General features: G+C 54.6%; 54 protein-coding genes and 1 pseudogene (1 of these 55 running past the window's edge). 27 read left to right on the top strand and 28 right to left on the bottom strand.

All coding sequences use genetic code 11. The features are described from left to right. The 13 genes from H7A51_19065 to H7A51_19005 all read right to left on the bottom strand — a co-directional run. Nucleotides 1-715: the 5' portion of a type II secretion system F family protein gene (locus H7A51_19065; GenBank protein MCP5538320.1), read on the bottom strand. Its footprint begins 422 nt before the window's first position; 715 of the gene's 1,137 nt are visible here — the first part of the coding sequence; it begins with the start codon at nt 713-715; its stop codon lies off the left edge, out of view. 12 nt (nt 716-727) lie between these two features. Further along, nucleotides 728-2,419, bottom strand: a complete 1,692-nt coding sequence (gene tadA / locus H7A51_19060; GenBank protein MCP5538319.1) for a Flp pilus assembly complex ATPase component TadA — start codon at nt 2,417-2,419, stop codon at nt 728-730. Then, nucleotides 2,416-3,078: a hypothetical protein gene (locus H7A51_19055; GenBank protein ID MCP5538318.1), complete on the bottom strand. Its 663-nt coding sequence runs from the start codon at nt 3,076-3,078 to the stop codon at nt 2,416-2,418. Before H7A51_19055 ends, tadA (H7A51_19060) begins: the two co-directional genes overlap by 4 nt. Nucleotides 3,079-3,097: 19 nt before the next feature. Beyond that, nucleotides 3,098-4,810 carry a hypothetical protein gene (locus H7A51_19050; protein MCP5538317.1) on the bottom strand — a complete coding sequence of 571 codons (1,713 nt, stop codon included), beginning with the start codon at nt 4,808-4,810 and terminating at the stop codon, nt 3,098-3,100. Between the two features lie 24 nt (nt 4,811-4,834). Next, nucleotides 4,835-5,452: a hypothetical protein gene (locus H7A51_19045; GenBank protein MCP5538316.1), complete on the bottom strand. Its 618-nt coding sequence runs from the start codon at nt 5,450-5,452 to the stop codon at nt 4,835-4,837. Continuing rightward, entirely contained in the window at nt 5,437-5,976 is a 540-nt protein-coding gene (locus tag H7A51_19040) for a hypothetical protein (GenBank protein ID MCP5538315.1), read from the bottom strand. The genes H7A51_19045 and H7A51_19040 overlap by 16 nt, the downstream gene beginning before the upstream one ends. Next, nucleotides 5,973-7,757, bottom strand: coding sequence for a hypothetical protein (locus H7A51_19035; protein ID MCP5538314.1), 1,785 nt, complete (start codon nt 7,755-7,757; stop codon nt 5,973-5,975). The genes H7A51_19040 and H7A51_19035 overlap by 4 nt, the downstream gene beginning before the upstream one ends. Nucleotides 7,758-7,927: 170 nt before the next feature. Continuing rightward, nucleotides 7,928-8,356, bottom strand: coding sequence for a type II secretion system protein (locus tag H7A51_19030; GenBank protein ID MCP5538313.1), 429 nt, complete (start codon nt 8,354-8,356; stop codon nt 7,928-7,930). Nucleotides 8,357-8,518: 162 nt separating this feature from the next. Beyond that, entirely contained in the window at nt 8,519-8,947 is a 429-nt protein-coding gene (locus H7A51_19025; protein ID MCP5538312.1) for a type II secretion system protein, read from the bottom strand. A gap of 75 nt (nt 8,948-9,022) precedes the next feature. Further along, the gene (gene tadA / locus H7A51_19020; protein ID MCP5538311.1) at nt 9,023-10,348 is read right to left on the bottom strand and encodes a Flp pilus assembly complex ATPase component TadA; all 1,326 of its coding nucleotides are present in this window, start codon (nt 10,346-10,348) and stop codon (nt 9,023-9,025) included. Between the two features lie 3 nt (nt 10,349-10,351). Beyond that, nucleotides 10,352-11,323, bottom strand: a complete 972-nt coding sequence (locus H7A51_19015) for a hypothetical protein (GenBank protein MCP5538310.1) — start codon at nt 11,321-11,323, stop codon at nt 10,352-10,354. A gap of 43 nt (nt 11,324-11,366) precedes the next feature. Continuing rightward, nucleotides 11,367-12,104 (bottom strand): hypothetical protein, encoded by a 738-nt coding sequence (locus H7A51_19010; protein MCP5538309.1) that lies wholly within the window; start codon nt 12,102-12,104, stop codon nt 11,367-11,369. A 44-nt stretch (nt 12,105-12,148) separates the two neighbouring features. Beyond that, nucleotides 12,149-12,811: an ATP-binding cassette domain-containing protein gene (locus tag H7A51_19005; protein MCP5538308.1), complete on the bottom strand. Its 663-nt coding sequence runs from the start codon at nt 12,809-12,811 to the stop codon at nt 12,149-12,151. 227 nt (nt 12,812-13,038) lie between these two features. Here H7A51_19005 and H7A51_19000 point away from each other — a divergent pair, with 227 nt between their 5' ends. From H7A51_19000 to H7A51_18960, 9 genes are all read left to right on the top strand, one after another. Next, entirely contained in the window at nt 13,039-13,851 is an 813-nt protein-coding gene (locus H7A51_19000) for a tryptophan synthase subunit alpha (protein MCP5538307.1), read from the top strand. Further along, nucleotides 13,848-14,660 (top strand): diaminopimelate epimerase, encoded by an 813-nt coding sequence (locus H7A51_18995; protein MCP5538306.1) that lies wholly within the window; start codon nt 13,848-13,850, stop codon nt 14,658-14,660. Before H7A51_19000 ends, H7A51_18995 begins: the two co-directional genes overlap by 4 nt. Nucleotides 14,661-14,726: 66 nt before the next feature. Further along, a complete protein-coding gene (locus H7A51_18990) occupies nt 14,727-15,605 on the top strand; it encodes a 4-hydroxy-tetrahydrodipicolinate synthase (GenBank protein MCP5538305.1) in 879 nt (292 codons plus the stop codon). 12 nt (nt 15,606-15,617) lie between these two features. Next, a complete protein-coding gene (locus tag H7A51_18985) occupies nt 15,618-16,355 on the top strand; it encodes a 4-hydroxy-tetrahydrodipicolinate reductase (protein MCP5538304.1) in 738 nt (245 codons plus the stop codon). Between the two features lie 34 nt (nt 16,356-16,389). Then, the gene (gene folK / locus H7A51_18980) at nt 16,390-16,899 is read left to right on the top strand and encodes a 2-amino-4-hydroxy-6-hydroxymethyldihydropteridine diphosphokinase (GenBank protein MCP5538303.1); all 510 of its coding nucleotides are present in this window, start codon (nt 16,390-16,392) and stop codon (nt 16,897-16,899) included. 19 nt (nt 16,900-16,918) lie between these two features. Beyond that, nucleotides 16,919-17,692 carry a 3-methyl-2-oxobutanoate hydroxymethyltransferase gene (gene panB, locus H7A51_18975; protein MCP5538302.1) on the top strand — a complete coding sequence of 258 codons (774 nt, stop codon included), beginning with the start codon at nt 16,919-16,921 and terminating at the stop codon, nt 17,690-17,692. Nucleotides 17,693-17,746: 54 nt separating this feature from the next. Continuing rightward, entirely contained in the window at nt 17,747-18,475 is a 729-nt protein-coding gene (locus H7A51_18970) for a class I SAM-dependent methyltransferase (protein MCP5538301.1), read from the top strand. Between the two features lie 254 nt (nt 18,476-18,729). After that, nucleotides 18,730-19,134 (top strand): peptide chain release factor-like protein, encoded by a 405-nt coding sequence (locus tag H7A51_18965; protein MCP5538300.1) that lies wholly within the window; start codon nt 18,730-18,732, stop codon nt 19,132-19,134. A 37-nt stretch (nt 19,135-19,171) separates the two neighbouring features. Continuing rightward, nucleotides 19,172-19,981, top strand: a complete 810-nt coding sequence (locus H7A51_18960) for a thymidylate synthase (GenBank protein ID MCP5538299.1) — start codon at nt 19,172-19,174, stop codon at nt 19,979-19,981. A gap of 380 nt (nt 19,982-20,361) precedes the next feature. Here the strand turns inward: H7A51_18960 and H7A51_18955 are convergent, their stop codons facing one another. Further along, complete coding sequence (locus H7A51_18955) at nt 20,362-20,994, bottom strand: PEP-CTERM sorting domain-containing protein (GenBank protein MCP5538298.1); 633 nt, start codon at nt 20,992-20,994, stop codon at nt 20,362-20,364. A gap of 121 nt (nt 20,995-21,115) precedes the next feature. On the opposite strand from H7A51_18955, the gene H7A51_18950 reads away from it, so the two are divergent. The 3 genes from H7A51_18950 to H7A51_18940 all read left to right on the top strand — a co-directional run bounded on the left by H7A51_18950 (nt 21,116) and on the right by H7A51_18940 (nt 23,836). After that, nucleotides 21,116-22,210 carry a substrate-binding domain-containing protein gene (locus tag H7A51_18950; GenBank protein MCP5538297.1) on the top strand — a complete coding sequence of 365 codons (1,095 nt, stop codon included), beginning with the start codon at nt 21,116-21,118 and terminating at the stop codon, nt 22,208-22,210. Between the two features lie 101 nt (nt 22,211-22,311). Next, on the top strand, nt 22,312-22,548 hold the full coding sequence (locus tag H7A51_18945) for a GxxExxY protein (GenBank protein MCP5538296.1): 237 nt from the start codon (nt 22,312-22,314) through the stop codon (nt 22,546-22,548). 100 nt (nt 22,549-22,648) lie between these two features. Beyond that, complete coding sequence (locus H7A51_18940; protein MCP5538295.1) at nt 22,649-23,836, top strand: Gfo/Idh/MocA family oxidoreductase; 1,188 nt, start codon at nt 22,649-22,651, stop codon at nt 23,834-23,836. A 47-nt stretch (nt 23,837-23,883) separates the two neighbouring features. Here H7A51_18940 and H7A51_18935 read toward each other — a convergent pair whose 3' ends face one another. The 8 genes and pseudogenes from H7A51_18935 to H7A51_18900 form a co-directional block, all read right to left on the bottom strand. Beyond that, nucleotides 23,884-24,846, bottom strand: a complete 963-nt coding sequence (locus tag H7A51_18935) for a cysteine synthase family protein (GenBank protein MCP5538294.1) — start codon at nt 24,844-24,846, stop codon at nt 23,884-23,886. A gap of 69 nt (nt 24,847-24,915) precedes the next feature. Next, a complete protein-coding gene (locus H7A51_18930; GenBank protein MCP5538293.1) occupies nt 24,916-28,047 on the bottom strand; it encodes an alpha-L-fucosidase in 3,132 nt (1,043 codons plus the stop codon). 255 nt (nt 28,048-28,302) lie between these two features. Continuing rightward, nucleotides 28,303-28,374, bottom strand: a pseudogene (locus H7A51_18925) (PEP-CTERM sorting domain-containing protein). Between the two features lie 753 nt (nt 28,375-29,127). Then, nucleotides 29,128-30,702 (bottom strand): FecR domain-containing protein, encoded by a 1,575-nt coding sequence (locus H7A51_18920; GenBank protein ID MCP5538292.1) that lies wholly within the window; start codon nt 30,700-30,702, stop codon nt 29,128-29,130. After that, nucleotides 30,702-31,253 carry a sigma-70 family RNA polymerase sigma factor gene (locus tag H7A51_18915; protein MCP5538291.1) on the bottom strand — a complete coding sequence of 184 codons (552 nt, stop codon included), beginning with the start codon at nt 31,251-31,253 and terminating at the stop codon, nt 30,702-30,704. Before H7A51_18915 ends, H7A51_18920 begins: the two co-directional genes overlap by 1 nt. Nucleotides 31,254-31,348: 95 nt before the next feature. Next, nucleotides 31,349-31,699, bottom strand: a complete 351-nt coding sequence (locus H7A51_18910; GenBank protein ID MCP5538290.1) for a prolipoprotein diacylglyceryl transferase — start codon at nt 31,697-31,699, stop codon at nt 31,349-31,351. 230 nt (nt 31,700-31,929) lie between these two features. Next, nucleotides 31,930-33,219 carry a transposase gene (locus H7A51_18905; GenBank protein MCP5538289.1) on the bottom strand — a complete coding sequence of 430 codons (1,290 nt, stop codon included), beginning with the start codon at nt 33,217-33,219 and terminating at the stop codon, nt 31,930-31,932. 194 nt (nt 33,220-33,413) lie between these two features. Further along, complete coding sequence (locus H7A51_18900) at nt 33,414-34,091, bottom strand: class I SAM-dependent methyltransferase (GenBank protein ID MCP5538288.1); 678 nt, start codon at nt 34,089-34,091, stop codon at nt 33,414-33,416. 267 nt (nt 34,092-34,358) lie between these two features. Here H7A51_18900 and H7A51_18895 point away from each other — a divergent pair, with 267 nt between their 5' ends. The 7 genes from H7A51_18895 to H7A51_18865 all read left to right on the top strand — a co-directional run bounded on the left by H7A51_18895 (nt 34,359) and on the right by H7A51_18865 (nt 40,713). Continuing rightward, entirely contained in the window at nt 34,359-35,036 is a 678-nt protein-coding gene (locus tag H7A51_18895) for a response regulator transcription factor (GenBank protein MCP5538287.1), read from the top strand. Beyond that, nucleotides 35,033-36,457 carry a hypothetical protein gene (locus tag H7A51_18890; GenBank protein MCP5538286.1) on the top strand — a complete coding sequence of 475 codons (1,425 nt, stop codon included), beginning with the start codon at nt 35,033-35,035 and terminating at the stop codon, nt 36,455-36,457. Before H7A51_18895 ends, H7A51_18890 begins: the two co-directional genes overlap by 4 nt. Nucleotides 36,458-36,527: 70 nt before the next feature. After that, nucleotides 36,528-38,066: a glycosyltransferase family 39 protein gene (locus H7A51_18885; GenBank protein ID MCP5538285.1), complete on the top strand. Its 1,539-nt coding sequence runs from the start codon at nt 36,528-36,530 to the stop codon at nt 38,064-38,066. 16 nt (nt 38,067-38,082) lie between these two features. Then, nucleotides 38,083-39,015, top strand: coding sequence for a glycosyltransferase family 2 protein (locus H7A51_18880; protein MCP5538284.1), 933 nt, complete (start codon nt 38,083-38,085; stop codon nt 39,013-39,015). 6 nt (nt 39,016-39,021) lie between these two features. Further along, on the top strand, nt 39,022-39,795 hold the full coding sequence (locus H7A51_18875; protein MCP5538283.1) for a ChbG/HpnK family deacetylase: 774 nt from the start codon (nt 39,022-39,024) through the stop codon (nt 39,793-39,795). Then, nucleotides 39,792-40,181: a GtrA family protein gene (locus H7A51_18870; protein ID MCP5538282.1), complete on the top strand. Its 390-nt coding sequence runs from the start codon at nt 39,792-39,794 to the stop codon at nt 40,179-40,181. The genes H7A51_18875 and H7A51_18870 overlap by 4 nt, the downstream gene beginning before the upstream one ends. 49 nt (nt 40,182-40,230) lie before the next feature. Then, nucleotides 40,231-40,713, top strand: a complete 483-nt coding sequence (locus H7A51_18865) for a dihydrofolate reductase (GenBank protein MCP5538281.1) — start codon at nt 40,231-40,233, stop codon at nt 40,711-40,713. A 49-nt stretch (nt 40,714-40,762) separates the two neighbouring features. Here H7A51_18865 and H7A51_18860 read toward each other — a convergent pair whose 3' ends face one another. Both H7A51_18860 and H7A51_18855 read right to left on the bottom strand, forming a co-directional pair. Continuing rightward, nucleotides 40,763-41,359, bottom strand: a complete 597-nt coding sequence (locus tag H7A51_18860) for a riboflavin synthase (protein ID MCP5538280.1) — start codon at nt 41,357-41,359, stop codon at nt 40,763-40,765. Nucleotides 41,360-41,380: 21 nt separating this feature from the next. Then, nucleotides 41,381-42,976 (bottom strand): putative Na+/H+ antiporter, encoded by a 1,596-nt coding sequence (locus H7A51_18855; GenBank protein MCP5538279.1) that lies wholly within the window; start codon nt 42,974-42,976, stop codon nt 41,381-41,383. Between the two features lie 145 nt (nt 42,977-43,121). On the opposite strand from H7A51_18855, the gene H7A51_18850 reads away from it, so the two are divergent. Continuing rightward, entirely contained in the window at nt 43,122-44,318 is a 1,197-nt protein-coding gene (locus H7A51_18850) for a phosphatidylserine/phosphatidylglycerophosphate/cardiolipin synthase family protein (GenBank protein ID MCP5538278.1), read from the top strand. A 19-nt stretch (nt 44,319-44,337) separates the two neighbouring features. On the opposite strand, the gene H7A51_18845 is transcribed toward H7A51_18850, so the two are convergent. Continuing rightward, nucleotides 44,338-46,428 carry a VWA domain-containing protein gene (locus tag H7A51_18845; GenBank protein MCP5538277.1) on the bottom strand — a complete coding sequence of 697 codons (2,091 nt, stop codon included), beginning with the start codon at nt 46,426-46,428 and terminating at the stop codon, nt 44,338-44,340. Between the two features lie 62 nt (nt 46,429-46,490). Next, complete coding sequence (locus H7A51_18840) at nt 46,491-47,009, bottom strand: sigma-70 family RNA polymerase sigma factor (GenBank protein MCP5538276.1); 519 nt, start codon at nt 47,007-47,009, stop codon at nt 46,491-46,493. 112 nt (nt 47,010-47,121) lie between these two features. On the opposite strand from H7A51_18840, the gene priA reads away from it, so the two are divergent. The 5 genes from priA to H7A51_18815 all read left to right on the top strand — a co-directional run bounded on the left by priA (nt 47,122) and on the right by H7A51_18815 (nt 52,850). Beyond that, a complete protein-coding gene (gene priA / locus H7A51_18835; protein ID MCP5538275.1) occupies nt 47,122-49,329 on the top strand; it encodes a primosomal protein N' in 2,208 nt (735 codons plus the stop codon). A gap of 106 nt (nt 49,330-49,435) precedes the next feature. After that, on the top strand, nt 49,436-50,815 hold the full coding sequence (locus H7A51_18830; GenBank protein MCP5538274.1) for a lysophospholipid acyltransferase family protein: 1,380 nt from the start codon (nt 49,436-49,438) through the stop codon (nt 50,813-50,815). 20 nt (nt 50,816-50,835) lie between these two features. After that, complete coding sequence (locus tag H7A51_18825) at nt 50,836-51,504, top strand: hypothetical protein (GenBank protein ID MCP5538273.1); 669 nt, start codon at nt 50,836-50,838, stop codon at nt 51,502-51,504. Nucleotides 51,505-51,508: 4 nt separating this feature from the next. Then, nucleotides 51,509-52,183 carry a hypothetical protein gene (locus H7A51_18820; protein MCP5538272.1) on the top strand — a complete coding sequence of 225 codons (675 nt, stop codon included), beginning with the start codon at nt 51,509-51,511 and terminating at the stop codon, nt 52,181-52,183. A gap of 7 nt (nt 52,184-52,190) precedes the next feature. Next, nucleotides 52,191-52,850, top strand: coding sequence for a hypothetical protein (locus H7A51_18815; GenBank protein ID MCP5538271.1), 660 nt, complete (start codon nt 52,191-52,193; stop codon nt 52,848-52,850). Here H7A51_18815 and rfaP read toward each other — a convergent pair. Then, nucleotides 52,835-53,689 (bottom strand): lipopolysaccharide core heptose(I) kinase RfaP, encoded by an 855-nt coding sequence (gene rfaP, locus H7A51_18810; protein ID MCP5538270.1) that lies wholly within the window; start codon nt 53,687-53,689, stop codon nt 52,835-52,837. The two genes, H7A51_18815 and rfaP, sit on opposite strands and share 16 nt — an antisense overlap. A 104-nt stretch (nt 53,690-53,793) precedes the next feature. Between rfaP and H7A51_18805 the strand changes: the two genes are divergently transcribed. Both H7A51_18805 and H7A51_18800 read left to right on the top strand, forming a co-directional pair. Continuing rightward, nucleotides 53,794-54,927 (top strand): glycosyltransferase family 4 protein, encoded by a 1,134-nt coding sequence (locus H7A51_18805; protein ID MCP5538269.1) that lies wholly within the window; start codon nt 53,794-53,796, stop codon nt 54,925-54,927. A 5-nt stretch (nt 54,928-54,932) separates the two neighbouring features. Then, complete coding sequence (locus tag H7A51_18800) at nt 54,933-55,751, top strand: hypothetical protein (GenBank protein MCP5538268.1); 819 nt, start codon at nt 54,933-54,935, stop codon at nt 55,749-55,751. Nucleotides 55,752-56,430: 679 nt separating this feature from the next. Here H7A51_18800 and H7A51_18795 read toward each other — a convergent pair. Continuing rightward, on the bottom strand, nt 56,431-57,552 hold the full coding sequence (locus H7A51_18795) for a PEP-CTERM sorting domain-containing protein (protein MCP5538267.1): 1,122 nt from the start codon (nt 57,550-57,552) through the stop codon (nt 56,431-56,433). Nucleotides 57,553-57,671: the final 119 nt, after the last annotated feature.

Below are 57,671 nucleotides of genomic sequence, written 5' to 3'. Positions count from 1 at the left end.
GGCGCAGACTCATGATCATCGTCCTGACCACCCTGAATTTCGCCATGGCCAGGTTGGTGATTGTATTTTTGACCGGCGTTGATTTCCAAATCGTGATGACGATCGCCAGCATACCCAGCACCACCATCGGCCAGATTTTCCGGACCACGTGGCTTACCTCGAAGGAAAGCTTCACCAGGCCCTTCGCCTCCATGCCGGACATCATCTTTTCCACCTGCGGTACGATTTTCACCTGCGAAGCGATAAACGCGCCCATCAGAATAGGTATGACGATGCAGGGCATCATGATCAACTTGCGGATTTTTTTCCGGAAGAACATGTCGCTTTTAATCCGTTTTCCCAACTCGGAAAAGGCTGTGTCGAGCTGACCGGCGTCCCCACCCGCCTGGATCAGACCGATCGTCATGTCATCGAACCGCTTGGAGTTCCTGAATGCATCATGGATGGGTATACCTTTGTTGACATCCGCATGGATTTGATTCAGGGAGGTCACCAGATCCTTGTTAGGGTGTCCATGGGCGTAGTATTTAATCGCATCAGCCGTGTTGATCTGGGCGCGTAACATCGAGGCCAGCGAACGGAACATCTGAACCAACTCCTTTTTTTTGAACGGCTTGACCTTGGGCGCAAACAAGCTCGACTGCGGCTTCGGCTTTGCGGCTGCGTTGGGTCTGGCACGTACGGTGTTACGTGGTATGGTCGTGGCTTCACTCATTGGCTAACATCATCATTCATCCGTGCTCATATCGATCATCTTACCAATCGCGGCTAAATCCGTCTTGCCCTCCCGTAAGAGCTTCAAACCGTTGTTACGCAGGTTGGGCAGGATACCTTCTTCCTGGATTTTCAATTCCAGTTCGTAGGGTGTGATTTCACCCTTTGACAGCATATCAGAAACCTTGGGGGTGATCGGAATGATCTCCAGAATAGCCGTCCGCCCCGCATACCCTGAGCCATGGCATTCCTGGCATCCATCCGGCAGGTGGTTAAAGACCGGTTGTTTGGCCCACGACTCATCCAAACCATAGATCGCCCGGTCCTTGTCACCAATACCGGGCGCTTCAATTTTACAATAAGGACACAGGATCTTGATGAGACGCTGGGCACAGGCGGCTTTCAACGTCTGGGCAATCTTCCACCGTTCAATTCCCAATTGTTCAAAACGCTCGATGATCTGGGATGCACGGGGAGTGTGGATGGTGGTGAGTACCTTGTGACCTGTCACCGCTGCCTCAATGGCCAATTCAGCGGATTCGATATCGCGCACCTCCCCCATCAGGATAATGTCGGGGTCACTACGCATGAAGCTGGCGATCATGGGCTTGAACTCCCCTGGGTGCTTCAGGTCACAGTGGGTAACGCCGGGAATCTCATCCTCAACCGGGTTCTCCAAGGTAAGTATGTTCACGTCCGGCGTGTTCATCTCACGAAGAATGGCGTTCAGTGTGGTGGATTTACCGGAGCCGGTTGGGCCACTCATCACGATAATTCCAGCCGGGATTTTCATCACCTTGTCCATGGCTAACAAGGTAGCGTCATCAAAGGCAAGGGAGCCTTTACCGAGTGTCACATCAAGGTGTCCCTTGTCGAGCAGACGCATGGTGATGTGATAACCACGATAGGTGCGGTGACGCTCGTAACGGATATCGATGGGGCGGCGGTAATAGGAAATGGTAAAGCGACCGGAAATACCCGGTGTCGTATTACGGATTTCCGCAGGCAGCTTCATCAGATTGAGAAGATAGGCATCGAGCCGGTCCTTGAGCTTCATGGGCAGCTCTGTTTTCTTCCCGATGTCTCCATCCACCCGGAATGCGTAATAGAATGACTCCTTCTCGACTTTGAAATGGATATCGGACGCGCGCTGCTTAACGGCACTGGCCATGATCGTTGCGATCAACTGGGCCATGGGCTCTTCGTAATCCTTGGTGACGTTGAAATCCTTGATCTTGTCATCCGTGTCCTCTACCTCGATGGCCTCAAGCTCATCGCGGCTAGGACCGGCATTGCTCGCAACCGCCTCGATAGACCGACTGATTTCCGAGGTCAGTGTGACTATTTTAACAATCTCAAAATCGGGAAACCGCATCGCGATGTATTCATCAGCCGCCGGGTTCCAGGGGTTGGAAATGGCGACAATGATCCGGTGCTCGTCAATGCAAAGCGGCGAAAATCCGCCACGGGTCAGGACCGACGGATCACATTTTTCCAACAACGAGCTCTCGCAAAACTCGGCCACTTTCGGGAAGAATGGCATGTTGTTGATTTTGGCAATCGCCGACATGAACACACTCTTGGTGACCTTGGCCTCAATTTGGCCCGGATCGATGTCCTTGAGTGAGGCATCATGCTCCTCAAGGGTCTGCATGATACGCCTGCTGATCAGCGAGTTGAAACGTATGCCGTCATATTCGATCATGACCCCACCCCCTCTCTAAAGTGTTTCTGGCACATTTTTGCCCACCCCACATAATCAAGCCTGATGACACTGATGATCGGGCGAATACCGGCCTTTGCCTTGACGTAATCCATGATCGCCGCAGAAATGGCATCCGCGAAATACGGGTTGATCGTTGCCACGGCGAGAATGTCGAGGTCCTCTGCGTAGGCAATGGGCACCAGCATCAAACGGCACAATAGCTCCATCTTCGGATTCTTTTCGTAAAACGCTGTGGGAGGTATCAACCGACCGGCAAAGGGAATACGCGTCGGTACAAACGGCAACGTGTGAGCCATTTTCGAGGAAATCATTTCGACACTGGCATCGAGCATATCTCCACCACCTGCCCGTAGACGGGCCAAACAATCGATCGGGTCAGAACCTTTCCCAGCCTCCCAGTTTCGGCGCACCTTGGCGGCAACCTGGCTACAGTCCTCGGCGGAAGCCAGATTGTGCTGCTGCATCATTGCCAGCGTGCGGATCAGGGCATGCTGCAGAGCCATGGGAACCTCCTGGGCCACCGCAGCAAAATTGCTGTGCTGGGCCGGGGCTGGCTTAGGAGGAGTTACAGGGTGGGCCGTTTGGTCGGGCACTAATGGTAATGCCTCCTCATTTGCGTATTGAGGTTTGGGGTTCACGTAAGGGTAGGAATGTTGATTAGCGTTGCGGGTAGTAGGGAGCCTGTTTCGGCTTCATACCACGGATGGTGCGGCGGAGGTTAGGCTCATGTGCAGGCCCGGGGTTTTCATCCTCCACCCAATCATACTTGGGCTTGATTTGGGCTCCTTTACGAAGTCGCGTGGTGGTCTTGTCATTACTTGCCACACACGAAGGGTTATAGGATGTGGGAGTAACGACAAAAACCAAACTCGATTGCTCTTTTTTCGTCTGCTTCGACTTAAAGAAGAAATTGAGAATAGGAATATCACCTAACAAGGGGACTTTATTCTTGGATTTGCTTTCGAGCTCTCCATAGAAACCACCAATCATCAGGGAGTGACCGTTAGGTATCCTGGCGATCGACTGGATGGTAGCCTCACTAACACGTGGGTATACGTTACCGGATGGTCCTTTGATATTTTCTACAATTTGAGCATTCCTTGGGCGCATGTGCATTCTGATGGTTCCGTCAGGTAAGAGGCTTGGAGTCATCGTAATGGTCACACCAATCTCACGTGTTTTATCGGGATCCGTTGAATCCCCCTTATCAATGGTGTAACGCACTTCATCCGTAGTCGTTGAACCGGACGTTGTTTCGTTCACGGTGGAAGTGATGATCGGAACACGGTCGATCAGCGAGATACTTGCTTTCTCGTTATCCTCTGTAATAACCACCGGATTGGATTTTTGGGTCACAAGGTTCCCATCGTTCAGCGCCCTTAACACCCCACGCAATTGCAGAGGGCTGAGAACGATGTTGCTGTTGTCGAAACTAGGGCCTGTCGTCGTTGTACTTCCCGTGGTAAGGCTTGCCTCCGGTAATCCAAACAAGGCATTCAGGCTTCCGGCAACATCGATGCTGGTTCCTGTCGAGCCGAGCGCCGACTCCCAATCAACACCTGAGTTCTTTCCAACAGCGCTGTTGATACGGAGAATCTTCACCTCGACGACAATCTGGCCTTTGGGTCTGTCTATTTTACTGAGCAGGCCTTCGACCATTTCAATGTGGGTCAAAGTATCGATGACAATGATTGTATTGGTCTTCGGCTCGTAGTTCACAATACCACGACCAGCCGTGAGCATGGGCTGGATGAGAGCCTTGATTTGCTCGATGTCCGTTGGGCGCAAGTACTTCAAGGTATAGGTCCACTCCTTGGCGGGCAATTTTTCCAACTGCTCGTCCATCATCGCATAGACCGTGTTGCCTTTGACATACATCCGCAAGCCATACTGGAAGCCCAGCTCCTCCATTTGCTTCAGCGAGCTTGCGTCACCATTGAGGTGGCCCGTGACTTTGTAATCATCGGTGTTGAGTTTGTTGTTATGGAAATACTGCTTGCCTGCACGCTTTGCGAGCAACTGGAAGATATCGTTGATATTGGCATCCTTGATCAGGAAACCACCATCGTCTTCAGCGATAGGATTATCATCGGCCTCCACTGCGCCAGCCTGGTCGTCAGCTGCCGCAGGCGCTGCGGGATCCACCACAGGTGGTTTTGCCACCACAGGATTATCTGACGGCCCATCCGGGGAATCGACTGGATCTCCAGCACCAGCCGGATTGACTGCTCCTGCCGGATTGGCTGCTCCAGGACCAAGCTTAGGTGGAACAACGCGAACCACAGTAGCTTCTTCATCCTGGGCTAGCGCCATGTTGGCAAGGGATGCGGCTACCAGTCCACAAAGTAGTGTGATGGTTTGTTTTTTCATGATGTGTAAGGGTGTGTTATAGTGTTAGTCGTTGCTCACTGGGAGCGGTTCGTCGTCAAGATTCAACGGTCTATCGTCTTTCTTGTTTGCAGGGACGACTCCTGGAACTGAGTCCAATGGAGCATTTTTGGTCATTCCTTTTGGGAGGGTGTGGAGATTTCTTTTTACGTATTCGCCGGTATCAATGTTCTTAAACAGGATGTTGTCCGCCCTGATGGCCACAATCTCGACGTTGAACTGTCGCTGGCCTCTGATCACGGGGAAAACATCGCCTTTGCTGAACTCACGCGAGCCAATGGTAAACTTGCTTTCGGACGGCATCACCGTATTGACCTTGATCGCGGCGATGGCGTTAAGGAACGCGCCTTCCTTCATTTTTTTCTGTGCCGGTTTTGCCAACGCGGCCTCAGGGTCCTGCGCCAGACCAAAGGGACCCACCTGACGCTGCGTTATCGGCAGTTTATTTCTCATCGCCTCAATCCAGGCGAGACGATTCTCCCCTATGAGCGTTCTCGAACTCTCTTCAACGAACTTCGCACCAGCAACCGCTTTGGGTGGCGTGTCCGGAGTCGCATCTTGCGCATTTGCCACGGCCATCACCATGACAAGAGCTGAAAGTATTGCTGCTACTTGAGTGTCCATACCGTGAATGTTGTTTTAAAGTCAATGACCTTGCCTCCGCTATCAGGAGTCATGGTCAGTGAATCGAGTTGCATATTGGGCAGGGTCGACTCCATTTCCATCAGAGCCGTCTGCATCGCCCTGTAGGTGGCCGAGAACGACATATTGACTTGGCTGGCAGGTTGCGAAACCCCCTTGCCAAGGCCTTCACTGTAGTTCACCCAGTTGTGCGATGATTTAGTGAGCTCCTTGCCGGTGAATTTTTTCTCAGCTTGCTTCCAGTGCTCGAGGAATGTCCCGCGTGTTTCCGTGCGCATCAACCGGTCCCATTCGGCGAGGAGTTTTTCGTTATTCTTCACCTTGCCTTGGAGTTCCATGTTTTGGCGCATGGCCAGCTGGGATTGGTCATACTTTTTCTTTTTGACCGTATACTCGCTACTCACTGACGAAGTCATGTACAAGGCGACACCGGCGATGATCGCCATCAGCAACATCGGCAGACCGATGCCAAATACAGCCACAGATTGTTTATAGTAATCGTTCATCTGGTATTTCCTGTTGTTTTTATCGCCGCAATAGCCAGCTTGTCCTCGCCACTAAAAGTCTGGGAAATGGTAATGGTGAATGCCCGGCGGAACATGTCCCCTGGGTTCTGGGGATTGATTGTATTATAGGTTGGGTTGGGACGTTGCTTGAGGTTCACCGTGACATCCCTCTTGCTGACGTCCGGCAGGTAGGCTTCGTTGCCGGTCTTTCTGGCTACTTCCTTGAAAAGCTTTTTGATACCATCCCGGGTGCTGAATCTCTCGAGATACTCAACGCCTTTATCGCTTCCGTATCCATTGATCACCCATTCCTTGGTAAAACCAGTTTTTTGTCCGTTGATACCAGGTTTGGGGATAACGCGGTGATTGACGTCCTTTAATACAACCGAGCCGTCAGTTGGAGTAAGGCGTGCCACGAGCTCCATACTCACCCAGGCCTTCGAACGGTCCATCAGCAGATTATCCCAATGCTCATAGCGCTTCAGCTCGGCTGTGAGTGCGATTGCGCTGGTCGCAGAATTGACTGATTTGTGAGACCAGGCGTCACTCTTGACCTTGCCTGATATCGAGACACCAGCATAGGCAAGTATCCCGCCAAGAACCAGCACGGCTACCATTTTCGCCCTTCTGCCGATTTTCAGCAACCTCATGTCACTCTCAGCGGGGAACATTTCCACCTCCTCCCTAGCGGGCGAGAGAAAATCCTGCAGGTGCCATAAATCTTCACGCAGTGAAGTAAATGTCTCATTATTCCCGAGCGGATAGACCTCCGGGTCCAGGGCTTCAGTGGTCACCATGTATTCAATCGGCAAATCCGCAGGCAGGCCTTTGCTCTTGAGTATTTCCTCGGCATTGATAAGCAGGATATCCGATCCCATCATCGAACTCTGCAGACTGACAATCAGCCCCTCCATATCGTTGCCTACCATCGACAGGACACTGATTTCAGGGCTCTCTAGCTCAAAGGCGGTTGCCGTGGCCATCACGGCGGGACCTAGATTCGTTGGATTGCCGGCACCATTTGCGTGAGGCATGAAACGCAGCATCATCAAGTCGCAGTGCCGGTTAAAAAAGGCCAACAGGGTGAAGGTTTCGTAATTAAACACGGATATGGCTCCATGCTCACTCGCCGTGGTGAACCAAGGCAGGGAGGCAATGGCACACAACGGCGCACTCAATGCACAGGTCCTGATAGGTAGGTTTTTTTTGTTTCCAATCTCCCTCAAATATTTAAGGGTGCCACTATGGCGCCTAGAAACGGCCACGACCGTTGCAAACTCATGCCCGGCCGCAGCCCCCGGGTAGGGGAAAAGCCTCCACGAGTGGGTTTCCGTTGATACGGTTTTATCGTCGAGTACCTCCATCGGGTCCTCGAGCATCATGGCTCGCAGGTTATTGATCTCGACCGGGTTCTGGTGCTCCGGCCCCAGGCCCGCTATGGAAAATTCGTCAGCCAGGTAAAAAACAACACCTATTGACTTGGCTTTCTTGGCAGCCTCGTGCGCCAAGGCGGCGTCAATAAATTTTTCCAGCTCATCGCGTTGTTCAAGCTGGCGTGAATTCAGCCCCTCAATTTTTTCAAACAGGTTGTGGGACTTCACGTGAAGATAACAGGTGACTCCACTGTTATCCTTAAGGTAACAATGAATCTGTACATCCAGATCCAAGGCATCTCGATACCAGTCGGGATTCTTCATCCTACTGGTCGTTTTCGCAACTTTCACCGTACGGCGGTATTGCTGAAAAATATTCAGTTCGGATGGATGTTGGGCTTCGATCATCTTCTTGGAATTTGTTTTCTGTTGGGCCCAAATTTCGAGCCCGGTCGTCAAGTTAAATGTTAGGTCGTTGTCAACACTAACATGCTTCCTCCCATTTAATGAGTCAATCCGCTGCCAGCCCTTTGTGGACTGACAGCAGATGAATCATTTTTCAGATTGTGAAAATCTGATTACCAACCGTTGACATCGTCCGGGTTGTGCTTACGAGCAGCAGCATCGGTCTCAGAACCGGATGTTGAGTCATACTCAGCGCAAAGAGCAGCGACGTTACTTACAGCAGGGTAAGTTGCGTCGATGGTGTATGCACCGCTTTTGGTAGGACACGTGGGAGTTGTCTCGATGTACTTGCCGGTCCCGATGATATCGGTGGTGGTAAGTGTGTCTCCAACGTTCTTGCCGTTGAGGTTCTGATCAGCACGCACAGCCTGGTGGATGTTACGGATGTTCAGGATACAAGCGGCACGGTCAGCACCTTGCTTGTAGATGTTCGCTCCGATGAAGAGCACGGCAATCAGGGTGAGCAGAACGAGAATCACGACGGTGATCTCGATCAGTGTCATACCTGGCTTAATCTTAGTTGCAGTTTTTGTCAGTTTCATTGTTTTTTTTGTTGTGTTGTTGGTGTGGCCGATTGCCACGTATTGGGAACGTTTGCAGACACTTCAAACATACTGGGTATCTTATCTATGCATTCGTGCGTCCTCAAATTTGTTTGAGCATCTGTGTTTAACCAGCCACTCTAAAGGATTGGAATTGTATGTTTACCAACCGTTGACGTCATCCGGATTGTGTTTCCGGGAAGCTGCGTCGGTCTCGGAACCGGAGGTTCCGTCATACTCGGCGCAAAGAGCAGCGACGTTGCCCACAGCAGGGTAGGTTGCGTCGATGGTGTATGCACCGCTTTTGGTAGGACAAGTAGGAGTGGACTCGATGTACTTGCCGGTCCCGATGATATCGGTGGTGGTAAGTGTGTCTCCAACGTTCTTGCCGTTGAGGTTCTGATCAGCACGCACAGCCTGGTGGATGTTACGGATGTTCAGGATACAAGCGGCACGGTCAGCACCTTGCTTGTAGATGTTCGCTCCGATGAAGAGCACGGCAATCAGGGTGAGCAGAACAAGAATCACAACAGTGATCTCGATCAGTGTCATACCTGGCTTCAGTTTGGTTGCAGTTTTTGTCAGTTTCATTGCTAGTTTTTGTCTTGTTTTTTGTGTTGTTGTTGTTGTGGCTCTTGCCACGCATTGGGAACGTTTGTTTACACATCAAACATACTCAGTGTCTTCCCTGTGCATTCTCGCGTTCTCAAAGGTTTCCCGGGTGATTTTTCCTTCGTCAAAGAGGCTGCGCAGTTTCGCATCCCATGCGATGTTGCCAGCGCGCTTGATCACGTCCTCCAATGCTCGAGAGCCACGATCATAGCTTCCAATCGCGCTGGATACAGCGTCCTCGTTGTTCTGTAGAAATTCGTAGGTTAGGACACGCCCGTTAATGCCACTGAGCAGTCCCTGGGAGTGGATAAAAATCAGAATCTCACTCAAGCGGTTCAGCACGGCTGGATGGTTCTCCCGTGGATACATCTCAAGGATACGCCCCATGGTTTTGACGGCCCCGGTGGTGTGGAGTGTTGATAGAACCAGGTGTCCGGTTTGAGCCGCCTCCATACAGGTCTCCATGGCTTCACGGTCTCGAATCTCACCAAGAAGAATGACGTGAGGGGCTTTACGAAGAACATCCTTCAAGCCCTGGCGATATGAGGCCAGGTCCCTGCCAACCTCTTGCTGGGTAACGATGCTGGGAGCCATGATACGATGCTCCGGCGCATTGGGATCAGCCATATCGGCAGGATACTGGTATTCCACAGGATCTTCCACAGTCACAATATGCTTTGGATGATTGCGCCTCAGCCAATCGATGATTGCAGCCAGGGTGGTTGATTTACCGGAACCCGTTGGCCCTGTAACCAGACACAGACCCGCACGGCGTTGCACAGCAAGCTGCAACATTTCAGCTGTATCCTGATCGATTCCCAGGTTACACAACTCTGGGATCGTGTCGTTCAGGATACGACAGGTAATGCCGAGCCCGCTCGCACTGAGGTGCACTTGAATCCGCAAACGTCCGGAGGTTTTTCCGGTTGCCACGACAAAAATACCGTTACAGGAGAAGTCATCCACACAGGTTTTCTGGAAACTATTGACCGCATCATCAATCTTGCGGTCCGAGCGTTCCTCTGCGCTTTCCTGCTCGCCAAAACCATGGCTGGCTGACTCGCGGTTACGTAGTAACTCACGGTAAATCTCATAGACATCATTGCCCGTCAGAACCCCCAGCTGAGACAGGCACTCCATACCATGGTTGGTTTCGACATAGACCGGAAGCTCTGACCGGATCTGGACATCAGAGACGCCCATCGAATCACAAACCTGGAAAATCACACCCAACATCCCGGCACCGGTCATTCCTGACTGGAACGTAGGTTGGGGTGCTGCCCGGGGCACCGGTGGCGGTGTTGTAACCGCACCGTTAGGAACCGGTGGCGGTGTGGCTGCCACGCGTTGCCCAACAGTGTCTGTCGATGGTGATATCATGTGTTAGTTGATTTTTCTCTCCGAATTCAAGGCGTTTGCCATTTTGGTAGACATCACACGTTTCATGTAAATGCCTTGTGCTTTACGCAATTCAATCAGGTATCGGACCCTTTCCTCCATCTCCTTGACCCGCTCCACTGATACAATGCGTCCGGCCTCAAGAGCCTCACGACGCAACCTGACGTAGTTATCTATACAGAAGTCAAACTCAGCCAAACTCGCCTTGGCTTCCTCGATGGAATATCCTTGGTAGTACCTGCCGATGTGGAAAATGATATTGTAAGCAGCACTGGCAGCGGTCACCCATGAGGCAGGGTCGGTCTGGTCTCTTTTACAAAATTCCAGGGTGCGTCTAGCCAAGGCAACCGCCGCATCATCATCTCCTTCAGACCTCCCATAAGTCGTGGAAGCTATGAATAGGTGATAGTTTCCGTAATTCGTGTAGTTCGACGGATCGAGTTCGTATGCCAGACGGAGCTTGTCTTCCGTGACCCCCTGAAGGTATTTCTGATGGGCAGCCGACAATGGCTTGCCATCCGTCTTCCGGTGTGCTGAGGCGGCCATCTGCTTGATGCGCAATTTAGCGATCTCCCTGAACGGCTCGTCTTCATGGGTCGCTACTTGTGGCGGCTCATGCCCATGTGCGCCGCAGCCACAACCTTCAGCGTGCTCTTCCACTCCGTGGTCGTGGCCAGCATGATCATCGCAGCCGTCGGCGCAACCTGCATCATGCTGGTGGCCTGTAGCCAGTATGGCTTCGTCTTCATGGGTCTTGCCTTTATGCCAGTAGAAATCGACGGATCCCTGCATCGCGAGCGCGAGGATTTTTCCATACGGACTTCCCTTGACGCAAGCCACATTGGGTTCGTAGGCAAGTGCCTCCTCAGAATTGAACTTCTGAGCCATACCACCCCAAAGCCCTGCCCCCAGGATAAGGGTGCAGCACGTGGCTACCTTGGATGTGGCTTGATTCATGTAAGGGATGGGTCGGCGTTTGATGAAACGGTGTTAGAAACGATTAGGTTACTGGCTTGGCTTGGAAACACATGGTGGAAACCATGGAGAGAACGAGTTTGATTCCCACGAAATAGGCAACCAGCTGGAGAAATTCAGACCCCATCATGCTGCCGTGTTTAAACACCAGGCGGGGAGTCAGGTCGGCGAGGTGGTAGTGAGGGGAGATGACATACAGCCAGTCCAAAAACGCATTGTTCTGGACCGTGGTCATCATGGCAAGATAACCAACCCCATACATGCCGTAGACACTCATACAGAGCGGAATCAGGTAACCGATGGTGCTGCCAAAGCGGCTCCCGACAGCGGTGGCCACCATCATCAAAGGCATAATCACCAGTAAAAACAGCGCGGCATACTGCAAGTTGGTAGCCACCCACATCCTGGCCTGCGAGGCTTCTCCTGGCATGGCGCCAACCAGGCAAACAGCCACGGTAACGGCAACAAGGGGCAGCAGGAATGTCAGGCAAGCCAACCAGATCTGCATCATTTGACTCACCCGGGAAACCCCGGCACTCAGGAAATACGCACCCAGTCCTGAACGCGCCGTGTCGTCACCAAAGCGTGCGGCCTGGAAAAACACCCAGGCAATCGATACCACCCAAAGACAGATCCAGGCGGCCTGCGCCCTTGCAGGGGCAATCAAGCTCGGATTGCTTTCATAAGGAGTGAGGTAAGGCAGGATAATCGGCAAGACCAGCGCACACAAAAACGCAACGATCCAGACCTTGCGCTGAAGCATTGTGGCTAGTGTTAAACGATAGAGTTGCATACGATAATAAGGATCTAGTTAAGTTGGGTTTTGAGCTCGCCCCACTGTTTCGGGACATCTTCACCCGACAAGTGGACTATTTTTCCGTCTGTGATCAGCACGGAACTTTCCATTTCCATGCTGTCGAAATCAGGGTGGCAACTGACCAGGCGGAGCACACCGTCTTGACGCTGGCTCCACAAATCCTGGAAAATCTCCCGGGCAAACGCATCCAGGCCGGTAAATGGCTCATCAAGCAAAAGGATGTCTGAACGGCCCTGCTGCACGGAAAACTCGGCGACCAGCAGCGCCACTTTCCGTTTATTCCCCGTCGAAAGTTTGCCATATGGCTTGTGGAGATCCAGTTCCAGCTTGCGGGCCAGATCCATGGCCTGTTTGCAATCGGCCTTTTTCAACAGGGCTTTGAATATCACCCGGGCTGGCAATTCACGGTCAAAGGTCAGGTCTTCGCTCAGCAGCTGGCATCTTCCCTCGCATGAGTATTGCCCTCCCAGCGGCTTCAAGACCCCCGCCAAGGTCCTCAGCAAGGTTGTCTTACCACGACCATTGCGCGCCAAAAGATAATGGGTTCCGCTACCCAGCTCAATGTCACCATCGGCCTCGACCACCTGAGCCAATCGCTCCTGATAGCCAATGCTCAGCCCGCCGGGTAATCCGACTTTCGGTGTGTTATCCATAAGTTTCATGTAAGGTAGGTATGAAGCTAATGGAGGTTTTATATATTTTAAAATGTATTAGCAAGGAAAAAAGACTATCAATTAATCTTAAATAATCTTGCCATCCTGCTTTTTCGTGCTGCCATCCACCGCGTTTGGGGGGATTTTCAGGCAAAATCATGCATTTAATGCGTGATTCAGTGTTTCCTTTTTCGCCGAATCAGCATATCCCAGCGCTGCAAAACGTCATGACCAACCGTATCGATACCACTTTCCAGCAACTTCATACTGCCAATGAAGCCGCATTTGTCGCCTATGTCTGCGCTGGCGACCCAAGCTATGACGCATCCTTATCCATCGTTAGAGCACTGGCTGATGCCGGTGCCGACATCATCGAACTTGGAGTCCCCTTCTCCGATCCACAGGCCGACGGCATCGTCAACCAACTTGCTGCCGAACGGGCACTGAAGGCGGGTATGTCAGTAGCCAGACTGATGGATTTCATCCGTGATTTCCGGAGCACCCACGATACCACCATCGTGCTCTTCACCTATCTGAATCCGGTTTATGCTTATGGTTATGAAAAATTCCATACCGATGCCGCGGCCGCTGGTGCGGACGGCATCCTCTTACTCGACCTGCCGCCCGACGAGATAGCCAACAACAAAGAGCTCACCAGCTCGGAAGGGCTGAAGCACATCACTTTGATTTCCCCGTCCACCCCGCCGCAGCGCATGCAGATGCTGGCGGCCCAATCGGAGGGCTTTATCTATGCCCTCTCCAGAATGGGTGTTACCGGCGCCCAGGCCGCCCCGTCAGCCAGTATCGGTGCACTGGTGGCCTCCATCAAGCAGCACACCGACACCCCGGTTTGTGTCGGCTTCGGCATCAATACACCCGAGCAGGTCTCAGACGTTGCATCCGCATGCGACGGTGTTGTCGTCGGCTCAGCGATCGTTAACCAGGTTGCAGAAAATGCGACCGACCCTCATTTAGCGGCAATCGTCAGTGCATTCACCACTCCCCTTATCGCAGCCACCAAGAACCCCACCAGCGCATGACTCTATCTTTTTATAAAATGAACGGTGCCGGCAACGACTTCGTCGTCATCGACAACCGCGGCCTCGACCTCAACCTTACCCGCGAGCAGATTGCCAGGCTATGTGACCGCCAACGCGGTGTGGGAGCAGATGGCTTGTTAGCCGTCGAACCTGCTGAAAAGGGGGCTGACTTTAAGTTCCGTTATTACAATGCCGATGGAGGCGAAGCCGAGATGTGTGGCAATGGCGCCCGCTGCTTTGGCAAATACACCGCGATGTTGTTAGGCGAAGGCACGGATCATGTGACCTTTGAAACCATCGCCGGCACCCTCAGTGCGGATATCATTGGCGACAATGTCCGTATTGCCATGTCCGACCCGTTTGATCTGGAACTCCATGCCAACATCCCTGTCGACGGACTGGATGACGAGGTCCATGTGATCAATACCGGCGTTCCTCACGCCGTTGTGTTTACCGATGATCTGGAAAACTTTGACGTGCCCAAGTACGGTGCCGCGATCCGCTACCACGGTCACTTTGCCCCCAAGGGGACCAACGCCAATTTTACCAAGGTCATCAGCGACCAGCACATTGCCATCCGCACCTACGAACGCGGGGTCGAAGGAGAAACCCTCGCCTGTGGCACCGGTATGACTGCCTGCGCCTTGATCCACCACCTGCTCAACGGGGCAAGCTCACCTGTGAGTGTCGATGTCGCAGGAGGCGAGACCCTGGAAATCGGATTCGAAGCCGGCCCGGACAACACTTTCACCAAGGTCACTCTAACCGGCCCCGCCGACTTCGTCTTCAAAGGCACCATCACCATCTGACCCATCGCCGCCCCAGCGGCGTAGGCCAACAATTTCCCAATAACCAATAACTGATAACTATTCCCCATGTTCCAAGGAACCCATACAGCACTGATTACCCCTTTCCGTAACGGCAAGGTGGATGCCGAAGCCTTTCGGGCACTTATCGACCGTCAAGTCGCGGGCGGTGTCGACGGCATTGTCCCCTGCGGCACCACCGGAGAATCCCCCACCCTCGGCCGCAAGGAGCACCTGCGGGTGATCGAGCTCGCCGTCGAATTCGCCGCCGGCCGTGTCAAGGTCATCGCCGGCACAGGCGCCAATGCCACGTCTGAAGCAATCGAACTGACTACCAAAGCCGCACGACTTGGCGTGGACGGCACCCTACAAGTCTGCCCCTATTATAACAAGCCGTCCCAGGAGGGACTCTATCAACACTACAAGGCGATTGCGGAGTCCACCGACCTGCCCATCATGCTTTACAGTATCCCCGGTCGCTCCGTGATTGAAATCGCTGTCGAGACCATTGCTCGCCTCGCCGCCGATTGCCCGACGATCATCGCCAACAAGGAGGCCGGTGGCAAGCCGGAGCGCGTGACCCAGATCAAGGCCGCCCTGCCGGATGATTTCCAGATCCTCTCGGGTGACGACCCCCTGACCATCGAGTTTATGAAGCGCGGTGCCGTCGGACTCGTCTCCGTGGCCACCAACCTCATTCCCGATGTCATGTCCGGCCTGGTCCGGGCCATGGCTGAAGGCCGGGTGGCAGACGCCGAAGCGATCCAAGCCAAGTATGAATCACTATTCAAAACCCTGATGTCCATCGACACCAATCCGGTGCCGATCAAATCCGCCGTCGCCTACCAAGGCCACTGCACCGATGAACTCCGACTTCCACTTGTCAATCTCTCCAAGGAAAACGAAGCCGTCCTGCGTGCGACCATGACCCGCTACGGCCTACTCTAACACATTTGTTCCATGACCCAATTACTCATCACAGGTTCCAGCGGCCGCATGGGCCAGACGCTGATCCAAGCAGGCAACGAAAACCCGGACACCGAAGTCACATCCACCCATGATGCGGGCCAGGATCTCGCTACCGCTTTCCAAGGTGTCGATGCCGCCATCGACTTCACCGTACACCACTTTACAGGTGAGGTGCTTGTCCAGGCCTTGGCTACCCATACACCACTGGTCATCGGCACCACTGGCCATACCGACGAGGAAAAGGCGCGTATCACGGAGGCCGCGACAACACTGCCCATTGTTTTTGCACCCAACTTCTCCGTCGGCGTCAACACCCTGTTCTGGCTCACCCGTAAGGCGGCCCGGATTCTGGGGAACGATCGTTTTGATATTGAGGTGACCGAAATGCATCACCGCCACAAAATCGACGCTCCCTCCGGAACCGCACGGAGATTGTTAGAAATCCTCAACCAAGAAACCGATACCAGCTACGAGGCCGATGTCACCCACGGCCGCGTCGGCAACATCGGCGCCCGCCCGAGTCGGGAAATCGGCATGCACACGCTGCGCGGTGGTGATGTGGTAGGCGATCACACCGTGATGTTCGCCGCCGATGGCGAACGGCTAGAGCTCACCCACAAGGCGTCCAGCCGCATGACCTTCGCCTCCGGTGCCGTCCGCGCCGCCATCTGGCTCCAAAACCAACCCGCCGGCCTCTACGACATGCAGGACGTACTGGGTTTAAAATAGCCCATTCTGCAATCTGCAATCATTCATTCAAAAAATGGCAACACGCGTCGGCATCGCCCTAGGCTCCAACCTCGGTAACCGGATCGCCCATCTCCAGGCGGCACGGGACATGCTGCGCAAGCTGATGCCGGAGGATGCTCTGTATATGCAGGCTCCGGTCTATCAATCAGAGCCACTCGACTGCCCACCGGACTCACCCGATTTTTTTAACACGGTGGTTGAAATCGACTATATCGGCAGGCCGCACGATCTGTTAGAATACACGCAGGGTATCGAGTTTCACCTGGGTCGTGGTATCGTTTACCAACAGAATGCGCCACGCATTATCGATGTCGACATCCTCTACTTCGGCACCGAAACCCTCAACGGAGGGATTCTCACCATCCCGCACCCGGAGCTGACCCACAGGCGCTTTGTCCTGCAGCCACTGGCGGACATTCGATCTCAGATGATTCTCCCCGGCGATAACGCCACCATCGCCGAACACCTGCATCACCTTGACTCGGACGAGCCGCCTCTTAAACTGGTCCAATCGGACTGGTAACCCAAACGCCATCCAGAATATGGACGCCCAAAAAAAAGCAAAGGCCATCAGTGCCATGAAACACGGAGCCCGGTCGATCTCCGCCCTCACGGCTTACGACTACCCGACGGGGCGCCTCCTGGACGAAGCGGGGGTCGACCTCATCCTCGTTGGTGATTCCCTCGGTATGGTGGTTCTCGGGTTTCCTGACACCACACACGTCACTCTGGGTATGATGCTGCATCACACGGCGGCCGTGGCACGGGGTGTGCGAAATGCGATCGTTATCGGTGACATGCCAATCCACAGTTACGAAACCCCTGAACAAGCACTTGCCACAGCCACCGCCCTCGTCGATGCGGGTGCCGATGTAGTCAAGCTCGAAGGAGGTGTGCGTCAGGTCGAAAAAATCCGCGCGATCATCGAAGCGGGCATCCCGGTCATCGGGCATCACGGCATGCTCCCGCAGCGCGTCCTCGAAGAGGGCGGCTACAAAAAGAAAGGCAAAACCGAGCAAGAGTCAGGCGCCATCCTCGAAGGGGCGCTCGCCCTGCAAGACGCAGGCTGTTTCGCCATTGTATTGGAAAGCGTCGTCCCCGAGCTGGCGGAAAAAATCACCGCCGCCCTCGACATCCCGACCATCGGCATCGGCTGCAAAGGAAAATCAGGCAAACAAACCTGCGACGGTGAAATCGCCGTCATCACCGACGTCATTGGCTCCTACCCCTGGTTCGTCCCCCCCTTCGCAAACGTGCGTGCAGATGTGGCTAGTGAGATCCAACGCGCCGCCACCGAGTTCATCCAAGCCATCTGAACAAATCCGCACTTTCTCACAATTCCATCATCTTACCGCAGGTATCTTGCAGGGGTGAATGATACCCAAAAAGGAAACGAGCTACCTCAGGCAGAAGAAATACATGCGAACTATTCTTGGCATTACCATGACAAGAACTCCGCTCTCTATTATCAGAAGAAATTTGATCGATCCATCAGTAGCCGCATGAGCAGCGCGCGCGAAAAGCGCCTCGTCGCCAAGGCCCTAGCCGAGGCCGCGCGAATCATGGGGAAAAAAACCAACACGCTGAGCTTACTCGACTACCCCTGCGGTGCTGGACGCTTTGCCCCGCTTCTGGCTAGCCGGGTACAGGGCTATCTAGCAGGCGACCACTCACCGCAAATGGTCGATCTTACCGTCCAAACCCTACGCGACCACGGGTTAGCTGACTCCATCATCGGCACGACTTCTGGAGATCTGAGAAAATCAACGCTCGATAACGCATGTGTTGATCTCGCCGCGTCCATTCGCTTACTCCATCATTTTCATAAAAGCGAAGACCGCATCGCCATCCTCTCTGAGCTGCGCCGTATCTCCCGAGGCCCACTCATCACCACTTTCAGGGACGCGGACTCCCTCAAACTACGTTTGCACAAACAAAAACGCCAAAAAGCAGGCAAGCCCTGCAACCGGTCCATGCTAAGCATTCCGGAGTTCACCCAAGAAGCCCAGCAAGCTGGATGGAATTTTCACAAAGCCTGGCATATTTCATCCGCGTTCTCCGGAACCTGCATCGCCCTGCTCACCCCGCTGGAGGGCTAACATCCACGATGGTGATTGTCTACTTTTGGCTCAACCGTCATGCATACAGACACTCCCCAAGACTCCATCGTTGGCTCGCAACCAGCCAACAGAGTCCCACATATCATCCTGATCTTCGCCATCATGTATGAAAGCAAGCTGGAACAAAGACGCCAGCTCCGAGTATAACCACAAGTCAGTATCATCTGCGCGCAAGGTACTGGCAAAATCATAAACCCTGTGCCATAGTCGGCTGCAACCAAGCAGCCGTCCCAATGCCCTCCCCCGAAAAAATCGCCGCCCTCGAAGACCGCATGGCGGCGCTCGGCGTCACCGAGGATACCTTGGTGGAAAAATTCATCCAGGGCAGTGGCAGTGGTGGCCAGAAAATCAACAAAACCGCCTCCTGTGTTTACCTCAAACACATTCCCAGCGGCATCGAAGTGAAATGCCAGCAGCAGCGGTCGCGTGAACTGAACCGCTTCATCGCCCGACGCGAACTCTGCGAGCGGCTTGAGGAAATACGCGACGGCAAAAAATCCGCGAAACAACAGGCACAGGAAAAAATCCGCCGCCAGAAGCGACGCCGCTCCCGCCGGGCCAAAAACCGCATGCTCGACGACAAATCCAAGCACGCCCAAAAGAAAAACCTGCGTAAACCGCCACAAAGGGGCGATTAAGCTTCAAACTTCTATCTCCAAACTTCAAACTTCCTGCATGCAGCAGTATCTCGACCTCCTCACCGACGTTCTCGAAAACGGCGAATCCCGTACCGACCGCACAGGCACCGGCACAGTCTCGGTATTCGGCAGGCAGGCCCGCTACGATCTCCGTGATGGTTTCCCCTGTCTCACCACCAAGAAACTGCACCTCCGCTCGATCATCCACGAGCTGCTCTGGTTCCTCAAGGGCGATACCAACATCGCCTACCTCAAGGAAAACGGCGTCCGCATCTGGGACGAGTGGGCCGATGAAAACGGCGAACTCGGCCCCGTTTACGGCCAGCAATGGCGCGCCTGGGAAGGTGACGACGGCGAGGTGATCGACCAGATTGCAAACCTCATCGACGGACTGAAAAACAACCCGCACTCACGCCGCCACCTCGTTTCGGCGTGGAACGTTGGCAAGGTCGACCAAATGGCGCTGCCCCCCTGCCACATGCTGTTCCAGTTCTACGTCCACGACATCGGCTCGGACAAACCCGGCCTCTCCTGCCAGCTCTACCAGCGCAGCGCCGACCTCTTTTTAGGCGTCCCCTTCAACATCGCCTCCTACGCCCTGCTCACCATGATGGTGGCCCAGGTCTGCGGCTACGAGGCCCGTGACTTCATCCACACCTTCGGCGACCTGCACCTATACAGCAACCACCTCGAGCAAGCGAAGCTCCAGCTCACCAGAACGCCCAAAGACCTCCCCACCATGTGGATCAACCCCGAAGTCACCGACATCCTCGGTTTCACCGGCGACGACTTCGAACTCCGCGACTACGATCCAGCGCCCCACATCAAGGCGGAGGTGTCAGTCTGACTGCTAGGAATTTGCTTTTTACTGCTAGGAATTTGCTTTTTGGGTGAGGTGTCAGAAGGGCTTGCCATGGGGTGAAAAGGGGGTTAAACACCGGCCGTCGCTGTCACCGAAGGCAACGCCACCTTCACCCTTGACGGACTCCAGCCGGACACCACGTATTTTTTCCGCCTCTACGTCGAACATGACAAGGGCAAGAGCTGGGCCTTTGAGTCCGGCACATTCGCCACCCTGTCATCCAGGGAATAAGCAAACAGAGACCGGCCACCGGCGGTGTCTGTGAGGTGATCTAAAAACCTGCTTGCAAAAAAATAACGCCCTCCGGCTGGGAGGGCGTTTGTTGCGAAAAATGGATTTTCGGATTTTTCTGCCGGAGCCAAGCCTTACTTGCGGCGGCGCAGGATCAGGGCGAGACCACCGAGGCCGATCAGGGCGGTGGAGGATGGTTCTGGCACGGCTTCCACGGTGAAGCTCGAAATGGTGAATTTGGTATTGCCTGCGGAACCGGCGCCGATGGTCACTGTGGCTCCGTCCGGGATGTCAATGCTCTCAGGGTCAGCAACAAATGCGATGTCGCTTCCTCCATTGATTGTGTAGGTTTCGCCACCATTGCCCCCGTAATTCAGTTCAACCTGCGTAATGACCAGGGTTTCGCCAGCGGCCAGTCCACTGAAATTACTGATGCCCAAGGTTATCCACTCCTGGGGTCCGGCAGTATCATTGTTATCAATTCCGGAGCCTGCCGAACCGCCGGCCACGCCGAGACCGCCTGTTTGGTTGCCCAATGTGTTGCTGGCCGTGATGGTAAGGTCAAAGCTCACTCCGGCGCTGCCTGTGCCTGCGGTGGTGTTGAAGGTTCCGGTAGCTGCGCCATGGGCGTCTGTGATTCCTGTGGTCAATGCATCGCCGATTCTGGTCGCGCCGGTAGTTCCAGTGACAAAAGTTACTGCGGCGTGGGATGCGGGAATGGCTGCCATGAAGATAGCTGGTAGTAGGATGCTTGGTCTGATTTTCATCGTGTTATGTTTGTTCGGATTTCAGGGAAACTGATGGCAGTGTATGTACAATCCGGTGCCCTGCCATCATTTTGCACTGGATTTTAGTGGTGTATGTAGTGTACCACTCGGCAGGAGGAAAATGAGCCACCGCATCCATCGCAACCCACTGCCTTCGAAAGTCGCTGAGCACCTGCGGCAGGAAATCCTGGACAAGGTCTGGTCCGGTCGGCTGCCGGGGAGGCGTGTGCTGGCCAAACGCTACAAGGTCAGCGAGAAGACCTGTGCTGCGGCCATAGAGCTGCTTGGCAAGGAGGGACTGCTCAGCAAGGGGGGGCATGGCAAGCCGTGGAAAATCAAGCGTTCCCCGCGGGTGGCGTCAGGAACCATGCGGGGCAAGAACCTGCTCATCCTGCACGACGCGCACTCGACACCGTCCCATGAAGACGATGTCCTGCTGAGAGCTTTTGAAACCATCTGGCAGGATGCGGCCGGGCAAACATTTCGCGGAGTGGTGGACTACCTTTACTACAAGCATCCGGCCAGTTATCTCAAGCAATTGATCCACCGGCATGCGGTGGATGCCATCGTACTGTTCGCACCGCCACCTGTGTGGACCGAAGTGGCGCACCAATGCCTGCCGGTGTTTCAGATCAGCGGCCAGCCCTGCAAGGATCGGGCAACCAGCTATTTTTCCTACTACGTCACGCCGGAAGTCGAACGTTTTACAAGATATCTGGCCGGTCTGGGACATCAGAGAATTCTGGTTCCGTGGCGTGAGGCGAATATCGTGCCGTTCATTGCGGAGGGATTGCGAAAAGGCTTCGACGGCAAGTATTCCGAGAAGCAGCTGGCTCCGTTTTGCCCCTTGGTCGAGAATGATACACCGGAGTTTTGGAGCCGGTTCTGGCACCAATCCATCGCCTCGCTCGAGCCGAGCGCCGTCATCGTCTTTGATGATAGGCACCTGATTTCCCTATACAGTTTCTGCGCCCGGGCCGGGCTGAAAATCCCCCGGCACCTGTCCGTGATACTCATGGCCCACAATCCGCTGTTTGACTGGGTCAGGCCCAAACCCACTATGAGCGCCTTTGCCGACAAAACCGTCATCAGTCATTTCGAGCGCTGGATCCGTGACGGCCACCAACCCCGCGGCGTCCATTTCCTGCCGCTTGTGCGGATTGATGGAGAGAGCGTCGGGCCGGCGAACCCAGAGAGCGCCGCGGCCTCACTTTGAGTCACGCTTACTGCTAGGAATTTGCTTTTTGGGTGAGGTGTCAGAAGGGCTTGCCATGGGGTGAAAAGGGGGTTAAACGCATCGCATTAAAGAAGCTCAGCATGCACGTAGACCAGCAACGCCCATACCCAATCAGTTACGAAGGACATATCGTCGGAGACTGCTTGACCGATCTTGTGGTAAATAACGAACTCATCATCGAAGCCAAGTCCATCGACAGCATCGGCGACAATGAAATTGCACAATTGCTAAACTACCTCAGAGTAGCCAAAATAAACTTGGGGTTACTGCTCAATTTCAAACCAGCCAAACTTGAAATAAAACGCGTTGTAAGATGACCTTCATCACAGATAACTCAGATCCGCCCAGATGACCACAGATCACACCCTCTGCCTAACAAATTCAAAACCCATAAAATCCATCCACATCCATTAAAAAATGAACTCTCCACAACCACTCAAAGTAGCCATGATCGGTGGCGGTGCCGGCGCATTCATCGCCAACCCGCACCAGAAAGCCATCCACTTCGACGGCACCCGCAGGGTCCACTCCGTCGCCCTCCACCCGGACCCGGAAATCGCCATGAACGAGGCCAATAACTGGCCCTACCCCGTCAAAGGCTACAAGTCATACGACGATCTGTTTGCCGACCAGGCGAGCTTGCCCGAGGACCAACGCGTCGATTACGTGCTCATCGTGACCCCCAACTTCGTCCACTTCGACCCCGCCATGAAGGCGCTCGAACTCGGACTCCCCGTGATGTGTGAGAAACCCCTCACCGTCAACCTTGAGGAAGCCGACCTCCTCGTCGCCAAGGCGCGCGAGAAAAACGTGCCCTTCGCCGTCGCCCACACCTACCTCGGCCACTGGAGCAGCTGGTTCAGTCGTCACATCGTCCAGAGCGGCCTCCTCGGGGAAGTCCGCTGGGTGGATTCCTACTACATCCAGGGATGGCTCGCCGACAAACTCGAGGACTCCGGCCAACAGCAAGCCGCATGGCGCACCGACCCTAAAAAAGCCGGCGGCAGCGGCTGCGGCGGCGACATCGGCACCCACGCTCTGATGCAACTTCGTTTTGTCACCGGACTCGACGTTGAACGTGTCTCGGCCAGACTCGACAAGTTTGTCCCCGGACGCCCGATCGACGACCACTTCACCACCTACGGCGAACTCTCTAACGGCGGCAAGTGCCTCGTCCGCGCCTCGCAAATCTGCATCGGTCATAAAAACGACCTCGGCATTATGATCGCCGGCACCAAGGGCGCGCTCAAGTGGAGCCAGGAAGACCCCGAGAAAGTCACCATCTTCCTCCAGGACCAGCCGGACCGCACCTACTGGCGCGGCGCGGTTTCCGCCAACGACGGATTCCTGGGCGACGTGCCCCAGTGGCTGCTCGACGAACCCACCATCCCCAGCGGCCACGGCGAAGCCTTCCACGACGCCTATGCCCGACTCCACCGCGAGTTCGAAAAAGACGTCCGCGCCTATCAGGCGGGTGAAGCCTGGAGCTGTGACGGCAGCAAATACGCCAACATCGACGACGGCCGCATGGGCCTCGCCTTCATCGACGCCGCCCTCAAGTCCGACGCCGCAGACGGTGCCTGGGAGGCGGTGACCAAGGGCTAAGGCCATACACGTCAACCTGACTCGCGCACAACAAGCAGCCGCAATCTCTACCTGAGGGGCTCAAACACCTTGTGGGAAAAATAGCGCTCCATGCGGTCGGGGAAGACCGTCACGATTGTCGCATCCTCCGCCAGATCCTCCGCCAGATCCTTCGCAGCTTCCATCGCGGCGGCGAGGTTCAGTCCGGACGAGGGTCCCACCGGGAAACCCATCGCCCAGAGCCGGTGGGTCAGCTCCATGCAGCGGCTGTCATCGATGGCAATCTCACGCAGGTCAGCCGCGTCAGCTGTCTGCCGCCAGTCGGAGAACAGCATGGAGCACCCGTCCATCACACCCGGCACGTCCTTGGAAAAACGTAACGAACAGCACTCCACATTGGAAACCATCGCCCCCTCGGCACACTGCGGGATCGCCGCCACCGGACGGGTCACGCACCCGGCACTGGAAAACCCCTGGTGCATCCCCACCAGTGTGCCGCCGGTGCCGATGCCCGACACCACGGCATCGATATTCACATCGGGAAGCTGCACCATGACCTCATGGGCGGTGAAAAGCTGGTGCGCCTCGGCGTTGTCGGTATTTTCAAACTGCTGTGTTAGGAATGCCCCCTTAGCATTGGCAAACTCTGCCGCCATCCGGATCACCTCCGGCATCCCGCCACTCACCTTTCTCACTTCCGCTCCATAGGCCTGGATCATCAGCGAGCGCTCATTGGTCGCGGTATCGGGAATAAACGCCAGAAAACGCAATCCCATCTGCGCGCAGTTGAGCGCCAGGGCGATGGACGTGGAGCCCGATGACGCCTCCACCACCAGCCCTCCCGGCCCCACCTTGCCCTGCCGCCAGGCTTTTTCCAGGATATGCCGTGCAATGCGGTCCTTCGTCGAGCCTGAGGGATTCAGATACTCGAGCTTGCACCAGATTTCCGGAGAGTCTGCGTCCAGCCGGACGGGCACCAAAGGTGTGGCGGGAATACGGTGCAGGTAACGGTGACGTGGTAACTTTTTCATTGCAGCGAAGATGCGCATCCCATGCCGCATGGAAAGTCCAATCCTCGAAAAAAACGCCGGAGCAGATCACTAAATACTGACTCGAAGTCGATAGAAAACATTCTGATTCTCCGGAGCAAGGATGTAAGTATCCTTGGTTACCCCCTCGCCTTGATCCACTGTGATCACCTCGGTCGGAGTGGCATCAAACCAATCAATAAGATTATACGAGTATCTCACCACCGCTGTAACATCCGTTGCTGCTGTGGAGCGCAAGACCTCGAAATGGGGGTTACCTGAAACCGCAGAGATCGAGACGGGACTGTACGAGCGCACTGCGGGATCGGTGCCCAGGTAATATTCCATCAGCAGCCCGAGGCCGTCGCCGTCTCCATCCTGGTTTCCAGGTGCCGTTTGCAGCCCATTCTCCTGGCGAAACTTATCATACCCACCGGGCAAGACGTTGATCTCTGCTGCGCTGGCATAGTTTGTCCCGTTTATTTCATCAATGGCGGTAAAACGGAAGTAGCGTGCCTTTACATCATCGGCAAAGAAGACCTTCTGAAGCACCGGGCTGTTTTTGATATTTCCAAACTCTGCCTCAGCAACGTTCGTCCAGTTAACGTTGTCCACACTGACTTCAAAGCGGTAGTTTTTAACAATCCCATTCTCCCCGCTCACACGCGGCAGGTAGGAAAAACCACCAATCAAACGGCTGGTCTGCATGTCGATGGTGACCTGGTGGGGGTGAGAGCCGCCGCCACCGCCCCACTGAGTATGCCAGAGCGTGTCTGGGTCATCATCTATCGCGTTGCTGGCACGCTCGCCTTCCGCTATTTCTTCACTGCTCACGGAGATGACTTGCCAGCCTATTGGGGCATAGCCAGAGAAGGTCTTAACCGTGGCGAGACTCACCGAGCCGGCATTTTCGCTAATTGCTTTGATCGTGCCACCCATCGGCAGATCGATCGGTGCTGTGTATAGCTTGGATGCCGTGGTCGGCTCACTGCCATCATCCGTATAGTAAATAGAATCCCCACCCGAGGCTGAAATCGAAACCTTGCCCTGAGCATCACGGTTGGCGATCAACGGAGAGACTAATAAGCTGACCGATTTATAAAGCGCCACATTCGCAAGCGTGGGTTCTAACCGCGACTGGGTAATACGGATCCGCACCTTGTCCGTCGATGTCTCCGTAATCTTGAGAATACGTTTATGTCCCACGGTGGTTGCCGTAGCCTTTTCTTCCCAGCTTGTCCCATTCCAGGTATCCACGGCAAAATTCTCAATCCGCATACTGCGCACAGCGATCGCCTCCTGCAGAACCACCCGGTCAATCGTTTGAGCTGATGGTAACGTTAAGGTCAAGGTAGGGGTCGAGACTCCGGCTTCAGGCTCCCAGTAGGAATCGAGGTCTCCATCCAGACAATTGCTGGCTGGTTGACCGGCCAGAGTCGAATCTGCAGCCATCGTACCACCGGAAGCCAGGTTCGTAGCATAGGTTTGTTGAATGATGGTCATCGCCTCCATCAGTGGAGTGATCTGATTGTCGGGAATCAGGCCACGTGTATCCGGCGAGAGGTTCAGCAGGAGGTTGGCATTGCGGCCGACCGAGGCGTAGTAGATATCGATCAACTGGCTTGCTGTCTTCACACCGTGTGAGGACTTCCAGAACCATCCGTTGAGAATCTTGGTATCGGCTTCTGCAGGCCACCAGGTCAGGGTCTTTCCGCCAACCAGTTTGGAGCGACTGCCGAGATCAGGTGCGCCGCCAGTTGTCAGATTAGACACTGGCGTCGGGATAACGCTCCACTCGGTTTCACGGGCGTAACCTGTTTCGTTGCCGACCCAGCGCACGTCCGGTCCGTCGATGGCGATGTTGGTGTTCGGCTGCAGTGTGTTGATCAGATCATACCAGGCGGCGCGGCTGTAGGTCTGGCCGGTGCCTGGCTTTGGGTTAGCGCCATCAAACCACATTTCTGCAATATCACCGTACTCGGTAAGCAGCTCGTAAAGCTGGTTGAGAAAATAGCGATTGTAGTCATCGACATCATACGAGTAGGTGGTGAATCCGGTTGGTGGCGTGCGGCCTTGCGATGGATTGCTGTTGAAGGTGGCCGGATCGGTTGGAATGGTGGATGTCTGGGAAGAGCTGCCATTTCCGTAATATCCGGATCCATTGGTGTAACTCAGGGGCGATTCGATCTGGTAGAGATCCGCCGGGGAAAGATAGACACCGAACTTAATGCCCTGTGCCGCGCAGGCATCAGAGACGGCACGGACAAGATCGCCATTACCGCCGAGCCATGGACTGGACGCTACATCGTGGGTGGTGTAGCGGCTGGGGTAGAGGCAGAAGCCCTCGTGGTGCTTGACCACCAGCATAAGCATTTTTCCGCCAGCGTTTTTAATGGTCGTTACCCATTGCGCAGCATCGAGGGCGGTGGGGTTGAAGTCGGCGGGATCCTCAAAACCGTTGCCCCACTCCGAGCCGGTGAAGGTGTTGGGGCCGAAGTGGATGAAAAAGGTGTTTTCCAGTCGTTGCCAGTCCACCTGCTTCTGGCGGGGCAAAGTTTTGGCAGCCTTTTCCACCTTGATCGCCTCGGTGTCTGTGGGGTTTATAAAATGGCTGGTGGCGTAGTCGATGGTAGGCGGCGGCGTGAGCACTCCACCATCAAGGTGAACGCGATCGATGTGCATGTCCTTGCCTCCCGCAGACAGGGTGAAACGAAGCTGCAAGCGTGTATTGGCGGCGGGTGCACTGAGTGAGTAGTCCACCTGGGTAAAGCTAGCTTGAGCTGTGGATGTGGAAATCGTGCCCAGCGTTGCATAGGTGGCATTTGCCTGCGCATCCCAGAGGCTGACCGTTAGAGTGGTGTCCGCGCCCGTGCCGCCGGTTTTGTAGTCGAAGCTAAGATTGACGGTTTCCGCCGCCGCCACCGTGAACATAGCGGCGGACGTGAGGGTTTCGCCGCTGTCGTTGTGGATCTGGATGTAACGCGAATCTGTGGCGGTATCCGCGCCAAATGGAGCAGTGGTCAGGCCGGAGTTTCCTGATGCCAGCCAGACCCCTGACGAGGCAATCCAGCCATCAGGCGAACCGTTAAAACCGGTTGTGGCACTGACAAAGCCACCGTTGTGCTTGGACGAGTCGATGATGGTATCTGCCTGAGCCGTGACGACGAGCAGTGCAGAGAGTAAGAGAGTTGTATGGAATTTCATCAGTAGGAAAAATGGGTGGATAGGAAAAAATCAGTTCAAAGCAGGACGGGCGAGCGCGAATCCTCACTCATTGAGTGGGTAAACATACATAGAACGGCAATTCTCGATGGTGCCAGCCATATGGCATCGCTCACTTACAGGCAGATAGGCGGAAGAAGTTAACGTCATTCTTAGAGTAACATTGCCTTACACAAATCCCCCCTCAGCAGCATGAAGCCATCGAGGGGGGATGAATGAAGTTAGAAGTTTCTTGTCTTACTTACGGCGACGTAGGATCAGAGCAAGTCCGCCGAGGCCGAGAAGGGCTGTGGAGGAGGGTTCTGGGACTACGCGCAGAACAACAGCGGCGGCACCTGGATCAGTTGGGCCAATTGCGTCAATCGTAAAGGCAGTTTCAGCAGCACCGGTTGTGAAAGTGCCAATTACCCAGCCGCCAGTTCCACGGGTCAGGGTTGCACTTGCCAGGCCTCCGTCATTATCTTGGAACTGAGTGGTACGAGTGCTGATGCCACCACCACGAAGGTCATGAATACCGATGATCTGGATTTTATACTGGGTATTGGCTTGCAGACCGCTGAGGGTCAGCTCCCAGGGATCACCAGTGCCACCGAAGGCAGCGTGATTGTTAATAATACCGTCCAGAGTTGAATCCCCTGTGCTGGCTCCACCGTTGTTTGTCCAGAACGGACCGCTGCCACCAGCAGAGCTGAAGCTGACACCATTCACGGTACCTCCAGCCCCGAAGTCGAGAGCTCCGTTGGCCGCTGCAAAGGAGGATGTTCCACTCGGCCAATCGTCCTTTGTGTATGTGATCCCGGTCGCTGCAACTCCCTCATTGAGGATATCAGTCGTGGCAGTAATTGCGGTCGTCGAACTGGCTCCGGCGTCCCAGGTAATTACGGCCGCCTGGCTGACTCCTGTCATGGCCGCGAGGGCCAGTAGTATCGTGTATTTCATTTGTTTTCTATTTTGTTTTTAGTGATTTCTTACCTCCTGAGCTGTATAAAGATCAGGCCTTCTCTATGACACAGGCACGAAAGCTGTAGGGGTTAACAATCAATTTGAAAAAAACTTGAACCGCTACGGATTCACCTCGTTTTTAAGGTAAATGTTTCTGATTTGCCGACGGCTCAGCGCGCCTTGAAAAACGTAGAGTTCGTCGATGGACGGGGTAATGCTGTAGGCTTCCCGTTTTTTCGCCCAAAGGTGGTTGAATACTCTCAACGGCACCGAATTAATGCCGTCGGTGGAGGTGTTCACGGAGATGTTGCCATCTGCGTTCCGGGGCGCGCTTGCATTGATCTCCGGACGTGTTTGCTCCAACTCTCCATCGATGTAGCTGTAGATCTCCGGGGTGCCATCGGAATTTGAACCGCCGGTGAAAACGTGCGCGACATGATGCCACCGACCGTCATCGACCGGGGTGGTTCCGTGAAGCTCGTAGGCACCTATGGAAAGATTGACAACAGCTCCGGTGGCGCTTGTCTCGACGATGGATAAAAACTCTCCCGTGGCTGAACGGCTGACATCACTCCGCGCTCCCCAACCCACAACCGGGTGCAGGTATTGTTTTCCGGGCGGCAGTTTTAACCAGTAGGCGATGGTGCGGGGGGCATTGCCCTCGATGCCGGGCCAATCCGTGGTCATGAAGCCACCTCGCCCAGTGGAGCAGAGCGCAGTGCCGAACTTTCCCGGAACGGATGCAAATGGGTCATGCCTGTCGAGGGCGACGGCTTTCGAGAGTATGCCGTCTTTGGTCGGGAGGTTGCCGCTGACAAGGTAGATGTCCTTACCCTTGCCGTCGAAGCTCCAGTGTAAATGAGGCAGGAATGCGGGAAGGCGTGTCAGAAAAGCGCTGGCGTGGATAGGTACGGAGTCCAGGCGGCCAATGGGATCGATACGGCGGCCTTGCCCCGCCCCTAGCGTCGCAGTCTCCATGCGCAGGCGGGTGGCTGCCACCTGAACCCTGCCTTTGAAAACATGCACCTCATCGTGGTCATTGGGATTGGAGATCACACCAAACTCGGTGCCCAGGTCCACGATCTCCAGATCATGGGTCTTGACCTGAAACCCGGTCGCGTTGGCGGGAACGTGGAACCATGCGATCCCTTCTCGCATGAAGAGGGTGTCGTCATCATGCAGGGTGACATCAGCCGGTGCTTGCACAACTGACCTCACTCCAGAGCCAAACCGCAGCTCGATCGCTCCCTGGGAAATCTCGAGTCTGCTGCCTTTTTCCAGCACCAACCCCACGGGTGCATCTTCACTGCCGTCGTGAGTCAGCGTGAACTGGGTGCCTGGGGCTGAAGCAAAAGTAAGCGCGGGCTGCGGCTCCTGCACAAAAAACAGCCGCATCGCCATCAGCGCGATCACCAGAACCGCAGCCGCGGCAAATACAGCAACACGGGAGGCCTTCCTCCGCTGCACACGGAGAAGCTCCTCCACCGGAACCGCAGGGGTAGGTGCCGCCAAGGACTTGATTCCCCTGGATCGCTGTCTGAGCAACGTGGTCATGCGGGCGTAGTGACAATAGAGCTCACGAGCCTGCTCCGAGGTCATCAGCCGCTCACGCAATGCAGGCCAATGCGCCTCCGGCAGGGTGCCCTCAAGGAGTTCCTGAATCCGGGTTTCAAGTTGGACGGGTGTCAACGGCATCAGCTTGTCTGGGTGGCTTGATCCATGGGCCGACGGGCTTCAATACACCGCTTCAGGGTAGCGCGAATGCGGCACAAGCTGACCCTGATCGAGCCGAGTGGGCGCCCGCTACTTGCGGCATATTCCTTCAATGGAGCATCCGTGTAATAGCGGTGCGTTATTAGCTCCCGCTCATCAGGTTTGAGCTTTTCCATGCAATACTCAAGCGCGGGGCGGAGATCGTGCATGGGATTATCTTCCGCCGTATCGACCATCGTCTCGGTGATCTGCCGGGCGAGATCCTCGTCAATGACCAGCCAGCTCTTGCGCTTGGATTCCTTGAGAAAAGCACGCACCTCCCAGCGAGCGATGCTGAACGCCCAGGCACGGAAATTGGTATTCCTCTTGAACAACGCACGTTTTTTCCAGAGCACGAGATTGGTACGCTGCAGGACATCGTCAACCGAGGCGTTGCCCGGCAACAGGGAATGAATATACGCCAGTATCTCGGCCTGGTGGGTCGCTATCTGGGTGACGACCTCGTCGTCCGATTTACTTGAGAAAAATCTCACCGTAAACTAACAGCGGATTGAGCGGGGATGTTAACAGGTTTTCCCGGAAAAACAGCAGCCGAAACTTGGTGAAGGGTCGGTTAAGTAGGATCCCGTCATGATCTAAGCGATTGCTGTTTCTTCAGGGCACAGACGATAAAACACAGTCCGCCGGCGATCATGAACGTGGAGTAGAACTGCCCCTTGGTCAGCGAGAGGATGAAATCCTGACCGGCATCCGGCTGGCGGTAGTTCTCCACGATGATGCGGAACACGGCGTAGAGGACGAAAAACAAGCCGGTGATCACGCCGTGGGCAAGTTTGGGAAAACGCACCCGCACGGTGCAAAGAATCGCAAAGAGCACAAAACCCTCTAACAAGGATTCATACAACTGCGAGGGATGTCGCGCCTCCAACTGACTGCTAGGAATTTGCTTTTTGGGTGAGGTGTCAGAAGGGCTTGCCATGGGGTGAAAAGGGGGTTAAGGGGGAAAGGAGGGGAAAAGAATTTTGAATGGTGAGTTTTGAATAGTGGATGAGGGGCACTGGAATGAGAAATTGTGGGTAATTTCTTTCCTTGGTGGGTGATTGAGCATGAAATGTGCTCATATTCACTAATTGCAAGTATAGTCCTCTTACCCGCCGTGCCAAGGAAAATCGGCAGCGGGTATTCTACGAGATGGAGCAATCCATCGGATCAACCGGGATCGAGGACCAGGGTGCGGCCGTCGCCTAGCGGGACCTCCTCAGGTTTCCACCGTGGTCGCTGGTCATACGCGTTCCTGTGACCGGGTGGCGCGGAGGGGATTCTCGGACGGTTGAACCAGTCGAGTTCGGGATTCTGGTCAGGGATCCATTCCTTGACTGCCTTCCACGGCGGCTCGATGGGATCCATCGTTTCGATGTCGAATGGCGGCGGCGGCGGGCGGGGCAGCTTGATGACACCCTCCCAGAGTCCGTATAGCCGGAGGAAAAACTCGATCTCGCCGGGGTGCAGGTGAGTGCGCACGGGTTTCATCGTGCCCTTGCAGCAGGGGCACTGGAGAGGGTCGCCGCCCCAAACCTTGAGAATGAGGTCGCGCCACAGCGGGCGCATGTCGCGGGCACTGTGCTTGGGTGGCGCGGGGATGAGGAGGATCTGCACAGGCTTGTCCCGGATGGCTGCGGCAATGGTCTCCGGTTTCTGGGCGTGCTTCTTGCAGGCATGGATATCCGGGTGCGCGGGACGTTTTATTCCCCGGGACTTGTTGGAGTAAACGCCGTAGTAGCGCACGGTCTGCTGCCCCTTCGGCGGCAGGTGGTCAAGGGCGGCGGCGATGAAGTCCGGGGCTTTGAAGATCTGGAAGTTGCGTTTAATGCTGTGGTGACGCTTGGAGCGGTAAATGACGGTTTTCGTGGTGGCATTCCAGGTGATCTTCTGTAGGGAGAAGGGATGGCGCAGCAGATACTGGGCGAGGCGTTCGCGTCCCGCGGTATCGTCCGGGGCGATGATTTCCTCTCCCCCGTTGTCAATGTTGAAGCCGGAGTGTTTCCAGGCCAGCAGGAGCCCAAGCTTCTTGGCGCTAATGAGCCTGTTCTCGTGCAGGGTGTGGAGGAAGCGGTGCCGGAACAGCTCCACGGCGGTTGCCATGGATTCCTGCGGCATGCAGTGGAAGGAGCCGTCGGGGGCAAACAATCCGTCGGCTGCGAGGATATGGAGATGCGGGTGGAAGATGAGGTAGTCGCCGAAGGTATGCACGGCGGCGATCGCCCCGATGCGGCCCTCCGGCAAATCCAGCCGGGCGCGGAAGCTGTCCCGCAGGGTGGAGGCGGCGGTGTGGAAGAGATGGGTGAGGAGCCTGCGACGTTTCCTGAAGATACCGCGCAGCACCCGGGGGATGGTGAAGACAAACTGGCGGTGGGGCACGGCGTGGCAGACAGACCCTGCGATCCACGCGCTGGTGCCGCGCACCCGCCGCTGGTGGCACGATGATTCATCCGATGACACTCCCTACGGAAGCACGGTGGTAGAACTTCAGTCCCAGTAGAATACATGGCAAACCCACGCACAAACCTCCCAAGCTGGAAAAACAGGGCATGCCTCCGGCTTGCACTTGCCAGGCCACAAGCCGGAGGCTTAAACTGCTGCCACAACATCAGCAGCAGGCTCCCCCCATATCAAGGCGGAGGTGAGTGTGTAGTTCATGCGGCTGGCTTGAACACCACATACCAGAGTGGCGAGATTCCCCAGCGGGAGGGGGTGCTGTAGGAAATTTCAAGGCCACAAGCCCTGGCTTCCCGGGCGAGCCTGTTCAGCGACACCGGGGTCCTGTCCTGGATCGGCTGCCCTTGGACAAACTTCCTCAGTTTGCGGTAGCTCATCGAGGTTGAAAAGCTGTTGAAAAACGAGACAACGATCGGGCCGCTACTGATGCGGCGCAGTTCTGTCAATGCAGCCTGTCGGTCTTTTGATTCCACGAAATGGTGGAACAGGCGGTTACAAACCACCGCGTCAAACTGTCCGTTGTCAAAACCGGAATCAAAGACATCACTCTCATAGAACGGCACCTCTGATTCCGAAGTGTTGCCAATGGCTGGGTTGCACGAGGCGAGCGCAATCATCGAAGCCGCGCTATCCGCGCCGGACACCTGGTAGCCACATTCATGGAGCAAATTGATAAGCCGGCCCGTTCCACAAGGGAAATCCAATACGTGCGCCCCCCTGGGAATGTGCTGCAGACACCTGAGAATGGCCTTTTTTTCACGTTGATCGCGTTTATTATCGATGCGGTATTGCGATGGATATTTCGAGGCCACCTCCTTTTGTTTAAAACGGTCACAGTTTGCCCTGGTCTGCTGGTCGATGTTGATTTCTATCATTGTTTTATCCGGGTTGGGATTGGCGGCGGCAACTCGCCTGTCGCGCTCTCCATGATCATTGCCACAAGCAACATGATAGATGGGTGAGAGACCCCATGAAAATCGCCCCGGATTGCACCATCGTGGATTTTCTTTACCATGGATCCCTTACAAATGATCCAGTATTGCCAATTTCTCACTCTTTTCTCATCATTGCCATGCTATCCTTCCGCCCGGCATCAAAACACCCTCTCCAAAATCTGACCACCTCAACACCGCCATACCATCATGCGCATCCTTGTCATTGAAGACTACCTCCCCATCCTCGAAAACGTGGTCGCCAGCTTAACCGAAGAAGGATATGCAGTGGACGCCTCGGCAACGGGCGATGAAGGCCTGTGGTATGCAGAGAACCACAACTACGATGTGATCATACTTGATCTCATGCTGCCCACCATCAACGGTATCACCATCCTGAGTAAAATCAGGAAAAACGGCGACAACACCCCGGTCATCATCATCAGTGCCAGGGACTCCGTCGAGGCTCGTGTCGATGGGCTTAATGCAGGTGCTGACGACTACTTGATCAAACCATTTTCACTCCGTGAACTCATTGCCAGGGTCAAATCCCAGACCAGGAAACACTACAACCAGAAGGCAAAGGTTTTTACCATGGACAGCCTGCGTATCGACTTCGATGCCAAAAGAGTATTCCGCGATGAGAAAGAAATCATCCTGACAAAACGCGAATACGGAATCCTGGAATATCTCGCGCACCGCCCTGGCGAGGTTGTCTCGCGCATGGATGTCTGGAATCATGTCTACCAGGAAAACGAGGACTATGCCAGTAACGCCATTGATGTCTACGTCGGGTATCTTCGGAAAAAACTCAATAAGGAAGGGCAAGCGAATCTTATTCAAACCCGGCGCGGGCAAGGTTATTATCTGGAGGCACCAAGCTCGTGAAAACCCCATCTATCAAAAAGCGGCTGCTCATCAGCATCGTCCTACTGATCGTTACCATGCTCGGGATCGGCTCCACGGGCCTCTACTTGAAAGTGCGTCAGTCCCACTATGAGCAAATTGATATCGACTTGCAAAAAATAGCCGAGCTGCTCGCTATCGAGATCGAAGTCAACGATGGGAAAGTCATCTATGAATGGTTGGACGAACTCGATACACACCCAGGAAAGAACCAGAAGGACTACATCCAAAGCTGGGATGCACAGGGAAACAACCCTGGCCGATCACCTGACCTAGAGGAAATGGACTTGCCTTTTTTTCATGGTGAACTCAACGAATACGTTTACCGCGATGTGACCTTGCCAGAAGGTCGCCGGGGCAGGGCTGTTGGATTATTATTAATACCCAGCCTCTCTGAGGAGGATGCTTCAGAACATGAAAAAACGACGTTCACCCCACCACCCCACGTGCTGGTAGTCGCCATCGATATCGAGCACAGTGCACGACGCCTTGCCAAACTCCGCTGGGCTTTTGCCCTGACAACCATCGGCCTTATCCTCGCTACTTCCATGGTGATCTCCTTCATCATTAACAATAGTTTGCAGCCGATTAAAGACCTTGCCTTGCAAGTCAGTGACGCGCTTCCCGAGAACTCAGGCACTGCATTCCATATTGCTCCGAACTTCCCCCTGGAACTCCGCGAACTCGTCTCACACTACAACAAGTTGATCGAACGCATTGATCTGGCACGGACCCGCGAACGTGATTTTTCCGCCAATGCGGCCCATGAGTTACGCACACCTCTCACGGGTATCTCCACGACACTCGAGCTTGCCCTCAGCAAACCCAGGGACAATCCCTACTACGTAAACAGCATCACCAGGACCCTTGATATCAGCAGCTCCATGCAGCTCCTGCTCGAGCGCTTGATGAGCTTCGCCAAACTTCAAAACGATGCCTACCCGCTGACCACCACAACAGTGGATATCCAGGGCATTCTCAAGCAGTCGTGGGAAGAGCAGAAGGAAAAAGCCAACGCCCGGGAGCTTGCCGTATTATGGAGCCTGGATCCTACAGCCACCACGGTCGATACGGATAAACAGCTCTTCCACATCCTCGTGCGAAACCTCATCAACAATGCTGTCTCCTACGCCAAAGCCTCAACAACGATCACCATCATCACCCAACGCCTCAACGGTCACATCGCGCTGCGCATCACCAACGAAACCACAGGGCTGAATGCCAGTGACACGGAAAAGTTTTTTGATCCGTTTTTCAGATTGGATGCCGCCAGGGGGATGAGCGAGAACCACTACGGCATTGGCCTGGCATTGTGCCGGGAAATATCACGTGTGCTGGGAGGCCGCATATCGGCAAAACTTGATGAGGACATGGTCATCTCGATCGAGTTTATTTTCGATTAACAAATCCCGTTTCTCATCATTTCCTCATTCCGGCCAGGTTAGATTCGGCGCGAAACCGATACACGACCGCATGCCGAACCAACCCGCCCCAAACAAGCCAAGCCCGTTCACACTTTCCCCTGATCAGAACAAGTTTCTGCTCATGGTGCTCGGGCTGCTGTTTCTGCTGCGCGTTCTGGTGATCATCGAGGTCCCGTTTACCGACACCACCGAAGCACGCTATGCGGAAATCGCCCGCAAGATGGTGGAGACCAACGACTGGATCACGCCGCAGTTCGACTACGGAGTTCCCTTCTGGGGAAAGCCACCGCTGCATACTTGGATATCCGCGCTGGGGATGAAATGCTTCGGGGTCAATGAATTTGGCGGACGCATCTTTATCTTTGCCACGGCCTGCGCTTTGTTGCTGATTCTCTACCAATGGGTGAAACGCTACAAAGGCCATGGCTACGCGCTGTTAGGCACCGTCATTCTAGCAAGTAGCGGCCTTTTCTATATTGCCATGGCGACGGTTATGACAGACCTCGTGATGACCTTCGGTACGAGCTTGTGTATGATCGCATTTTGGAACGCACTGCACCCGCCCACCACGGCTACAACCCGTTCTCGAAACCAACTTTGGGGGTATCTCTTTTTCATAGGCCTCGCAATCGGCCTGCTGGCCAAGGGTCCAGTGGCGACCGTGCTGACAGCATTACCCATCGGGCTCTGGGTATTGATCACTGGCCAATGGGAAGCCACGTGGAAGAGGCTCCCGTGGATCAAGGGGGGCATCCTTACCCTTGTAATTGCAGTCCCCTGGTACATCCTCGCCGAGCTAAAGACGCCCGGGTTTCTTGATTACTTCATCATCGGCGAGCATTTGCAACGTTTCTCAAAAAGCGGATGGAATGGAGATCTTTATGGTCATGCCCATGCAGAACCTAGAGGCAGTATCTGGGGTTTTATACTAGTGGCGCTCATGCCGTGGACACCCTTCGTGCTTGCACCTCTAACACGTTTCCAACTCATCTTTCATCAAATTAAACCTGCGAAAAACCCCTGGGGCTTCTATCTTCTCTGCTGGGCGATTTCTCCGATGTTGTTCTTCACTCTCGCCACCAACATCATCCTAACATACGTCATTACAGGTATTCCAGCGTGCTGTTATCTGGCCATCGAACTGTGGCAAGCCCGCCAACAACCGGAGCAATTCACGACTCCTGGTACCGCCCGGTTTTTCGCCGGTAGCGTCATCGCTTCACTGGTCATCTTCCTCTCACTCTACCTGATCTATATCAACAACGATGACTTCATAGCCAGAAAGTCACAGGTCCTGCTCGTAGCAAAAAAACAGGAGTTAAGCAGCCAGGAGCCAGGTGGTCTTTTCTACTGGAAAACCCGGCGTTATTACTCCTCCCAGTTCTATAGCCGCGGCAACGCAAAAAGATGCAAACTCGAAAGCGAGCTTGCTGGTATCACCACGAATGAAACACGGGATTTTATCGCCGTGAACAGCAAGAAGATCGCATCCATTCCATCAGCCGTCATCACTCACTTCTCTCCTGTAGGCACCTTTGGTGAACTTACCCTCTATCGCGAAAACCCGATAGCAAAGGACATCCAATAGCCACTCACATACGAACATGAGCATACCTGAGATTTCCTGTGTCATTCCAGCCTTCAATGAAGCTGAGAACATCCCCTGCCTACTCAAGGAGCTGGCAGCGGAGTTTGCTCAGCTCGCACGCAGCTACGAAGTTATTATCATCGACGACGGCAGCCGGGATCATACCGCCAAGGTAGTCACAGAAGCTCTTGCGTCATACCCACTCCGGTTGCTGAAATTATCACGTAACTTTGGCAAGGAAAGCGCCATCACCGCGGGTTTGGCGCACGCCCAAGGAAAGGCGGTCATTATTATGGATGCCGACCTCCAGCACCCGGTGAGCTACATCCCCCGCTTCCTCAAGCTCTGGGGCAATGGTGCCAAGATGGTCTATGCCATCCGTGAAAACAGAGATGATGAATCCTTTCTCAAAAGAAAACTTAGCGCACTGTTTTACCAGCTCATGATCCACGGGTCAGAAATCCCCGTCACGCCGAATGCACTCGATTTCAGATTACTGGATCGTCAGGTCGTCGATGCCCTCCTCACGCTCCCCGAGCAACACCGCTTCATGAAAGGGCTCTACAACTGGGTGGGCTTTGAAGGTGTCGCACTGCCACTGACACCGGCTAACAGAAATTCAGGTAATACCAAATTCAGTATTCGAGGCCTGATCAAATTCGCGGTCACAGGCATCACTTCATTTTCCTCCCTGCCGCTGCGCATGTGGACCGTCATCGGAGGGCTCGTTTCTCTGATTTCCATACTCTACGCACTCTACGTAGCGCTAAAAACATTTGCTTTCGGAGCCTCCGTGCCCGGCTGGGCGACCATTACCTGCGCCGTGTTTTTCCTCGGTGGCATCCAACTCATCTCCATCGGTATCCTCGGGGAATATGTCGGCCGTATTTTTGACGAGGTCAAACGACGTCCTAACTATGTCATCGACACAGACAGCCAACAAGCTTAACACTTCATGAACCACCGCCCAAACCGAACCCCCGTCATCTGTGCCGACGACTATGGCATGAACCTGCAGATCACGGCGGGAATCCTCCGCCTCGCCCGACAGGAAAAAATCCAAGCCCTGTCTTGCATGGTCAACGCGCCCGATTGGCAGGATCATGCCGACAACCTAACAGACCTTCCTGCATCCATCAAAATAGGTCTTCACTTTGACCTCACCCACCCATTCACTCCTAGGCATCGTCCACTGCACTACTGGATAAGGCAGGCTCTGTGTGGAAAAATCGATGCGGCCCTGGTCACGGATGCACTCCACTCTCAATGGAACGCCTTCGTGGAAACAACCGGCAGAAGTCCGGATCATTTTGACAGCCATCAGCACGTCCATACATTCCCCATCATCAGACATTGCTTACTGAATTTCATCAAAGAAAAAGCTCCCGCTCCTGGCATGCTCCCAGTCCGAGACCCCTCGCCCCTGATGGCACCCTATCCATTTTTCAAAAGTAAAATCCTACGCCTAGTAGCCAGAGGATTCACCGAAGAACTCGGACCATACCTTGCCAACCAGTACTTCGGAGGTCTTTATAGCCTCAAACCTCGAATGAACTTCCCCTCACTTCTTAATAGCTGGGTCACTAATGCCGCCCCCGGCACCCTCATCATGTGCCACCCCGGAGAGCCTAGCGATGACCCCACCGATCCCATTTCCGATACCCGGGCAGGAGAACTACAAGCCCTTCTCTCATTCGAAAGCACTAACAACCTTGCTCTGCAGAGATGACACAATTACTTAAACAGGCTTCTCGATTCGGCATTGTGGGCATCATTGCGATGATCGCTCACTTCGCGCTGGTGGTGGTATTTGTCAACCTATCCATACCTCCACTCATTGCCAACGTCATCGCCTTCCTGGGAGCTTTTCAGATCAGCTACTGGGGACACGTTAGCTGGAGTTTTGCGGAGGCATCCTCACCCCGGGGCAGCTCCCTAAGACGCTTTTTCATGGTCGCCACCAGCAGTTTTCTACTTAACGAAATCCTGTTCGCCATCCTACTCGAGTTCACCTCCCTGACCTATCAGACCGCTCTCATATTGGTGCTGACCTTTGTGGCTGGCCTGACATTCTTTCTCAGTCGGCATTGGGCATTTGCACATCAGGATACTTGATGATCCTACTTGTCGTGAGGACGGCTACAGGCTAAACCTGCTCCACCTTATGAAAGCCAAACTCAAACTCACCGCCATTGTCGCCATGACTCCTGACCGGGTGATAGGAAAAGAGGGCGGGCTCCCCTGGCATCTTCCCGAGGATCTGAAACTCTTCAAACGGCACACCACCGGGCACCCGATTGTGATGGGGCGTAAAACTTGGGACTCGATTGGCTTCCCGCTTCCCCACCGACAAAGCATTGTGCTCACGCGGGATACCGACTGGTCGGCCGAGGGGGCCGAGGTGATTCACACGCCTGATGAACTGCAGAACATCCAGCTTATCGCCTCCCAGGTGTACATCATTGGCGGAGCCCAGGTGTACGAGCTTTTTATGCCGCAGCTTGATGAAATCCTCGTCTCACACGTGTATGCGTCTTACCCAGGCGATACACGCTTCCCAGAATTTGAATCTGAATTCCCTCATGTCACCATCGAGGAAAAATATGAGACGTTTGAGCTGAGGCGTTACAGTAGGACAGCTTTGTAAGCTGTCGGCAACCCAGGCGCTCATCCTTTGCTCTCATCCTGCCGACAGCTTACAAAGCTGTCCTACCTTCTAACAATCTTGCCACATGTTTGGCGATCACGTCGGCCTCGAGGTTGACCTTCTGGCCGACAGTGGCATCGCTCAGGCGCGTCAGTTCCATCGTGTGAGGGATGATCCAGAATACGGCGGAATTTTCCTTCAGCTCGGCGATGGTCAGAGAAATTCCGTCAATGGCGAGCGATCCTTTGTCGATGCAGAGCTTCTGGATTTCATCCGGCAATGAGATTTCCAGCCGGTGGTCCTGCCCGTGTGGCGAGAGATCGAGGATGGTGCCGGTGGTATCGACATGACCTTGCACGAAGTGGCCGCCAAAGCGGTCGCCTGCCAGCATGGCACGCTCGAGATTAACCAGCCGCCCCTCACTCAGCTCGCCCAGCGACGTGACATCGAGTGTCTGTTTCAGGACATCGAAGCCAGCTGTCTGTCCGTCGTGAGCCGTGACTGTCAGGCAGCAGCCATTGACGGCGACGGACTCGCCGTCGTTGAGTTCATCGGCAAAGGGAATCTCCACGGTGAGCCGGGCCTGGTCGCCACGGAACTCGATTGCCCGAACCCTGCCGGTTGCCTCTATTAATCCTGTAAACATGGGAATGGTGTGGTGAATGAACTAGTGATCCGCCTTTTGCTCGACGGGAGGCATGGCTTTCTTTTCAAACATTTTATCAATACCGTTGTCCGGGAAAAGCATCATCACCAATGAGACGATTATGGTGGGAGTCAGCGCAGCGAGCAGGAGTTTGCCTGGGGAAATACCATCACCAAAGAATTTACTCAGAAGTGCCTGGCCAGCCGGGTTTGGCGCGTTGGCGATAACGGTCAGGCCACCGCCGGATACGGCGCCTGCGAGCACGGCGTATTTAAGCTGCGGTCCAAGTCCATCGACTTGACTTGCGAGGAAAGTAATGGCTGCGTTATCATTAAACGAGGTCAGCACCACCGAGCCGATAAAGAGCGGGGTCTCGCCCAGGCTGGTAATCACGGGAGCCAGCCACCACCCTTGCAAACCGCCATGGATGACCAGTCCTGCGAGAAAGAAACCGACGAGGATTGGCCCTCTCAAATGCACCACGGACTGGTGATGCGCCGTGCCCTGACGAAAGGCCAGGAAGAATAAAAAGCCGCCCACAAACATGGCCGGTGTATGGGCGAAATACACGGTCCACCCCATGAACAGGAGGTGGGTCAGTGTAATCCAGAGCGGGATCGGCGTTTCCTTACCTTGCAAGTCCCCTTTACCATCGCCATCGTGATCCGCAAGGCGCTTACCCATTTTTGCCAATTCCTTACGGAACACAGCAAAGTAGAGACAGGTGGAAATCAGGATTCCCACCACGGCCTTGTCGCCGTAATGCAGGAGCATTTCCATGGTCGTTAGGTCCCACTTGTCGGGACCCGCCACCATCAATACGGGTGGTGCGGCAAAATTGGTCAGAACCCCACCCACGGAGATATTCACGAAGAGCAGTCCGAGAGTTCCGTATGCAAATTTAGCCGACGGCTTGAGGCTGTAGAATTTCTTGGCCAACAGCATGGCGGCAATGGTCATGGCGCCGGGCTCGGTGATAAATGAACCAAGGACGGGCGCGACGGTGAGAATGGACAACCACCAGGCGCCGGGTGTCTCCTTTCCCCACTTGGCGAAAAACCTCAACGCTCGCTCCGCAAAGCTCAGGATAGGGCGAGTCGAAGCCAGTGCCATGATGATCACCACGAACATGGGCTCGGTGAAATTCACGCCTGATACATAGGCTTCCGCCGTTTTGATGTCGTAGAAACTAACGATCGCGCCGATCAGGGCGATCACCCAGATCCCGAAAATGGCCTCAATCTCGCCAAAGAAGTGGAGCAGCGTCGCCTTGAAGCTCACCATATCCTTTGCCTTGGCCGATTTCCCCTGGGCTGCCATTTCACGTCTGATACGGGCATCATGATCGTGCTGCACCTTGTGGGAGTATTTCGTGATGGGAACGGCAAAAAAGGTATGTGTAATCGCCAGGATAAAAATGATACTGGCCACCAGAAGGAATGGCTCCTGCTCGGCGCGATAGCTGATTTTCTCCCACACCCCCGATATTCCGGCAGCCTGTTCCTCTGAGGGAAACTTCTCCATTTTCTCGACAAACTCAGGCTTTTTGGCGTCGTGGCCACCACCGGCATAAGCAGCGGGAGCGGCCAGCGTGCAAACCATTATTACCAGACTCAGGATTGTTTTTCTCATAGGTTGGCGATTCAATAACATAGGGTGCGACCATGACAATGGCTTTTTCCCAAAAACAAATCATTTTTTGTCATGCATCGCGGTATCCATTCCCCCTTTGATTTGGAGCAAATTGCGCTAAGCTGGGTCTGTGAAGGTGTTTCCCGACGGGGTTAGAAAACAAATCGTTGATTGGCGGCAGATGATCGCCCGTGAGCTAGCCATGGATACTGACGGAGGCATCAGTGAGGGCAATGACGTCGAGGTCTACTTTGACGGCGACCGTGTCTATGCGGAAATGCTCGAAGCCATCTCCTCGGCCAAGGTATTTGTGCATCTGGAAATGTATATGTTTCTGTCTGATGACATTGGTCGGAAATTCGCGGCGGCGCTTTCCCAAAAAGCCCGCGACGGTGTGCCGGTCAGGGTGATTTTTGATTCCATCGGATCATCGGACGCCAACGTGATGCAATGGGCCCGCATGCGTGACGCCGGGGTGTCGGTTGTTGAATACCGACCCGCCGGTTTCTGGAGCGGCCTGTGGGGGAAACGGGGGGGCATCATGGGTAGAAACCATCGAAAAAACCTGATCATCGATGGCGCGGTTGGATTTACCGGAGGCATGAACCTTGGAAACCAATGGTCACAAGAGCACACACGGGAGGATGCATGGCGGGATACGCAGGTAAAGCTATCAGGCCCCGCCGTGCTGGACCTCAACAAGCTGTTCCTCGACAGCTGGAAACACGCGACGGATGAAAGCCCGATCTGCCAGACCTCCGCTGTCCCCTCACCGGGAAGCTGTCGGTGTATGGTGATTGGCAGTCAGGGACTTGGCAGCCGGAAACAAATTCGCCGGCTGTTCTCCGTGCATCTTGATCAGGCCCGGCAATCGGTGAAGATGACCATGCCTTATTTTGTCCCCCCGAAGCGACTTCGAAAATCGTTGCAACGCGCTGCGGCACGTGGCGTCAACATCTCCATCCTGGTGCCCAGGGACTCAGACGTCACCATGGTCGACTGGTTACGTGAGGGACTCTACCCCAGCCTGCTCAATTGGGGAGTGCGTGTCATTGAATACCTTGGCCCCGTCCTCCACGCCAAGACGATGGTGGTGGATGACAGTGTGGCCATCATCGGGTCCAACAATTTCGACATCCTCTCCGTGCTGATGAACCGCGAGACCGCTATTGTTGTTTTTGATGATGACGTGGCTGAAGAGCTGGAACTGCAGTGGGAAAATGACCTGATGCTCTCCGAGCGCGTCGCCAACGACTGGCAAGGCATCAGGCCATGGTGGCGGTTGTGGATGGCAAAGATCGGATGTTTGTTAATCCGCAGACTGTGAGGGACGCGTGGGCGTCCCCTTACCGCGCCACTTTTCTAACCAGGTCGGAGAACTCGGTGCGCAGGCCTTTGGGATCGTCACCGCGGCCTTGCTCGGCGAGCTGACGGACGAGTTGGTATGTCCCCCGCCCCGCATGCTCGCTCTGGCGTTGCAGCATTCCGAAGAGGCTGACACCGGAGGCAAACTTGAAATCGGCACTGGCGTCCTGCCAGGTTTTTCCACTATCAATCACAGGGGTTTTCAAGTAGGTGCTTTCCGTTTCCTTGGTGGCGTCAGGCTGCTTATAGGCGAGTTTTACCGTAAGCATGTTAGGACTCTCAACCACGTCGCGATCAGTGGGCTTGGGGGCTGCCTTCCTTTGTTGATACTCTAAATCATCCACCGCCGGTTCTTGCTCCGCATCTCCCGGCACCACTTCGTAGAGTGCCGTCACGCTGTGACCTGCACCAATCTCGCCGGCATCGATGCGTTTGTTTTTAAAGTCCTCTTTTTTAAGCATCCTGTTAGCATAACCGATCAGTCGGTAGCTTTGTACTTTAGCGGGGTTGAACTCGACTTGTATCTTCACATCCTTGGCAATGGTCACCATGGTGCCCATCATGTCATCCAGGAACACCTTGCGGCCCTCGCGCAGGTTATCGATGTAGTAGTAGTTTCCGTTTCCCTTGTTGGTGATTTTCTCAAGCATGTTGTCGTTCAGGTTCCCCTGGCCAAACCCTAACACACTCATGAACACGCCGCTTTTTGCCTCGCGCTCAACCATACTTACCAGCGCGTCGGTGCCGACGACTCCCACATTGAAGTCACCATCGGTGCCGAGGATCACGCGGTTCACGCCACCTTTGACAAAGTGCTTCTTCGCCACTTTGTAGGCGAGGGTGATGCCTGCACCACCGTTGGTGGAGCCTCCTGAGCGGAAGTTGTTGAGTTTATTGAGGATGGTTTTACGGCCAGCCTCGTCAACGTATGTCGGAGGTAATGCCAGCCCCTGGGCACCGGCGTAGACGACGATACTCACCGAGTCGTCCGCATTGAGCTCCTTGAGGAGAATCTTCATGGAGTCAACTAACAGCGGCAGCTTGTCCTGACTGTTCATGGACCCTGAGACATCGAGCAAAAACACCAGGTTGGCAGCCGGACGTTCCTCACGCATGATCTCTTTTCCTTTCAAGCCGATCTTGACCAACCGGTGTCCGGGATTCCACGGACAGGATGCCGTTTCCACATTCACACTGAAGGGATGTTTTCCCTCGGGTTGAGGATAGTCATAGCTGAAATAGTTGATCATTTCCTCAATCCGGACCGCATCCCTGGGGACGGCCTGGCCACTCTGGATCATGCGCCGGACGTTAGTGTAGGAGGCGGTATCCACGTCCACTGAAAAAGTGGAAAGAGGCTCCTGCCAGGGTGACTTGAAGGCGTTGTCGTTGAGGGTGCCATAATGATTCGCCACCGCCCTCCGAGCTTGCGGGGCAACGCGGCCAAAACCAGCGCCGCCGCCGCCATCGCCATTTCCGTCTCCCCAACCATCGTGGAAATCATCGCCGTCGCCATAATCAAGGCTAGGATCAACACGGGTGGACTCGGGAACCATCACCTCCCTTCGCTTATTGGAGGCAATCACTCTCGCGGCATTGCCCGATGGTGCTGTGGGCTTGCGTAAAGCGGGTGCTTCCGCCGCAGGAGCCGGAGGCGGGGCAGGAAGATGCATGGCCGATTCATCGCTTGCGCCGGGAGTCTGCATTTTCTTCTCGGATGCTGCAACGGGTGCCTGCTTGTAGTCTCTCCTGTCAGAATGAACCACCGCATCACGGCTCGGTGCCAGCTCGCTGGATAGCTCGGGTTCGTATTGGTCATACATGGCCATGTCGGAACTTCGTTTTTCATTCCAGCCGTAGAAACCAACAGCCGCTACAGTTAGCGCGGCAGCTATACCAAGCCCGAGCCCCGCCCTGTTTCCTGATCGACCGGAGGTGTGGGCCATACTCACGACGCCGTCCTCCTCATCCAGTCGTTGTTCAAGCGATGCCAGAAATTCAGCATCATCCTTGCCCCCATTTCGGGCATGCTCCTGAAGCAGGGCATCAATCATTTTATCTTCATTTTTCATGTTCTTAAATTGGTATTTGGAGTTTAAAACTTGGAGTTTTTTTCGAGTTTGGCGTTTAGAATCTAGAGTTTAGCAGCAAGGCAGTCGCGCAGACCACCCCGGGCCCGCTCAAGACGTTTTCGCAGGGTGGCGCTCTGGACACTCAATACGCTTGCCGCTTCCTCACCGCTGTAGCCATCGTAGTAAAACGCCTTCACCGCCTCGGCGAGGCTCTCGGGGAGTTTCTTCAGGCAGAGTTCGAGCCGGGCAAACACGCCGCCCTGGTCGCGCAAGCCATCCCATTGCCTGGCATCGGCCTCGAGGAATTCCAGTGTTTCTTCATCCAGGGCGACCTCCCTGGCGTTTTTCCGTAACGACTCGCGCCACTTGTTACGGACAATCCCCCGCATCCATGAGCCGAAGTCGCGGGTGATGTCAAAAGTCTCCAGGTTACTCCAGGCCACGACAAAGGCGTCCTGGACAATATCCCGCGAAGTATGCTCCTCCCTGGTCAGGGCCCTTGCATAGGCAAGGAGTCCACGGTGATGCTCCTTCACCAGGATGGAGAAGGATTTCCGGTCGGTCGTTGATAATTGTTTCACAGCTTGCATAATCTTCACCCGTTCTTGAGCCGAGGACGAGGATATGTGACATCTTTCTGGAAAAAAATCATTTGGTATTTGGAGTTTGGTCGTTGGAGTTTTAAAAGACAACGTGCCCGCTGCCCGAGTCTTGATAGACGGACCATCCGAACTGGTCTTCGATTACGCCATCCCCGAGGGAATGGACGCCAAACCGGGTTGTCGGGTTAAAATCCCGCTGCGCAACCGGGCATCCACCGGCACCATCCTCGATATCACGGAGGAAATGCCGCAGAATTTCGATCTGCGGCCGATCGACACGCTGATCGATCCCGAGCCGCTGATCACCCCCCATCTACTCAACCTCGGCAAGTGGATGGCCGACTATTATGGCTCACCGATGGAGCTCGTCATGCGCGCTCTTTTACCAGAGGCGGTCCGACAAGAATCAAACTCGGAGAAAACACGCAAAATCGTCGTTCTCACTCGAAAACCTGATGAGGAAGCGATGGCGAAACTGGCAAAACGCGCACAACGCCAGCACGTCATCATTTCCCTGCTCGAAGCCGCAGGTGGCCAGATGGCTCTCAAAGACCTCGGTGGTGGTGCCGTGACCGCATCGGTGAAGGCGCTAGAAAAACAGGGGCTGGTCGAATTCAAGGAAGAAGCGGTCCGCCGCGATCCGGATGAGGGTGAAGAGTTCCTCGAAGATAAACCGCTTGTGCTCAATCCCGGCCAGACGGTGGCGATGGAACACGTTCTGGCGCAAATCAATGAACCGCAGAAACCGATGCTCATGCACGGCGTGACCGGCTCGGGAAAAACGGAAGTCTACCTGCAAGCCGCCCAACATTGCGTCGACGCCGGAAAGAGTGTCCTGATCCTCCTGCCCGAAATCTCGCTGACACCACAAACCGTTCAACGGTTCAAATCCCGCTTCGCCTCGATCCAGGACCAAGTCGCCGTCCTCCATTCCCACCTCTCCCAGGGTGAACGGTTTGATGAATGGCATCGTATCCGGTCGGGCAAGGCACGGATCGTCATCGGTGCCCGCAGTGCGGTGTTCGCCCCCCTCACCAACCTTGGTATCATCATCGTCGATGAGGAGCATGAGAACTCCTATAAACAAGACAGCGCCCCGAGATACCATGGTCGCGATCTGGCCGTGCTGCGTGGCCATCTGGAGCAATGCGCCGTATTGTTAGGCTCGGCCACCCCGTCGCTGGAATCATTTCATAATACCGAAACCGGAAAATACCACCTGCTCACCCTTGAAGAACGGGCCGATGGCCAGTCGTTGCCCATCATCCGCATCGTCGACATGCGTATTGAAGGGAAAAAACACAAGGGGGGGCCCGCTATCCTCTCGGATCCGCTCCGGGGGCGGATGGAGGCCAAACTTGCCGAGGGCGAGCAGGTCATCCTGTTTCTCAACCGCCGTGGCTTTGCCCGCTCGCTGCAATGCCCGGGCTGCGGCCATGTCTGTGAATGCCGTCACTGCGCCTTGCCCCTCACCTACCACCGTGCCGAAGAGCGGCTCATTTGCCACATGTGCGGGCATCAGGCGATCACCCCGAAAAAATGCCCTGAGTGCGGCGACCCGTCGATCCGCTTCCAAGGCTACGGCACGGAACAGGTCGAGGGGGTGTTAAAAAAAGTCTTCCCGCTGGCCAGGCTGGCCCGGATCGACACCGACACGATGCGACGGAAAAACGCCCTGCGCGACACCTTGCAAAAATTCCGTCAGCGTAAAATCGACATCATCATCGGCACCCAGATGATCGCCAAGGGGCTCCATTTTCCCAACGTCACCCTGGTCGGGGTGCTCAATGCCGATCTCGGCCTGCACATTCCCGATTTCCGTGCCGGGGAAAGAACCTTCCAGCTCCTCACCCAGGTAGCGGGCCGCGCCGGCCGCGGCGAGCTTGAAGGTGAGGTCATCGTGCAGACGTTCACCCCGCACTCGCCATCCATCCAGTATGCGCGCCACCACGACTTCAACGGCTACGCCGACCAGGAGCTGGAGTTCAGGAAACAGTTCGGCTACCCGCCCTACACCCACTGCGCGGTGATCCAGACCCGCTCCACCCACGAGCGTCGTGCCGAGTTCACCCTGCAAAACCTCTACCAGAGGCTCAAAGCCACCCTTCCCTCCGGTATGGTTCTGCACGAGCCCCTGCCGGCGGCACTCACCAAGGCGCACGGGCAATATCGTTTCCAGCTGATGATGCTGGGCGTCTCGGCGCGCCAGCTCTCCCGACACATCAATCAGATCCTCGCACAAACCCCTCCGCCTGAGGACGTTACCATCGTTTTCGACATGGATGCCATGGGCTTTTAGGATATTTTCCCAATTTGGTATTTGGCGTTTGAAATCAGGTGTTTAAAAACAGCCATGGCCTTTTCGGAGTAACCAGACATCAACAGCCACCCACCGATACCTTGCTATGGGAAATAATGAGTCCAACCATGACCAAGCCAGCCTGAGCGACCACCTCGTTTACGTGCTCTACCGGGGCTTTGAATGCTTCCTTCGACTCCTCCCGATGGAGTTCGTCTGTATCATCGGGGCGACGATGGGGCAAGTCACCTATTTCCTGATGCCCAGGCGTCGGCAGATCGTTCTCAGGAACCTGCGGATCGTTCATCATGGCCGATTGTCACCCCGGGAGCTCAACGCCCTTGCCCGGAAGACATTCCGGACATCCGGCCTCAACCTGGTCGCCAGTATCACGGCATCCACATTGACCAACAAGGAGATCATCGAACGCGTCGAAGTGGTAGGTCGCGAACACCTGCTCAACGCTCTGGCAAACAACCAAGGCTGCATCCTGCTGCTCGGCCACATGGGAAACTGGGAGGTACTCACCCAGTTGAAAACACTGGTTCCCGAGATCAAGTCACCGGCATCGCTTTACCGACCGCTCAATAATCCATTGTTGAACCGACTCGTCAAGCGGCGCAGACAGAGTCGGGGCGCAGCCTTGTTCAATCGGTTTGACGGATTCACCAAACCCATCACCCTTCTGAAATCCGGCGGCTTCCTGGGGGTCATCGCCGACCAGAGTGCAGGCAAACACGGGATGCCGGTCCCCCTGTATGGCAAGCTGGCATCGATGACCAACCTGCCGGCACTCCTGCATCGTAAAACCAAAGCACCGATCCTCCCTGTTTCCATGTGTACTGTTTCTCCAGGCAGATGGAAAGTGGTAGTGCACCCCGCTCTGGAGGTCTCGGCTGACGAACTCAAAGATACCTACAAGGTGACAGCCAGATGTGCCAAGGCATACGAACAGCTGATGAATGAAAGCCCGGCCGATGTCCTCTGGATGCACAACTACTGGCGTGGCGCCAACAGGACAGCACTCAAGATCCGGGGCTCGGTGCCACGTAACATGAAACCCGCCGACCTATCATTCACTGTGCCTTTTTACCTTCTGATCTACATCCCGATGCGGCCGGCGAACGAGAGCCTCGGCGAGGTGTTACGCTATCTCCGCTCGTGCCGACCCGATTTCCATATCACGCTTGTCGGCAGCATCCCCCCTCCAGCAGAGGCCGATACCACTCTACCCGTTGTCCCTGATGAGCCGCCACATCTCGCGGCGAACGCTATCAGGAATTACGAGGCGTCGCTACCAGCACCCTTCGATTGCGCTCTCGACCTCTCGCTGGATGGCACTGGTACCACACTCTTGACAATGGCGGGTATCGACAAAATTTTCGCTTTAAAAAACGAGCCCCCTGTCGGAGGACATGATGATCCAGCCAACTACCAAGCTCGACTGGAATCCTTTATTACGCGTATCAGCCCTGCTCCCGAATAACAGCGCCCCACCATCTCCTTATGAAAACAATTACCCAGGCAGAGTTTCAAAAAATCTGTGCAGCTGGCCGACCTGACGATGAAAAGTTTGGTTATCCTTCGATGATCTATCACCCCGGTGACAGCATCACCAAAGTCTGGGCCAATCCGGTCAAGTTCTTTTCATCAGCCCGAATCAAACCCTACGCAAAACGTTTTGTCGACAACGCCAGGCTGATTACATCACTGGGTATCGCGGCACCTGAAATCACCGATTATTTCAAGATTGAAAAAACCGACGTCCATATCGTCCAGTACAAGATACTCCCCGGTGAAAGCATCCGCGAACTCCTCGAAACAAACCCTGGAAAACTCGACATCCCCGGCCTTGCCGCGTTTATCCATCGCCTGCACGAGTCAGGCATCGAGTTTCGCACCATCCACTTTGGCAACGTCATCCAGATGGAGGATATGGGCTATGGACTGATCGACTTCTGTGATATCAGCCACAGTGGCAAAGCCCTCACACCCGGGAGGCGCGCCGTCAATCTGGCCGTCCCCATGAAATATGCAAATGACATGGCGCTGATGGAAAAAGCCGGACTCCCTGACCTGAAGGAGTCCTATCTGGAGGCATGGAAACCCACCGACCGCGACAGGCAATCCTTCCTCACAAACCTAACAAAGCGACTTAACAGGTTCAAACAATGAGTTCATGGCACCATTAAAACGTCAATCCATCGACCTCAGCACCTTCGAGAACCTGATCGAAGGCTCTGAGATCATTGTCACCCATAAAAGATGGCCCAAGGTCATCCGCAAAGGTGCTGTCTATACCAAGTTTTTCAGCTACGACAACAAAGGCATCCGGCGCAGGCACCTCAACCCGGTTGCCACTGAGTTTGTCAGAAATGCCGAACGCATCACCGCGCTTGGCATCAACACCATCCGTCCCGATTTCTGGGCACGGTGCCCCGAGGCCGAGTGTGATGTCGTCAGCTACGAGTCGGTGCCTGGTCGGACCGTTTACAACGCCTACCAAAGCGACCAGGACCCGGGCTTACTCACCAAGCTCGCCAAATACATCGCGGAACTTCACGGGAAAAACTTCTATTTCCGCCATGGCCATAGCGACAACTACCTGATCCAGGACGATGGCTCGTTTGCGATCATCGATATGGATAACGTCCGCTACTCGATGAACCGCAGGCGGAAGGCAAAAAACCTGTTTTATCTACTCGATCACGCCGTGAGAAATGATCGTGATCTCTACCAGCGTTACGGTGTCGCCAATTTCCTGGAGGCTTACTTTACCAGTGCCTCCACACCAGCTGCCGATCGTGAGTTTATTCTTGGCAACCTTCGCAAACGGGGACTCGTAATCAACTAGCCTGGCGATGAAACAAATGACCACACAGGAACTCGACTCTCTCTGCAGGAATGGCACAGCCATTGATAGCCAGGGAGGCTACCCCTGTGTGGTGATCCATCCCGATCAGACGATCACCAAAATCTGGGCGATCAAAAAACGATTCTTCTCATCCAACACCCTCTCCCACTATGCGACCCGGTTTGTCAACAATGCCGCCAGGTTAGCGGCGCTCGGCATCCGGGTCCCGGAAATCCTCGAGCATGCCAAGGTAGAAAACAGCCATATCAGAGTGGTGAAATACAAATCCCTGCCGGGAAAAAGTATGCGTGAATTACTCAAGGAGGATCCTGATCAAGTCGACATCCCCGACCTGTGCCGGTTCATTTTTTCACTGCATGAACTGGGTATTCTATACCGCTCGATTCATCTGGGTAACATCATCCAAACCGCCCCTGGTGAGTATGGACTGATCGATTTCACGGATGTCAAATTTTACAACAAGCCGGTCCCTCTACTCCGGCGGGCGGCCAATCTGGCTTTTCCACTCAGGTATGACAAGGACGCCAAGCGAATCAAAAAGGCCAAGCTACCCAAGATCCTGAAAAGCTACCTAGCTCTACTCAAGCTCGACAAGGCACACAAAAAGGAGTTCAAGCAGCACTTCAAGCACTACAAGAAGCGCTGAAACACACCCGGCATGCACATCTCCTTACCACGGTGCCTGCGGTAGAACTTCCGGGCCCGCATGACAACCGCGTGCCAGAGTGCCTTGTTGGCAATGAGCTGACTTTTCCAATCGGCCCCCAGATAGACACGTAAAAATGCCACGATGTCGCGGTCGGTGACACCACAGTCGATAGCCGAGTATAACAACGCCCCCAGATCTTTCGCCAGCCATCTTTGCGGCACCTTGTCACGCAGCTGGGCCCGGTGCAGGTCGATCACCGGCAGCCTGAAGTCCTGCTCCGGCGACCAGCCAGTCCAGTCGCGCTCCACGATATGAAAATGGCACAGGTAAAAGTCCCGGTGATTCATCCCGGCACCGTGCATCCTTCCGGCGGATGCAGCGACTTTTCTAACAATCATTCTTTTCAAGGCCAGACGGGCAGCGCCTTGCAGTCCTCCGAGACCCTTCAGGAAATCCTCCACCTCGACCAGTTCCTCAAGCGCCTGCATGATGACAAAGGATTCGATTCTCGCGGGATTGCAACCGCGTTTCCCCTTGCCAACGATCCTTACCGTCTCCACACCGACGCGTTCGAGTACCTCGACGGCCTGCCACTCGTTGGAGGCATCGATTATGGGTAAACGGAACGCCAGCAGGTTTTTAAACACCTCTTTCCAGCCAATCCCGGTGTGGATCTTGGCAAAATAACTTTTTCCCCCGTGTTCAAAACGCAAGGTCCGCCGCCCCTCCTTGGCCCGGTAGATTTTACCATCGAGTGCCAGAACCTTGTCAAAGGCTCCTCCACCCGAAGTAACATCCGGAAATTTGTCCTTTATTTCAGGGGCAAGCTCAATCATCCGCACTCAGCAGAGCTTGCATCTTCGATCAGGTCAAGAACAGCCCGCCAGAATTACTCTTGGCATCGACCAGAATCAGGTCAGAATCCGAGTTCCGCAACGCCATGAAGTTTGCCATTTTTCTCCAGCACTATTTCCCATACGGAGGGCTGCAACGTGACGCGGTCCGCCTCGCGCAGGCCGCGGTGCACGCGGGAGACCTGCCCACACTCGTGGTGGCAACCTGGCAGGGAGACAAGCCTGGCGGCATCCCGGTGGTCGAGCTGAACAGTGGTGGCAGCAGCAACCACTCGAAGGCCGCCCGATTCGCGACAGCTTGCCAGCGGTTGGTCCAATCGGGGGATTTCGACACTTCTATCTGTTTCAGTAGAGTGCCCAACACACCATTTCACTTCTGTGGAGACTCGTGTTTTTTGGACAAATTCCTGGCATCCAAACCAGCTCTGGCGCGGCTCCTGCCACGCTACAGGTATTTCCTCAACACCGAACAACAACTGTTCGGACCCGGGGCCCGGACACATGTTTTCTTTCTCGCCGAGCCTGACGTCAAGGTCTACCAGGAGCATTACCAGCTGGCCCGGGAGCGGCTCACCGTCCTTCCTCCCTGGGTGAAAAAACCAACTCCGCCGGAGCAATCCCGCGCTCAGACCCGTAGGCGTATCTTCGATCAGCTCGGGCTGGCGGAATCAGACCAGCTGCTTCTCTTTGTAGGCTCCAATTTCAAACTCAAACGTGTCGCAACCATCATCGAGGCACTCCCGCTCACAGACAAACACGTCCATCTGGCCGTCTGTGGCGATGACAAGGCAGACCAGCTTACCAAACTGGCGGTATCACGCAACGTGGCCAATCGAGTGCATACCCTGGGACCACGAAACGACATCCCGTCCCTGATGACCGCCGCCGATCTGCTCGTTCACCCGTCGAGCCGGGAAACGGCGGGTATGGTCCTTGTCGAGGCTCTGACCCATGGTCTACCCGTCACCTGCACCCGCCTTTGTGGTTATGCCAGCCATGTCGCCGACGCCGGCGGCACGCTGCTGAGCGACGACTGCCCGCCGCAGGAAATTTGCGACACGGTTACCCAGATGCTCGGGGACTTACCCACACTCCGACAGCAGGCTCTCGACTGGGCCTCGTCCCCCGCGCTTTACCGCACGGCCAACGTCATTCTTGACCATATGCGAGAGTCGGTTAAACAATCCCCCCACCTCCCGATTTCACAACCACAAGCTTGAATCTCATGCCGACAAAATCATACATCGACCCTGACTGGAAAGCCTCATTTGAGAAATCGGGTTTCCCGGACTTCCAAGCATGGTGGGACACCGAGGGCGAACTCGTCGAGGAAGGGAACTTCCGTGGCAAGGACGACAATACCTCGTGGAGCCACGTTTGCCGCATCCGTCTGGATGACGGCCGGGTTGTTTACCTGAAGCGCCAGCAAAACCATTACCCCAACAATGTCATCCTCAAGCTAAGGCGTATACCGACCTTTGAGCTCGAATGGCGGAATTACAATCGACTGCAAAAGGCCGGGGTCCCAACGATGAAGATCATCTACTTCGCCAGCCGCAAACACAATGGCAGCCGCCAGTGTATCGTTGTCTCCGAAGAGGTCAAAGGCATGAGTGATATCGATCAGCTTGTCGCCTGGTGTGTCAAAAACAAGCAGTGGCCACCACGCCATCAACGCTACGCCTTGCTGGATGCCGTTTTAAAAATCCTTAAAAAAACGCATTCCGCCGGCATCATTCACAACGCGCTCTACGGCCGGCATATCTATCTCAACATCACCTATGTCGACGGCTCTCCCGTGTTGCCTGGGAAGTTCGATGCCTGTTTTATCGATCTCGAGCGCACCAAGTATCCAGGCGTAAGATCGAAGAAAATGATCTACAATGACCTCAAGACCATGTTCCGCTACATCCCCGAGTGGCCGACACGTGACACCGTCTGGTTTCTGAAAAAATATCTGGGCATCACCAGGCTCACGCCCGAGGCCAAGGCCATCGTCCGGGACCTGGCCCCTACCCGGAAAAAGCACAGAACCTTTGAATAGACCCATATGGTCAACACGCTTTGCCGGGGAATCTTGAAATGTAAAGTTCCACCCATTCGTCGTGCAAACCAGCTGTTTATAGCCAAATCAAAACTGATGAATCATGCAAATTCAAACAACGCAATTCGGGAACGGATCGGCACGCTTTCTGTTAGTTAATAAATTAAAATTCAGCCATAATTTGTCTTTTCCATTACAACTCTTCAAGAGCATCGGGTAACTTGTCCCGCCGTAGCCTTGGCGTAGGAGGATGCCTCAAAAACCCCACCAGTAAAGGCATAAAACTCGACGTGGTATCATTTCTCAAGAACCTCAACACAGCTCAAACACACACCATTAATCGCAACTACTCCTCACTAAGATCCACACGTAAACACTCGATGAAAGCGTGGAAATCTATCAGAAATCACCCGATGTCAATTTGGCAAAACCATACGATGATAATTTGGCAGTGTACAATTTAGCGATAGCGACTAGAGTTGGGAAGGTTGATATTTGGGAGGCTAACATACATATCTAACACTACACAATCCACGGACCCCGTACAGAAATAGACGTGGTGTTCCATAAGGGTGATCATGTGCCCGCCCCCTGGAGTCGCCAAGAAGAAAAAAACCAACCACGTGCTAGAAAAGTCACGCTGAGAAGTAATCTGACAAAGTCATCGCCATCCTGCAGCTCACGAAGTGAACTGAGATCTGTTCCTGCGGAAACAGACAGCCGCCGACCCCAATACAATCAACAGACCTGACGTTGGCTCAGGAACTTGAACAGGCGGGGAAAGATCAGGTGCCCAGTCGTAGTTAATTCCGGAAGTTCCAAGGTAGAGACTATCACTGACATTCGTACCCAGTGCTGGCGCTAAAGTCGCAAACGAAGACAAGCCATGTGAACCTGCAGCTATGTTGGTAGTCGCGTTCACCATATTGAACTCAATGGGAGTCAGTCGTTGCTCAGAACCAGCAATCTGCTGAGTTCTCCAACCAATATCCGAGATGTTAGAGTATTTATGCACATCAAAGCTGATATCAATTCCACCTACGCCATCTTCTTCAAACGTAAGGTTCATGTTGTACCAATAGAGCTCCGTACTAAATATGTTATCACCAACCCCTCCGCCCAGATAAGTGGTGGCGTCTAGTTGCACACCCGTAGCGAGGGAAGCCACTATGGCCCCAGATTCGTTACGGATCGTGAAGTCCCCGGTAATGCTACCCGTATCTCCACCGTCAGAGGCCACGGTATCGTTCCAGTCCAGCTTGACATTACTATCGGCCACAAAGGACAGATAGAGCGCATCAACCGAATTATCTCCAAAGTATTTATCAGAAGTCCCCCCGGAAATATCCATGAGTCCTATTTGGATGATTTGATTATTTTGCCCCTCTGAAATTAGTCTTGGAACATGTCCCAGCGAGTTAAACATATCCATTTCAATCTTCTCATTCGCCAGATTATACGAAGTCTTTGAAACGATCGACATTCTACCGCTAGAAGGACCTGCCTCATCATAAAAGAAACCTCTTCCCGAAAAACGCTCGGTTGTACCTATACCGTCAGTAATCCCCTCAGAATTGACAACCCTGACTGAACTAGTAGAACCCGAAGTTCTCAAGGCATTGTGATCTTCCGTCGCTGTGTCAGGTAGTTGCGCAGTCGGCGTACTGCCAGGCCGGTAGGTTGTTGTGCCGGGACTGTTTTCGAGAGTCCACGTCACAGCCGATGCCGATCCAGTGATCAATGTTGATAATGGCAAAACAAATGTTGCGAAGCCGGTAGGGAAGCTAGAACAAGTTTTCATAATAGTAAGGGTGATTTACGGGTTTGAATCAGTAAACATGCATTTCTCGATTGTGAACGTTCCCGCATACTTTACTTATTTTAATAATTAGTCAATATAAATATTAAAAGTTTTTAAAC

This window comes from Akkermansiaceae bacterium, from assembly GCA_024233115.1.
Classification (GTDB): Bacteria; Verrucomicrobiota; Verrucomicrobiia; order Verrucomicrobiales; family Akkermansiaceae; genus Oceaniferula.
The sequence above is the reverse complement of the archived record's forward strand: the minus strand, read 5'-3'. Positions and strand labels throughout refer to the sequence as shown.

Coding starts and splice junctions, on each gene's coding strand:
- H7A51_18895 (MCP5538287.1), top strand. CDS start 34,359: ATGCGCATCCTTGTCATTGAAGACTACCTCCCCATCCTCGAAAACGTG.
- H7A51_18830 (MCP5538274.1), top strand. CDS start 49,436: ATGGGAAATAATGAGTCCAACCATGACCAAGCCAGCCTGAGCGACCAC.
- panB (MCP5538302.1), top strand. CDS start 16,919: ATGGACGCCCAAAAAAAAGCAAAGGCCATCAGTGCCATGAAACACGGA.
- H7A51_18870 (MCP5538282.1), top strand. CDS start 39,792: ATGACACAATTACTTAAACAGGCTTCTCGATTCGGCATTGTGGGCATC.
- rfaP (MCP5538270.1), bottom strand. CDS start 53,689: ATGATTGAGCTTGCCCCTGAAATAAAGGACAAATTTCCGGATGTTACT.
- H7A51_19010 (MCP5538309.1), bottom strand. CDS start 12,104: ATGCTTCAGCGCAAGGTCTGGATCGTTGCGTTTTTGTGTGCGCTGGTC.
- H7A51_18865 (MCP5538281.1), top strand. CDS start 40,231: ATGAAAGCCAAACTCAAACTCACCGCCATTGTCGCCATGACTCCTGAC.
- H7A51_18825 (MCP5538273.1), top strand. CDS start 50,836: ATGAAAACAATTACCCAGGCAGAGTTTCAAAAAATCTGTGCAGCTGGC.
- H7A51_18940 (MCP5538295.1), top strand. CDS start 22,649: ATGAACTCTCCACAACCACTCAAAGTAGCCATGATCGGTGGCGGTGCC.
- H7A51_18885 (MCP5538285.1), top strand. CDS start 36,528: ATGCCGAACCAACCCGCCCCAAACAAGCCAAGCCCGTTCACACTTTCC.
- H7A51_19015 (MCP5538310.1), bottom strand. CDS start 11,323: ATGAATCAAGCCACATCCAAGGTAGCCACGTGCTGCACCCTTATCCTG.
- H7A51_18950 (MCP5538297.1), top strand. CDS start 21,116: ATGAGCCACCGCATCCATCGCAACCCACTGCCTTCGAAAGTCGCTGAG.
- H7A51_18965 (MCP5538300.1), top strand. CDS start 18,730: ATGCCCTCCCCCGAAAAAATCGCCGCCCTCGAAGACCGCATGGCGGCG.
- H7A51_18930 (MCP5538293.1), bottom strand. CDS start 28,047: ATGAAATTCCATACAACTCTCTTACTCTCTGCACTGCTCGTCGTCACG.
- H7A51_18795 (MCP5538267.1), bottom strand. CDS start 57,552: ATGAAAACTTGTTCTAGCTTCCCTACCGGCTTCGCAACATTTGTTTTG.
- H7A51_19000 (MCP5538307.1), top strand. CDS start 13,039: ATGACCAACCGTATCGATACCACTTTCCAGCAACTTCATACTGCCAAT.
- H7A51_18805 (MCP5538269.1), top strand. CDS start 53,794: ATGAAGTTTGCCATTTTTCTCCAGCACTATTTCCCATACGGAGGGCTG.
- H7A51_19035 (MCP5538314.1), bottom strand. CDS start 7,757: ATGATCGAAGCCCAACATCCATCCGAACTGAATATTTTTCAGCAATAC.
- H7A51_19005 (MCP5538308.1), bottom strand. CDS start 12,811: ATGGATAACACACCGAAAGTCGGATTACCCGGCGGGCTGAGCATTGGC.
- H7A51_19030 (MCP5538313.1), bottom strand. CDS start 8,356: ATGAAACTGACAAAAACTGCAACTAAGATTAAGCCAGGTATGACACTG.
- H7A51_18800 (MCP5538268.1), top strand. CDS start 54,933: ATGCCGACAAAATCATACATCGACCCTGACTGGAAAGCCTCATTTGAG.
- H7A51_18820 (MCP5538272.1), top strand. CDS start 51,509: ATGGCACCATTAAAACGTCAATCCATCGACCTCAGCACCTTCGAGAAC.
- H7A51_18900 (MCP5538288.1), bottom strand. CDS start 34,091: ATGATAGAAATCAACATCGACCAGCAGACCAGGGCAAACTGTGACCGT.
- H7A51_19040 (MCP5538315.1), bottom strand. CDS start 5,976: ATGAACGATTACTATAAACAATCTGTGGCTGTATTTGGCATCGGTCTG.
- H7A51_18815 (MCP5538271.1), top strand. CDS start 52,191: ATGAAACAAATGACCACACAGGAACTCGACTCTCTCTGCAGGAATGGC.
- H7A51_19025 (MCP5538312.1), bottom strand. CDS start 8,947: ATGAAACTGACAAAAACTGCAACCAAACTGAAGCCAGGTATGACACTG.
- folK (MCP5538303.1), top strand. CDS start 16,390: ATGGCAACACGCGTCGGCATCGCCCTAGGCTCCAACCTCGGTAACCGG.
- H7A51_19045 (MCP5538316.1), bottom strand. CDS start 5,452: ATGGACACTCAAGTAGCAGCAATACTTTCAGCTCTTGTCATGGTGATG.
- H7A51_18955 (MCP5538298.1), bottom strand. CDS start 20,994: ATGAAAATCAGACCAAGCATCCTACTACCAGCTATCTTCATGGCAGCC.
- H7A51_18910 (MCP5538290.1), bottom strand. CDS start 31,699: ATGGCAAGCCCTTCTGACACCTCACCCAAAAAGCAAATTCCTAGCAGT.
- H7A51_18985 (MCP5538304.1), top strand. CDS start 15,618: ATGACCCAATTACTCATCACAGGTTCCAGCGGCCGCATGGGCCAGACG.
- H7A51_18945 (MCP5538296.1), top strand. CDS start 22,312: ATGCACGTAGACCAGCAACGCCCATACCCAATCAGTTACGAAGGACAT.
- H7A51_18920 (MCP5538292.1), bottom strand. CDS start 30,702: ATGCCGTTGACACCCGTCCAACTTGAAACCCGGATTCAGGAACTCCTT.
- H7A51_18880 (MCP5538284.1), top strand. CDS start 38,083: ATGAGCATACCTGAGATTTCCTGTGTCATTCCAGCCTTCAATGAAGCT.
- tadA (MCP5538319.1), bottom strand. CDS start 2,419: ATGATCGAATATGACGGCATACGTTTCAACTCGCTGATCAGCAGGCGT.
- H7A51_18935 (MCP5538294.1), bottom strand. CDS start 24,846: ATGAAAAAGTTACCACGTCACCGTTACCTGCACCGTATTCCCGCCACA.
- H7A51_18960 (MCP5538299.1), top strand. CDS start 19,172: ATGCAGCAGTATCTCGACCTCCTCACCGACGTTCTCGAAAACGGCGAA.
- H7A51_18995 (MCP5538306.1), top strand. CDS start 13,848: ATGACTCTATCTTTTTATAAAATGAACGGTGCCGGCAACGACTTCGTC.
- H7A51_18845 (MCP5538277.1), bottom strand. CDS start 46,428: ATGAAAAATGAAGATAAAATGATTGATGCCCTGCTTCAGGAGCATGCC.
- H7A51_18990 (MCP5538305.1), top strand. CDS start 14,727: ATGTTCCAAGGAACCCATACAGCACTGATTACCCCTTTCCGTAACGGC.
- H7A51_18875 (MCP5538283.1), top strand. CDS start 39,022: ATGAACCACCGCCCAAACCGAACCCCCGTCATCTGTGCCGACGACTAT.
- H7A51_19050 (MCP5538317.1), bottom strand. CDS start 4,810: ATGAAAAAACAAACCATCACACTACTTTGTGGACTGGTAGCCGCATCC.
- tadA (MCP5538311.1), bottom strand. CDS start 10,348: ATGATATCACCATCGACAGACACTGTTGGGCAACGCGTGGCAGCCACA.
- H7A51_18860 (MCP5538280.1), bottom strand. CDS start 41,359: ATGTTTACAGGATTAATAGAGGCAACCGGCAGGGTTCGGGCAATCGAG.